Annotated in this window: 58 protein-coding genes (2 of these 58 cut by a window edge); 40 read left to right on the top strand and 18 right to left on the bottom strand. The window is 71.9% G+C overall.

What is annotated here, in order from left to right; translation table 11 throughout:
* The 13 genes in view from I4J89_RS27035 to I4J89_RS26980 are tightly spaced (at most 25 nt apart) and all read left to right on the top strand, a layout consistent with a single transcriptional unit that may run on beyond the window.
* On the top strand, positions 1-606 hold the 3' portion of the coding sequence (locus tag I4J89_RS27035; protein WP_196416886.1) for an NADH-quinone oxidoreductase subunit B family protein. It extends 411 nt beyond the left edge of the window; 606 of the gene's 1,017 nt are visible here — the last part of the coding sequence; its start codon lies beyond the left edge, outside the window; its stop codon occupies positions 604-606.
* Positions 603-2,342 carry a nickel-dependent hydrogenase large subunit gene (locus I4J89_RS27030; protein ID WP_196416885.1) on the top strand — a complete coding sequence of 580 codons (1,740 nt, stop codon included), beginning with the start codon at positions 603-605 and terminating at the stop codon, positions 2,340-2,342. Before I4J89_RS27035 ends, I4J89_RS27030 begins: the two co-directional genes overlap by 4 nt.
* Position 2,343: 1 nt before the next feature.
* Entirely contained in the window at positions 2,344-2,832 is a 489-nt protein-coding gene (locus I4J89_RS27025; protein ID WP_196416884.1) for a NifU-related iron-sulfur-binding protein, read from the top strand.
* Positions 2,829-3,458, top strand: coding sequence for a DUF5947 family protein (locus tag I4J89_RS27020; protein WP_196416883.1), 630 nt, complete (start codon positions 2,829-2,831; stop codon positions 3,456-3,458). Before I4J89_RS27025 ends, I4J89_RS27020 begins: the two co-directional genes overlap by 4 nt.
* Complete coding sequence (locus I4J89_RS27015) at positions 3,455-4,096, top strand: DUF6084 family protein (protein WP_196416882.1); 642 nt, start codon at positions 3,455-3,457, stop codon at positions 4,094-4,096. The genes I4J89_RS27020 and I4J89_RS27015 overlap by 4 nt, the downstream gene beginning before the upstream one ends.
* A complete protein-coding gene (locus tag I4J89_RS27010; protein ID WP_196416881.1) occupies positions 4,093-5,307 on the top strand; it encodes a hypothetical protein in 1,215 nt (404 codons plus the stop codon). The genes I4J89_RS27015 and I4J89_RS27010 overlap by 4 nt, the downstream gene beginning before the upstream one ends.
* On the top strand, positions 5,304-5,423 hold the full coding sequence (locus tag I4J89_RS51985) for a DUF6893 family small protein (protein WP_373688160.1): 120 nt from the start codon (positions 5,304-5,306) through the stop codon (positions 5,421-5,423). Before I4J89_RS27010 ends, I4J89_RS51985 begins: the two co-directional genes overlap by 4 nt.
* Complete coding sequence (locus I4J89_RS27005) at positions 5,420-5,902, top strand: hydrogenase maturation protease (RefSeq protein ID WP_196416880.1); 483 nt, start codon at positions 5,420-5,422, stop codon at positions 5,900-5,902. Before I4J89_RS51985 ends, I4J89_RS27005 begins: the two co-directional genes overlap by 4 nt.
* 3 nt (positions 5,903-5,905) lie before the next feature.
* Positions 5,906-8,425, top strand: a complete 2,520-nt coding sequence (gene hypF, locus I4J89_RS27000; RefSeq protein WP_196416879.1) for a carbamoyltransferase HypF — start codon at positions 5,906-5,908, stop codon at positions 8,423-8,425.
* A 25-nt stretch (positions 8,426-8,450) separates the two neighbouring features.
* Positions 8,451-8,702, top strand: a complete 252-nt coding sequence (locus I4J89_RS26995; protein ID WP_196416878.1) for a HypC/HybG/HupF family hydrogenase formation chaperone — start codon at positions 8,451-8,453, stop codon at positions 8,700-8,702.
* Positions 8,689-9,783 carry a hydrogenase formation protein HypD gene (hypD, locus tag I4J89_RS26990; protein ID WP_196416877.1) on the top strand — a complete coding sequence of 365 codons (1,095 nt, stop codon included), beginning with the start codon at positions 8,689-8,691 and terminating at the stop codon, positions 9,781-9,783. Before I4J89_RS26995 ends, hypD begins: the two co-directional genes overlap by 14 nt.
* The gene (gene hypE / locus I4J89_RS26985) at positions 9,780-10,835 is read left to right on the top strand and encodes a hydrogenase expression/formation protein HypE (protein WP_196416876.1); all 1,056 of its coding nucleotides are present in this window, start codon (positions 9,780-9,782) and stop codon (positions 10,833-10,835) included. The genes hypD and hypE overlap by 4 nt, the downstream gene beginning before the upstream one ends.
* A gap of 1 nt (position 10,836) precedes the next feature.
* Positions 10,837-11,565, top strand: coding sequence for a DUF6390 family protein (locus I4J89_RS26980; RefSeq protein WP_196416875.1), 729 nt, complete (start codon positions 10,837-10,839; stop codon positions 11,563-11,565).
* Between the two features lie 39 nt (positions 11,566-11,604).
* Here the strand turns inward: I4J89_RS26980 and I4J89_RS26975 are convergent, their stop codons facing one another.
* Both I4J89_RS26975 and I4J89_RS26970 read right to left on the bottom strand, forming a co-directional pair.
* Positions 11,605-12,672: an LLM class F420-dependent oxidoreductase gene (locus I4J89_RS26975; RefSeq protein ID WP_196416874.1), complete on the bottom strand. Its 1,068-nt coding sequence runs from the start codon at positions 12,670-12,672 to the stop codon at positions 11,605-11,607.
* A complete protein-coding gene (locus tag I4J89_RS26970; protein WP_196416873.1) occupies positions 12,672-13,757 on the bottom strand; it encodes an alcohol dehydrogenase catalytic domain-containing protein in 1,086 nt (361 codons plus the stop codon). Before I4J89_RS26970 ends, I4J89_RS26975 begins: the two co-directional genes overlap by 1 nt.
* Before the next feature lie 92 nt (positions 13,758-13,849).
* Between I4J89_RS26970 and I4J89_RS26965 the strand changes: the two genes are divergently transcribed.
* From I4J89_RS26965 to I4J89_RS26945, 5 genes are all read left to right on the top strand, one after another.
* Entirely contained in the window at positions 13,850-14,446 is a 597-nt protein-coding gene (locus I4J89_RS26965) for a TetR/AcrR family transcriptional regulator (RefSeq protein WP_196416872.1), read from the top strand.
* Positions 14,447-14,514: 68 nt separating this feature from the next.
* Complete coding sequence (locus I4J89_RS26960) at positions 14,515-15,276, top strand: glucose 1-dehydrogenase (protein WP_196416871.1); 762 nt, start codon at positions 14,515-14,517, stop codon at positions 15,274-15,276.
* A gap of 1 nt (position 15,277) precedes the next feature.
* Complete coding sequence (locus I4J89_RS26955) at positions 15,278-16,198, top strand: SDR family NAD(P)-dependent oxidoreductase (protein WP_196416870.1); 921 nt, start codon at positions 15,278-15,280, stop codon at positions 16,196-16,198.
* Positions 16,191-16,646 carry a pyridoxamine 5'-phosphate oxidase family protein gene (locus I4J89_RS26950; RefSeq protein ID WP_196416869.1) on the top strand — a complete coding sequence of 152 codons (456 nt, stop codon included), beginning with the start codon at positions 16,191-16,193 and terminating at the stop codon, positions 16,644-16,646. Before I4J89_RS26955 ends, I4J89_RS26950 begins: the two co-directional genes overlap by 8 nt.
* A 35-nt stretch (positions 16,647-16,681) precedes the next feature.
* The gene (locus I4J89_RS26945) at positions 16,682-17,281 is read left to right on the top strand and encodes a TetR/AcrR family transcriptional regulator (RefSeq protein ID WP_309238491.1); all 600 of its coding nucleotides are present in this window, start codon (positions 16,682-16,684) and stop codon (positions 17,279-17,281) included.
* On the opposite strand, the gene I4J89_RS26940 is transcribed toward I4J89_RS26945, so the two are convergent.
* The 3 genes from I4J89_RS26940 to I4J89_RS26930 form a co-directional block, all read right to left on the bottom strand.
* A complete protein-coding gene (locus I4J89_RS26940; RefSeq protein WP_309238490.1) occupies positions 17,261-18,295 on the bottom strand; it encodes an MBL fold metallo-hydrolase in 1,035 nt (344 codons plus the stop codon). The genes I4J89_RS26945 and I4J89_RS26940 overlap by 21 nt on opposite strands.
* A 43-nt stretch (positions 18,296-18,338) precedes the next feature.
* Positions 18,339-19,847 (bottom strand): aldehyde dehydrogenase family protein, encoded by a 1,509-nt coding sequence (locus I4J89_RS26935; RefSeq protein ID WP_196416868.1) that lies wholly within the window; start codon positions 19,845-19,847, stop codon positions 18,339-18,341.
* A 336-nt stretch (positions 19,848-20,183) separates the two neighbouring features.
* Positions 20,184-21,017 carry an SDR family oxidoreductase gene (locus I4J89_RS26930; RefSeq protein WP_196416867.1) on the bottom strand — a complete coding sequence of 278 codons (834 nt, stop codon included), beginning with the start codon at positions 21,015-21,017 and terminating at the stop codon, positions 20,184-20,186.
* A 46-nt stretch (positions 21,018-21,063) separates the two neighbouring features.
* On the opposite strand from I4J89_RS26930, the gene I4J89_RS26925 reads away from it, so the two are divergent.
* Genes I4J89_RS26925 through I4J89_RS26910 form a run of 4 tightly spaced genes read left to right on the top strand, consistent with a single transcriptional unit; the run spans position 21,064 to position 24,354 of the window.
* The gene (locus tag I4J89_RS26925; protein WP_196416866.1) at positions 21,064-21,801 is read left to right on the top strand and encodes an enoyl-CoA hydratase family protein; all 738 of its coding nucleotides are present in this window, start codon (positions 21,064-21,066) and stop codon (positions 21,799-21,801) included.
* Positions 21,798-22,619, top strand: coding sequence for a CoA transferase subunit A (locus tag I4J89_RS26920; protein WP_196416865.1), 822 nt, complete (start codon positions 21,798-21,800; stop codon positions 22,617-22,619). Before I4J89_RS26925 ends, I4J89_RS26920 begins: the two co-directional genes overlap by 4 nt.
* Positions 22,616-23,308 (top strand): CoA-transferase subunit beta, encoded by a 693-nt coding sequence (locus I4J89_RS26915; RefSeq protein ID WP_196416864.1) that lies wholly within the window; start codon positions 22,616-22,618, stop codon positions 23,306-23,308. The genes I4J89_RS26920 and I4J89_RS26915 overlap by 4 nt, the downstream gene beginning before the upstream one ends.
* Entirely contained in the window at positions 23,305-24,354 is a 1,050-nt protein-coding gene (locus I4J89_RS26910) for an NAD(P)H-dependent flavin oxidoreductase (protein ID WP_196416863.1), read from the top strand. Before I4J89_RS26915 ends, I4J89_RS26910 begins: the two co-directional genes overlap by 4 nt.
* A 10-nt stretch (positions 24,355-24,364) precedes the next feature.
* Here I4J89_RS26910 and I4J89_RS26905 read toward each other — a convergent pair whose 3' ends face one another.
* Positions 24,365-25,483: an acetyl-CoA C-acetyltransferase gene (locus tag I4J89_RS26905; RefSeq protein WP_196416862.1), complete on the bottom strand. Its 1,119-nt coding sequence runs from the start codon at positions 25,481-25,483 to the stop codon at positions 24,365-24,367.
* Positions 25,484-25,569: 86 nt separating this feature from the next.
* Between I4J89_RS26905 and I4J89_RS26900 the strand changes: the two genes are divergently transcribed.
* From I4J89_RS26900 to I4J89_RS26885, 4 genes are read left to right on the top strand one after another with little or no spacing between them, the layout of a single operon-like run.
* Entirely contained in the window at positions 25,570-26,697 is a 1,128-nt protein-coding gene (locus I4J89_RS26900; protein ID WP_196416861.1) for an acyl-CoA dehydrogenase family protein, read from the top strand.
* 11 nt (positions 26,698-26,708) lie between these two features.
* Positions 26,709-27,608 carry an acyl-CoA dehydrogenase family protein gene (locus tag I4J89_RS26895; protein ID WP_196416860.1) on the top strand — a complete coding sequence of 300 codons (900 nt, stop codon included), beginning with the start codon at positions 26,709-26,711 and terminating at the stop codon, positions 27,606-27,608.
* Positions 27,609-28,490 (top strand): TIGR03619 family F420-dependent LLM class oxidoreductase, encoded by an 882-nt coding sequence (locus tag I4J89_RS26890; RefSeq protein ID WP_196416859.1) that lies wholly within the window; start codon positions 27,609-27,611, stop codon positions 28,488-28,490.
* Positions 28,487-28,957: an HIT family protein gene (locus I4J89_RS26885; protein ID WP_196416858.1), complete on the top strand. Its 471-nt coding sequence runs from the start codon at positions 28,487-28,489 to the stop codon at positions 28,955-28,957. Before I4J89_RS26890 ends, I4J89_RS26885 begins: the two co-directional genes overlap by 4 nt.
* On the opposite strand, the gene I4J89_RS51610 is transcribed toward I4J89_RS26885, so the two are convergent.
* From I4J89_RS51610 to I4J89_RS26865, 4 genes are read right to left on the bottom strand one after another with little or no spacing between them, the layout of a single operon-like run.
* Positions 28,934-29,404, bottom strand: a complete 471-nt coding sequence (locus I4J89_RS51610) for a 2'-5' RNA ligase family protein (protein WP_196416857.1) — start codon at positions 29,402-29,404, stop codon at positions 28,934-28,936. The two genes, I4J89_RS26885 and I4J89_RS51610, sit on opposite strands and share 24 nt — an antisense overlap.
* A gap of 9 nt (positions 29,405-29,413) precedes the next feature.
* Positions 29,414-30,535: a sulfotransferase family protein gene (locus I4J89_RS26875; RefSeq protein WP_196416856.1), complete on the bottom strand. Its 1,122-nt coding sequence runs from the start codon at positions 30,533-30,535 to the stop codon at positions 29,414-29,416.
* The gene (locus I4J89_RS26870; protein WP_196416855.1) at positions 30,532-31,308 is read right to left on the bottom strand and encodes an SDR family oxidoreductase; all 777 of its coding nucleotides are present in this window, start codon (positions 31,306-31,308) and stop codon (positions 30,532-30,534) included. Before I4J89_RS26870 ends, I4J89_RS26875 begins: the two co-directional genes overlap by 4 nt.
* Before the next feature lie 2 nt (positions 31,309-31,310).
* Positions 31,311-32,438, bottom strand: coding sequence for a hypothetical protein (locus tag I4J89_RS26865; protein ID WP_196416854.1), 1,128 nt, complete (start codon positions 32,436-32,438; stop codon positions 31,311-31,313).
* Between the two features lie 78 nt (positions 32,439-32,516).
* Here I4J89_RS26865 and I4J89_RS26860 point away from each other — a divergent pair, with 78 nt between their 5' ends.
* From I4J89_RS26860 to I4J89_RS26845, 4 genes are all read left to right on the top strand, one after another.
* A complete protein-coding gene (locus I4J89_RS26860; protein ID WP_196416915.1) occupies positions 32,517-33,524 on the top strand; it encodes an alcohol dehydrogenase catalytic domain-containing protein in 1,008 nt (335 codons plus the stop codon).
* 82 nt (positions 33,525-33,606) lie between these two features.
* On the top strand, positions 33,607-35,493 hold the full coding sequence (locus I4J89_RS26855; RefSeq protein WP_196416853.1) for an ABC transporter ATP-binding protein: 1,887 nt from the start codon (positions 33,607-33,609) through the stop codon (positions 35,491-35,493).
* 53 nt (positions 35,494-35,546) lie between these two features.
* A complete protein-coding gene (locus tag I4J89_RS26850) occupies positions 35,547-35,753 on the top strand; it encodes a hypothetical protein (RefSeq protein WP_196416852.1) in 207 nt (68 codons plus the stop codon).
* A 225-nt stretch (positions 35,754-35,978) separates the two neighbouring features.
* Positions 35,979-36,182, top strand: coding sequence for a cold-shock protein (locus I4J89_RS26845; RefSeq protein ID WP_196416851.1), 204 nt, complete (start codon positions 35,979-35,981; stop codon positions 36,180-36,182).
* Between the two features lie 42 nt (positions 36,183-36,224).
* Here the strand turns inward: I4J89_RS26845 and I4J89_RS26840 are convergent, their stop codons facing one another.
* Both I4J89_RS26840 and I4J89_RS26835 read right to left on the bottom strand, forming a co-directional pair.
* Positions 36,225-37,319, bottom strand: a complete 1,095-nt coding sequence (locus I4J89_RS26840; protein ID WP_196416850.1) for an NAD(P)H-dependent flavin oxidoreductase — start codon at positions 37,317-37,319, stop codon at positions 36,225-36,227.
* A complete protein-coding gene (locus I4J89_RS26835; RefSeq protein WP_196416849.1) occupies positions 37,309-38,916 on the bottom strand; it encodes an acyl-CoA synthetase in 1,608 nt (535 codons plus the stop codon). Before I4J89_RS26835 ends, I4J89_RS26840 begins: the two co-directional genes overlap by 11 nt.
* Positions 38,917-38,977: 61 nt before the next feature.
* On the opposite strand from I4J89_RS26835, the gene I4J89_RS26830 reads away from it, so the two are divergent.
* Positions 38,978-39,760, top strand: a complete 783-nt coding sequence (locus I4J89_RS26830) for a crotonase/enoyl-CoA hydratase family protein (protein ID WP_196416848.1) — start codon at positions 38,978-38,980, stop codon at positions 39,758-39,760.
* A 44-nt stretch (positions 39,761-39,804) separates the two neighbouring features.
* Positions 39,805-40,557 (top strand): SAM-dependent methyltransferase, encoded by a 753-nt coding sequence (locus I4J89_RS26825; protein ID WP_196416847.1) that lies wholly within the window; start codon positions 39,805-39,807, stop codon positions 40,555-40,557.
* Here I4J89_RS26825 and I4J89_RS26820 read toward each other — a convergent pair.
* Positions 40,554-42,086, bottom strand: a complete 1,533-nt coding sequence (locus I4J89_RS26820) for an acyl-CoA synthetase (RefSeq protein WP_196416846.1) — start codon at positions 42,084-42,086, stop codon at positions 40,554-40,556. The two genes, I4J89_RS26825 and I4J89_RS26820, sit on opposite strands and share 4 nt — an antisense overlap.
* Before the next feature lie 100 nt (positions 42,087-42,186).
* Between I4J89_RS26820 and I4J89_RS26815 the strand changes: the two genes are divergently transcribed.
* Genes I4J89_RS26815 through I4J89_RS26800 form a run of 4 tightly spaced genes read left to right on the top strand, consistent with a single transcriptional unit; the run spans position 42,187 to position 46,806 of the window.
* Entirely contained in the window at positions 42,187-43,083 is an 897-nt protein-coding gene (locus tag I4J89_RS26815; RefSeq protein ID WP_196416914.1) for a Zn-ribbon domain-containing OB-fold protein, read from the top strand.
* Positions 43,080-44,075: a thiolase family protein gene (locus tag I4J89_RS26810; RefSeq protein WP_196416845.1), complete on the top strand. Its 996-nt coding sequence runs from the start codon at positions 43,080-43,082 to the stop codon at positions 44,073-44,075. The genes I4J89_RS26815 and I4J89_RS26810 overlap by 4 nt, the downstream gene beginning before the upstream one ends.
* On the top strand, positions 44,075-45,226 hold the full coding sequence (locus I4J89_RS26805; RefSeq protein WP_196416844.1) for a thiolase family protein: 1,152 nt from the start codon (positions 44,075-44,077) through the stop codon (positions 45,224-45,226). The genes I4J89_RS26810 and I4J89_RS26805 overlap by 1 nt, the downstream gene beginning before the upstream one ends.
* Positions 45,202-46,806, top strand: coding sequence for an NAD(P)-binding protein (locus I4J89_RS26800; protein ID WP_507236530.1), 1,605 nt, complete (start codon positions 45,202-45,204; stop codon positions 46,804-46,806). The genes I4J89_RS26805 and I4J89_RS26800 overlap by 25 nt, the downstream gene beginning before the upstream one ends.
* A 112-nt stretch (positions 46,807-46,918) precedes the next feature.
* Here the strand turns inward: I4J89_RS26800 and I4J89_RS26795 are convergent, their stop codons facing one another.
* Positions 46,919-48,145, bottom strand: coding sequence for a cytochrome P450 (locus I4J89_RS26795; RefSeq protein WP_196416843.1), 1,227 nt, complete (start codon positions 48,143-48,145; stop codon positions 46,919-46,921).
* Between the two features lie 96 nt (positions 48,146-48,241).
* Here I4J89_RS26795 and I4J89_RS26790 point away from each other — a divergent pair, with 96 nt between their 5' ends.
* Both I4J89_RS26790 and I4J89_RS26785 read left to right on the top strand, forming a co-directional pair.
* Positions 48,242-49,357 carry a steroid 3-ketoacyl-CoA thiolase gene (locus I4J89_RS26790; RefSeq protein WP_196416842.1) on the top strand — a complete coding sequence of 372 codons (1,116 nt, stop codon included), beginning with the start codon at positions 48,242-48,244 and terminating at the stop codon, positions 49,355-49,357.
* 10 nt (positions 49,358-49,367) lie between these two features.
* On the top strand, positions 49,368-49,535 hold the full coding sequence (locus I4J89_RS26785) for a hypothetical protein (protein ID WP_196416841.1): 168 nt from the start codon (positions 49,368-49,370) through the stop codon (positions 49,533-49,535).
* Here the strand turns inward: I4J89_RS26785 and I4J89_RS26780 are convergent.
* From I4J89_RS26780 to I4J89_RS26765, 4 genes are all read right to left on the bottom strand, one after another.
* Positions 49,520-50,644: a glycosyltransferase family 4 protein gene (locus I4J89_RS26780; protein ID WP_196416840.1), complete on the bottom strand. Its 1,125-nt coding sequence runs from the start codon at positions 50,642-50,644 to the stop codon at positions 49,520-49,522. The genes I4J89_RS26785 and I4J89_RS26780 overlap by 16 nt on opposite strands.
* Positions 50,645-50,648: 4 nt before the next feature.
* Positions 50,649-51,701: a cell envelope lipid trafficking protein PgfA gene (gene pgfA / locus I4J89_RS26775; protein WP_196416839.1), complete on the bottom strand. Its 1,053-nt coding sequence runs from the start codon at positions 51,699-51,701 to the stop codon at positions 50,649-50,651.
* Between the two features lie 61 nt (positions 51,702-51,762).
* A complete protein-coding gene (locus tag I4J89_RS26770) occupies positions 51,763-52,560 on the bottom strand; it encodes an SDR family oxidoreductase (RefSeq protein ID WP_230859659.1) in 798 nt (265 codons plus the stop codon).
* Positions 52,561-52,745: 185 nt separating this feature from the next.
* Positions 52,746-53,888: an acyl-CoA dehydrogenase family protein gene (locus tag I4J89_RS26765; RefSeq protein WP_196416838.1), complete on the bottom strand. Its 1,143-nt coding sequence runs from the start codon at positions 53,886-53,888 to the stop codon at positions 52,746-52,748.
* A 77-nt stretch (positions 53,889-53,965) separates the two neighbouring features.
* Here I4J89_RS26765 and I4J89_RS26760 point away from each other — a divergent pair, with 77 nt between their 5' ends.
* Positions 53,966-55,501 (top strand): FadD3 family acyl-CoA ligase, encoded by a 1,536-nt coding sequence (locus I4J89_RS26760; RefSeq protein ID WP_196416837.1) that lies wholly within the window; start codon positions 53,966-53,968, stop codon positions 55,499-55,501.
* Positions 55,498-55,675, top strand: partial view of an enoyl-CoA hydratase gene (locus tag I4J89_RS26755; RefSeq protein ID WP_196416836.1) — the 5' end (the start) only. Its footprint extends 659 nt past the window's final position; the window shows 178 of its 837 coding nt (coding positions 1-178); it begins with the start codon at positions 55,498-55,500; its stop codon lies off the right edge, out of view. Before I4J89_RS26760 ends, I4J89_RS26755 begins: the two co-directional genes overlap by 4 nt.

The raw sequence follows: 55,675 nt of genomic DNA, 5'->3' as shown, positions 1-55,675 counted from the left end.
TGTGCCACGTACGGCGGGATCCACGCGATGGCGGGCAACCCGACCGGGGCGATGGGCGTACCGGATCACCTGGGCTGGGACTGGCGGTCGAAGGCGGGCATCCCGATCGTCTGCGTGCCGGGCTGCCCGATCCAGCCGGACAACCTGTCGGAGACGCTCACCTACCTGCTCTATCAGGTGACCGGCCAGGCGCCGATGATTCCCCTGGATGACGTATTGCGCCCGACGTGGCTCTTCTCGCAGACCGTGCACGAGGGCTGCGACCGGGCCGGCTACTACGAGCAGGCCGACTTCGCCGACGGCTACGGCTCGCCGAAGTGCATCGTGAAGCTCGGCTGCTGGGGTCCGGTCGTCCGGTGCAACGTACCGAAGCGGGGCTGGATCAACGGGGTGGGCGGCTGCCCCAACGTGGGCGGCATCTGCATCGGCTGCACCATGCCCGGCTTCCCGGACAAGTTCCAGCCGTTCATGGACTCGCCGCCGGGCGGGCACCTGTCCACCCGGGTGGTCGGCCCCTACGGCAAGGCGGTCAAGCTCCTGCGCGGCATCACCGCGCGCACCCTGGATCGCGAACCGAAGTGGCGCAGGAAGGCGGGGACCCGATGACCGAACTGGTCGAGATGGCCTGGGACCCGATCACCCGGATCGTCGGTAGCCTCGGCATCTACACGAAGATCGACTTCCAGCAGAAGGTCGTCGCGGAGTGCAAGAGCACCAGCTCGATCTTCCGCGGCTACTCGATCTTCATGAAGGGCAAGGACCCGCGCGACGCGCACTTCATCACCAGCCGGATCTGCGGCATCTGCGGCGACAACCACGCCACCTGCTCCTGCTACGCGCAGAACATGGCGTACGGGGTGAAGCCGCCCCACCTGGGCGAGTGGATCGTCAACCTCGGTGAGGCCGCCGAGTACATGTTCGACCACAACATCTTCCAGGAGAACCTGGTCGGGGTGGACTACTGCGAGAAGATGGTCGCCGAGACCAACCCGGGCGTCCTCGAGCAGGCCAACCGCACCGAGGCGCCGCACGCCGGCGACCACGGCTACCGGACCATCGGCGACATCATGCGCTCGCTGAACCCGTTCACCGGCGAGTTCTACCGCGAGGCGCTCCAGGTCAGCCGCATGACGCGGGAGATGTTCTGCCTGATGGAGGGCCGCCACGTGCACCCCTCCACGCTCTATCCGGGCGGTGTCGGCACGGTCGCCACGATCCAGCTGATGACCGACTACCTGAGCCGGCTGATGCGTTACGTCGAGTTCATGAAGAAGGTCGTGCCGATGCACGACGACCTCTTCGACTTCTTCTACCAGGCGCTGCCCGGCTACGAGCAGGTCGGCAACCGGCGGGTCCTGCTCGGCTCGTGGGGGTCCTTCCAGGACCCGGAGCACTGCAACTTCCGGTACGCCGACATGACCGGCTGGGGCCGCAGGATGTTCGTCTCGCCGGGCATCGTCGTCGACAACCGGCTGATCACCACCGACCTCGTCGAGATCAACCTGGGGATCCGGATCCTGCTCGGCTCGTCGTACTACGACGACTGGGAGGACCAGGAGATCTTCGTGACGCACGATCCGCTCGGCAACAAGGTGGACCGCCGGCACCCGTGGAACCAGCACACCAACCCGCGACCGCAGAAACGCGACCTGGACGGCAAGTACAGCTGGGTGATGTCGCCGCGCTGGTACGACGGCACCGACTACCTGGCCCTGGACACCGGCGGCGGGCCGCTCGCCCGGCTCTGGGTGACCGCCCTCGCCGGACTTGTCGACATCGGGTACGTGCGGTCCACCGGGTCCAGCGTGCGGATCACCCTGCCGAAGACGGCGCTCAAGCCGCCGGTCGAGCTGGAGTGGAAGATCCCGCGGTGGAGCAACACCATCGAACGCAACCGGGCCCGGACCTACTTCCAGGCGTACGCGGCCGCGTGCGCTCTGCACTTCGCGGAGAAGGCACTCACCGAGATCCGGGCCGGGCGTACCAAGACCTGGGAGCCGTTCGAGGTGCCCGACGAGGGGATCGGCTGCGGGTTCACCGAGGCGGTGCGGGGCGTCCTGTCGCACCACATGGTGATCCGGGACGGGAAGATCGCCAACTATCACCCGTACCCGCCGACGCCGTGGAACGGCAGCCCGCGGGACAGTTTCGGCACGCCGGGGCCGTACGAGGACGCCGTCGAGGGCCAGCCGATCTTCGAGGAGAACGACCGGGACGACTTCAAGGGCATCGACATCATGCGTACGGTGCGCAGCTTCGACCCGTGCCTGCCCTGCGGGGTGCACATGTACCTGGGCGACGGGAAGAAGCTGGACCTGGTGCACTCCCCCACCGGGACGTGACATGCCGGATCAGGACTGGCGGGCGGCCGGGGAACGCATCGACGCGCTCCTGGCCACGGGCGGGCCCGACCGCGAGGAACTGGTCCGGCTGCTGACCGGGCTGTACGGCGCGGGCCTGCGACGCCTGCTGGAACTGCTGCACGCCCACGGCGCACTGACCGACCCGGTGCTCACCGCGCTGGCCGCCGACGACCTGGTGGCGAGCCTGCTGCTGGTGCACGACCTGCACCCGGACAGCGTGCAGACCCGGATCGAGCGGGCGCTCGCCGAGGCCGGCGGCGAGGTGCGGCTGATCGAGGTGACCGCGGACGGCGTGGCCCGGCTCCGGGCGACCGGCGGCGGGTGTGGCGCGGCCGCCCGCGACGAGCGGATCCGCGCCGCGGTCGAGGTGGCCGCCCCGGACCTCACCGGGATCGAGATCGAGACGGGCTCAGCCGTACCCCTGATCCCGGTCTCCGCGCTCTTCGACCGGCCCGGAGGGACACCGTGACCGGCCCTCTCGGCGCGCTGCGCCGCGCCGCACAGTCCCGGCCGCCGGCTGCGGCCGCGCCGCGCTGCGAGATGTGCGCCGTGCCGATCCCGGCCGGGCACCGGCACGTCGTCGACCTGAACCGCCGCGCCCTGATGTGCAGTTGCACCGCCTGCCACCTGCTCTTCACCGACGAGCACGCGCAGTTGCGGTACCGCGCCGTGCCGGACCGGTACCTGCGGTTCACCGGCGCCGCCCTGGACGACCGCTCGTGGGACGCGCTGCAGATTCCGGTGGGCCTCGCCTTCCTGTTCCGCAACTCCACGCTGGACCGGATGGTCGCCTGCTACCCGGGTCCGGCGGGTGCCACCGAGTCGGAACTGCCGCTGTCCGAGTGGGACGGCCTGGTCGCCCGCCACCCGGCGCTGCGCACCATGCGGCCCGACGTGGAGGCGCTGCTGGTCCGCCGCCCGGACCAGGGCGGCTATCTGGTGCCGGTCGACGCCTGCTACGAGCTGGTCGGCGCGCTGCGCACCCGGTGGCGCGGCTTCGACGGCGGGCGCGAGGCGCACGAGGCGATCGACGCGTTCTTCACCCGGCTGCGGGCCCGCAGCCGGCCCGCACCCACCGAGGACGGCACTCCGTGAACGAATACCGGTTCACCGTGCTCGACGTGGTCGCCGAGCCGTACGCGGTGGCACCGCAGCTCACCGCCCGGCTCCGTGTCGACGCCGGTGAGGGCCGGGCGGTCCACGCGATCGTGCTGCGCTGCCAGGTCCGCGTCGAACCTCAGCTGCGCCGCTACGAGACGGCCGAGCAGGAGGGGCTGCGCGGCATGTTCGGCGAACCGGACCGCTGGGCCGGCACGGTCCGGCCGTTCCAGTGGATGCAGTGCTCGGCCACCGTGCCCGGCTTCACCGGCCGCACCGACCTGGACCTGCCGATGCCGTGCACCTACGACCTGGACGTGGTGGGCGCCCGTTACCTGCACGCGCTCGGCTCGGGGACCGTGCCGCTCAGCTTCCTCTTCTCCGGCACGGTCTTCACCCCCGGCACGACCGGCTTCGCGGTGGAGCAGATCCCGTGGAGCTGCGAGGCCCGGCACCGGATGCCGGTGGCCGTGTGGCGGCAGATGATCGAGTCCTACTACCCGAACAGCGGCTGGCTGCGGGCCGGGTCCGACGTGCTGACCCGGCTCGCCGGATACCGGGACCGGCACGGACTCACCAGCTGGGACGAGACGTTCCAGCGGCTCCTCGCCGCGGCCGACGGGCCGGCGTCGTGAGCCTGGACGCGGCCCGGGCGGTCGCCGACGCGGTCCTCTACGAGGGGTATCTGCTTTACCCGTACCGGGCGAGCGCGGCCAAGAACCGCTCCCGCTGGCAGTTCGGCGTGCTCGGCCCGCCGCTGGCGTCCGCCGGGGAGCCACCGGAGATGGCGATGCAGTGCCTGGTCCGGCCCGGCAGCGGCCCGTTCGCGGTCACCGTCCGGTTGCGCTTCCTGCAACTGCAAACCCGGGAGGTACGCGCGAAGCGGCCGGACGGCACCGAGGAGGCCGTCGCCGAACTGCGGGTCGGCGACGCCACGCTGCTGAGCTGGGACGAGGCGGTGGAGCGGGAGATCATGCTGCCGAACGTGCCGGTGGACGGCGCCATGACGTTCGAGGTGACCGTCCCCGGCGGCCACGACGAGGAACCCGTCGCCGAGGCCGGACGGGTGGTACGGCGGCGCTGGCCGATCAGCGCGCGGGTGCGGGCCACCTCGGTCCCGGACGGTGACCTGCGCCGGCTCACCGTCGCGGTGGCGAACACCCATCCTGATCCGGTCACCGGGCGCGACGAGGCCGTACGCCACTCGCTGCTCGGTGCCCACCTGCTGCTGGAAGCCTGCAACGCGGTGTTTGTCTCGGTGCTCGACCCGCCTCCGGACGCCGTCGCGGCGGCCGCCCGGTGCCGCCAGGACCGCTGCTGGCCGGTGCTCGCCGGCAGCCCCGGCCTGGTCCTGGGCTCGCCGATCATCCTGTACGACAATCCACGGATCGCCGAGCAGAGCAACGGCGAGCTGTACGACTCGACCGAGATCGACGAGCTGCTCACCCTGCGCGTGATGACGATGACCGACGCGGAGAAGGCGGAGGCCCGCGCCACCGACCCGAGGGCCGCGGCGATCGTCGAGCGCTGCGACGCCGCGACCGCCGCCGACCTGGACCGGCTGCACGGCACCCGCCGCGACCCGGGATCCGGATCGGTCGTGATCGCCGGGGTCCGGATCGGCCGGGACAGCCTGGTCCGGGTCCGCCCCAACCGGCGCGCCGACGCGCAGGACCTGTTCTTCGCCGGCCGGGTCGCCCGGGTCACCGCGGTGGTCGAGGACGTGGACGGCGGCACCCACGTGGCGGTGGTGCTGCTCGACGACCCGGCCGCCGAGCTGCACGACTGGTACGGCCGGTACTTCTACTTCGCACCCGACGAACTGACGCCGGAAGGATCACCATGAAAGCCGTCGGTGTTCTCACCACCGCGGTGACCGCGGCCGTCGCCGTGTACGCCACCGTCCTGCTGATCCGGTCGCTGCCCGACATCCGCCGCTACTTCAAGATCCGCTCGATGTGAGCGGGGTGCTGGTCGCCGGGGTCGGCAACCTCTTCCTCGGCGACGACGGCTTCGGCCCGGAGGTGGTCCGGCGGCTCGCCGGCGCCCCGGACCTGCCGCCCGGCGTCCGGGTCCGCGACTACGGCATCCGCGGTCTGCACCTGGCCTACGACCTGCTCGCCGGATACGACGCGCTGGTCCTGGTCGACGCCCTGCCACCGGCCGGCCAGGCGCCCGGCGCCGTGGTGGTGCTGCGCGCCGGGCGGACCGGCGACGGGGGCCTGCTCGACGCCCACGGCATGGACCCGGTCGCGATGCTGGCCGCCGTCGAACGCCTCGGCGGGACCGTGCCGCCGGCGTACGTCGTCGGCTGCCGCGTCGCCGACGTCAGCGAACGCATCGGCCTGAGCCCGCCGGTCGCCGCCGCCGTCCCGGAGGCCCTCACCGCGATCCGCACCCTGCTCGCGCGGACCGACCTGGTCGGTCACGGGAGGTGGTGAGCGATGTGCCTGGGCATTCCGGGGCGGGTGCGGGAGATCCTGCCGGGCAACGCGGGGCAGCTCGCGCTGGTCGAGGTGGCCGGGGCCGGCCGGCGGGTGAACATCGGCATGCTGGCGGCCGCGCCGGAGCCGGGCGACTGGGTGCTGATCCACCTCGGCTTCGCCATGGAGATCCTCGACGAGGCGCAGGCCGGACAGGCGATGGCCGGGCTGGAGCTGATCGGCAGCGGCCGCCGGGAGACCCGGGTCCGGCGCCGGTTCACGGTGGGCGGGCTGGTGCAGGGCGTGGGGTTCCGGCCGTTCGCCTACGTGACCGCCTCGGAGCTCTCGCTCACCGGCGAGGTGAGCAACACGGCCGGTGGCGTGGTCGTCGAGGTAGAGGGGGAACCGGAGGCGGTCGCCGAGTACGGGCAGCGCCTGCGCACCGGTGCACCGCCGCTGGCGATGATCACCGGAGTGGACGAGGAGGAACTGCCGGTCACCGGCGGGACCGGGTTCAGCATCGCCGCGTCCCACGGGAGCGGGCCGGCCCGTACCCTCGCCTCCCCTGATGTCGCGATCTGCGCGGACTGCCTGCGCGAGCTGCGCGACCCGGCCGACCGGCGCTACCGGCATCCCTTCATCACCTGCACCAACTGTGGTCCGCGGTTCACCATCATCGACGCCCTGCCGTACGACCGGGCGTCCACCACGATGGCCGGTTTCCCGATGTGCGACGCCTGCCGCGCCGAGTACGACGACCCGGCCGACCGCCGCTTCCACGCTCAGCCGATCGCCTGCCCCGGATGCGGCCCCCGCCTCGAACTCGTCACCCCGGACGGCCCGGCCCGCTACGGCGAGGACGCCCTCAGCGAGGCCCGGCGGCTGCTGTCGTCCGGGGCGATCGTCGCGGTGAAGGGCCTCGGCGGCTACCACCTGGCCTGCGACGCCCGCGACGACACGGCGGTGGCCACGCTCCGCGACCGCAAGCGGCGCGGCGGCAAGCCGTTCGCGGTGATGGTCGCCGGCCTGGAGACCGCCCGCGAGCTGGTGGAACTCACCGCCGGCGAGGAACGGCTGCTCACCGGCGCCCGGCGGCCGATCGTGCTGCTCCCCCGCCGGGACTCGCCCGCACCGGTCGCCGCCACGGTCGCCCCGGACCACGCCGAACTCGGCGTCATGCTGCCGTACACCCCGCTGCACGTGCTGCTCTCCGGCTTGCCCGGCGACCCGCCCGGCCCGGACGCCCTGGTCATGACGTCCGGCAACCTGGCCGGGGAACCGATCGCCGCCGACGACGAGGACGCCCGCCGCCGGCTCGGGCCGCTCGCCGACGCCTGGCTGCGTCACGACCGCGCCATCCGGGTGCCGTGCGACGACTCGGTCACCCGCTACACCTCGGGAGCCGAACTGCCGGTGCGCCGGTCCCGCGGCTACGCACCCCTGCCGGTCACCGTGCCGTTCGACCTCACCCCGGCGCTGGCGGTCGGCGCCGATCTGAAGAACACCTGCGCGGTCGGCGCCGGCCGGTACGCGTGGGCCAGCCAGCACATCGGCGACCTGGACGACCTGGCCGGCCTGGACGCGCTGACCAGCAGCGCCCGGCACCTGGAACACCTCACCGGGGTGCGGCCCGAACTGCTGATCGCCGACCTGCACCCCGGATACCACTCCACCGGCTGGGCCCGGGCACACGCCGCCGGCCGCCCGGTACGCCTGGTCCAGCACCACCACGCGCACCTGGCCGCGGTGCTCGCCGAGCACGGGGCCGGGCCGGACGAGCAGGTGATCGGGTTCGCCTTCGACGGCACCGGTTACGGAACCGACGGCGCCGTCTGGGGCGGTGAGGTGATGATCGCCGGCTACAAGGGATTCCGGCGCGTCGCGCACCTCGGTTACGTGCCCCTGGCCGGGGGTGACGCGAGTGTGCGGCGCCCGTACCGGATGGCGCTGTCGTATCTGCGGGCCGCGGGCGTGCCCTGGTGGCCGGAGCTGCCGCCGGTGACGGCGTGCCCGGCCGCCGAGCGGGGCGTGCTGGACCGGCAGTTCGGCACCGGGTTCGGGTGCGTGCCGACGTCCAGCATGGGACGGCTGTTCGACGCGGTGGCGGCCCTGGCCGGGGTGCGGCAGACCGTCGAGTACGAGGCGGAGGCCGCGATGATCCTGGAAGGACTGGCCGCCCGGCACGGCCTGGAGCCGCATCCCGCCTACGCGTTCGAGCCCCGCCCGGACGTCGCCGATCCCGGGCCGGTGATCCGGGCGGTGGCCGCCGACGTCCGCGGCGGCGTGTCCCCGGCGGTGATCGCGGCCCGCTTCCACGCGGCGGTCGCCGGCCTGATCGTCCGGCTGGCCGAGCAGTGCCGGGAGCAGACCGGGCTGGGAGTGGTGGCGCTGGGCGGCGGCGTGTTCCAGAACGCGCTGCTGGTCGCCGCCGCCGAACAGGACCTGGCCGAGCGCGGTTTCCGGGTGCTGCGGCCCCGGCTGCTGCCGCCCAACGACGGTGGCATCGCGCTCGGCCAGCTCGTGGTGGGTGCGTCCGGTTAGTCGTTCGCAGAAGGGAGAACGAGTCGTGTGCCTTGCTGTTCCGGGCCGCGTTCTGAGCATCGCCGACGCGGACGGCGTACCGATGGCCGAGGTGGACTTCGGCGGCGTGCGCAAGGAGGTGTGCCTGCAATACGTGCCCGGGGTGGGTGTCGGCGAGTACGTGATCGTGCACGTCGGCTTCGCCATCCAGCAACTCGACGAGGAGTCGGCCCGCCAGACCCTCGCCAACTTCGAACGGCTGGGCATCCTCGAGGAGGAGTTCCGTGAAATACCTTGACGAGTTCAGTGATCCCGACCTGGCCGCCCGGCTGATCGATCAGATCCACGCGGTCACCACCCGGCCCTGGGCCATGATGGAGGTCTGCGGCGGGCAGACACATTCGATCATCCGGCACGGCATCGACCAGCTGCTGCCGGACGACGTCGAGATGATTCACGGGCCGGGCTGCCCGGTCTGCGTCACCCCGCTCGAGGTGATCGACAAGGCGCTCGCAATCGCCGCCCGGCCCGAGGTGATCTTCTGCTCGTTCGGCGACATGCTGCGGGTGCCGGGAAGTGGCCAGGACCTGTTCGGGGTGAAGAGCGCCGGCGGCGACGTACGCGTGGTCTACTCCCCGATGGACGCGCTGAAACTGGCCCGGCAGAACCCGGACCGGCAGGTGGTGTTCTTCGGCATCGGGTTCGAGACCACCGCCCCGGCCAACGCGATGACCGTCCACCAGGCCCGGCGGCTCGGCGTGACCAACTTCTCGCTGCTGGTGTCGCACGTGCTGGTGCCACCGGCGATCGCGGCCATCATGGAGTCGCCGCGCTGCCGGGTGCAGGCGTTCCTGGCCGCCGGGCACGTGTGCAGCGTGATGGGCACCCGCGAGTACCCGCCGCTGGCCCACAAGTACGGGGTGCCGATCGTGGTCACCGGGTTCGAGCCGCTCGACATCCTGGAGGGCATCCGGCAGACGATCACGCTGCTCGAGCAGGGCCGGGCCGAGGTGCGCAACGCGTACCCACGGGCGGTACGCGACGAGGGCAATCCGGCCGCGATGGCGATGCTGCGCGACGTGTTCGAGGTGACCGACCGGACCTGGCGCGGCATCGGCGAGATACCCGGTAGCGGCTGGCGGCTCTCCTCGCGGTACCGGGAGTTCGACGCGGAACTGCGCTTCGACGTGGGCGGGCTGCGGACCGCGGAGTCACCGCTGTGCCGTTCCGGTGAGGTCTTGCAGGGTTTGCTCAAGCCGCACGAGTGCGCGGCGTTCGGCAAGCAGTGCACGCCCCGGACGCCGCTCGGCGCGACGATGGTGTCGTCCGAGGGGGCGTGCGCGGCGTATTACGCGTACCGGCTGGTGACGCACTCATGACTCTTGATTTCGAGAGTTGGACATGTCCGGTGCCGCTGCGCGACACCCCCGCGATCGTGCTGGGACACGGCGGGGGCGGGGCGATGTCGGCCGAGCTGGTGCGACATCTCTTCCTGCCCGGGTACGGGTCCGCCGGCGCGCCCGGCGAGCTGGGCGACTGTGCCGTCCTGGAGATCGGCGGCACTCGCCTGGCGTTCTCCACCGACGGGTTCGTGGTCAAGCCGATGTTCTTCCCCGGCGGCTCGATCGGCGACCTGGCGGTCAACGGCACCGTCAACGACCTGGCGATGTCCGGTGCCACCCCGCTGCACCTGTCGGCCGCGTTCATCCTCCAGGAGGGCACCGCGCTCGCCGAGCTGGGCCGGATCGCCGAGGCGATGGGTGCGGCCGCCCGGGCCGCCGGGGTGCGGCTGGTCACCGGCGACACGAAGGTGGTGGACAACGGCAGCGGCGACGGTGTCTACGTCACCACGGCCGGGATCGGTGTGGTCCCCGAGGGCGTGGACATCCGCCCCGGCCGGGCCGCCCCCGGCGACGCGATCCTGATCAGCGGCGACCTCGGCGCGCACGGCGTGGCCGTGCTGAGCTGCCGGGAGGGCCTGACCTTCGGCACCGAGGTGCGCAGCGACACCGCGCCGCTGCACGGCCTGGTCGCGGCGATGCTGGCCACCGGCGCCGACGTGCACGTGCTGCGCGACCCCACCCGGGGCGGGGTGGCGGCCGCCCTCAACGAGATCGCCAAGGCGGCCGGGGTGGGTGTCGAGCTGACCGAACGGGACCTGCCCGTGCCCGGCGAGGTCGCGGACGCGTGCAACCTGCTCGGACTCGACCCGTTGCAGGTCGCCAACGAGGGCAAACTGGTCGCGTTCGTGCCGGAGCCGCACGCCGAGCAGGTGCTCGAGGCGATGCGCGCGCACGCGTACGGTAAAGGTGCTCGAAAGATCGGGACCTGCGTGCCGGACCATCCCGGCATGGTCGTCGCCCGCACCGCCCTCGGCGGCACCCGGGTGATCAGCATGCCGATCGGCGAACAACTCCCCCGGATCTGCTGACGTGAGCGACTCCGGGACGCGGCTGTTCGCCCGCTACGCCTATCCGCCGAACGCGCTCGGTTACTGCGGCCCCGAGGGCGCCTCGGTGCTGTTGCGCGCCGACGCCACCGCCGAGATCGCCGCCCGGGCCCGCGCCTTCCAGGGCGCCTGGGCGTACCTGGAGTTCATCGCCCGCTCGGCGGACATCGCCGATCCGCTCGACGCGCGCGTGGTCGAGGCGTACTGGATCGGCAACGACCTGCTGGACCGGGTGCCGCCGGCCGCGCTCGCCGCGTTCCTCCGCCGCCGGTTCGCCGGGCAGGAGGGCGGCAGCTGGGCGTCGGCGCAGGACCGGGCGGTGGCGCACCACAGCTTCCACGTCTTCGAGGTGTATCCGTGGCTCGGCCTGCTACGCCGCACCGGCAATCCGGCGGCGGTGTCGGTGCTGGACCGCTGCCGCATCCGCACCGGCACGGTCCGGGCGGTGCACGGCCCGACCGCCACCGTGGTCTCCCGGCCGCTGATCTGGACGGACGGCACGCTGACCTCCGGCCCACCCGCCGACGAGGTGGTGCGGACGCTGCCCCGGGACGTCGAGTCGGGCGACCGGGTGGCCCTGCACTGGGACTGGATCTGCGACGTGCTCACCCCCGCACAGCAGACCGCCATCGAGGAGCAGGAGCACCGCCGCCTAGACACCCTCTTCCAGCCCAACCCCGGTGCTGCCTCAACGTCCCCGAAACGACAGTGACGTTGGGCCACCCGAAACCGGCCCAACCCCAGCGCTGCCTCAACGTTCCGCAGACAGCGGTGGGGTTGGGCCGGCGTCGTCGAGGAGCTGACGGAGTGCGGTCACGTCCTTGACCCGCTCGGCCCGGGCGGCCGCGAGCGGCGACGCCAGGATCGTGGTCACCCCGGCGGCGGCCAGGTCGTCCAGCCTTCTCCTGATCTCGTCCGGGGCGCCGACCAGGCAGGTCGCCGCCACCAGGTCGTCCGGCACCGCGGCCGCCGCCTCCGCCTTGCGGCCGGACAGGTACAGCTCCTGGATCAGCTCGGCCGCACGCGGGTAGCCGTAGCGGCGGATCAGGTCGTTGGAGAAGTTGCGCTTGCGCGCGCCCATGCCGCCCAGATAGAGCGCGAGCTGGGCACGGTGCGGGCCGAGCAGCGCCGGCGTCGGTTCAGCCAGTGCATACGGTACGGGTACCGACACGTCCAGCGGCCCGAGCTCGGGGTCACGGCGGGCCAGGCCGTCGGCGAGCGCTTCGCCGAACACCCGGCCGGCCGCGCGCGGGTCCAGGAAGAGCGCCTGCCAGCCGTCGGCGATCTCGGCGGCCAGGGCGACGTTGCGCGGGCCCATGGCGGCGAGCAGGATCGGGATCCGCTCGCGTACCGGCCGGTTGATCAGCTTGAGCGGCTTGCCGTATTCGCCGGGCAGCGGGATCCGGTAGTGCTCGCCCTGGAAGACCAGCGCCTCCCGTCGCCAGGTGCGCCGGCAGATCTCCACGATCTCCCGGGTACGCGCGACCGGCGCGTCGTACCGCACCCCGTGGAAGCCCTCGATCACCTGCGGGCCCGAGGCGCCGAGCCCGAGCGAGAACCGTCCACCGGAGACGTAGTCCAGGCCGGCCGCGGTCATCGCGGTGAGCGTGGGCGTCCGGGTGAAGGTCTGCATCACCCCGGAGGCCAGTCCCATGGTCCGGGTCCGCGCCGCCAGAAAGCCCAGCTGGCTGACCGCGTCGAAGCTGTACGCCTCCGGCACCACCACGAGCTCGGCCCCGGCCTGCTCGAACTCCACCACCTCGTCGACCGCGTCCGCGAAGCCCTGACCGCTGTACCCGAGCTGGATGCCGAGCCGCATCAGCTGTCCCCGTGCAGGATCACCTGCCGGATCACGTCGCCGCTGCCGAGGCCGGCCAGGGCGTCACCCACCTGGTCCAGGCGCAGCCGGCGGCTGATCATGCCCGCGATGTCCAGCCGGCCGGCCCGCCACAGGCTGAGCAGCCGGCCGAAGTCGCGGGGCGGGTCGGCCGAGCCGTACAGCGACGGGACGATCGTCTTGCCCTCGAAGAGCAGTTCGAACGGGCTGAACTCGACCTGCTGGTCGGCCCGGCCGGCACCGACCACGACCACGGTGCCGCCGCGGCGGCAGGCGGTCCAGGCGGTACGCAGGGTCTGCGGCACGGCCACCACGTCGAACGCGTAGTCGAAGCCCTCGGGAACGACCTCGGTCTGCAGATCGCTGAGCTCGTCGGGAGTGGCCGTGTGGGTGGCGCCGAACCGGCGGGCCGCCTCGTGCCGGCCGGGCACCGTGTCGACGGCGACGATCACGGCGGCGCCGGCCAGTCGGGCACCCTGCACCGCGGCGATGCCCACCCCGCCGCAGCCGATCACCACGACGGTGTCGCCGGGCCGCACCCGGGCCGTGTTGATCACCGCGCCGACGCCGGTGGTGACACCGCAGCCGACCAGGGCGGCCACCTCGTACGGGACGTCGGCGTCGATCGGCACGGCACCGGCCCGCGGCACGACCATCTCCTCGGCGAACGACCCGCATCCGGCCATCCCGAAGACGGGCAGCTCACCGGCCATGAACCGGGGCATCACGTAGCCGGCCATCACGTGGGTCATGCACAGGTACGGCTCGTTGCGGCGGCAGTGCGCACAGGTCCCGCAGGACGGCAGCCAGTTCACCGCGACCCGGTCGCCGGGGGCCAGGTCCTCGACGCCGTCGCCGACGGCGATGACGTCGCCGGCGGCCTCATGACCGAGCACGGCCGGCACCGGCTGGGGCAGGCCACCGTTGAGAGCGGACAGGTCGGAGTGGCAGACACCGGACGCGCGCACCCGCAGGTGCACCTCGCCCGGCCCGGGACCGAGGACGGTCACGTCGTCACGGAGGTCGAGCTTCTCTTCGCCGATCGTGTGGAGAACCGCCGCGCGCATCCCGCCACCCCCACTCAGAATTAGAACGCGTTCTACGCTATCCGGGTGTGGTCGACCAAGCAAGCGTTTGGCAGGGCGGCATAATAGGCCTGGTGACGACCCCTTCGAAGAACAGCTCGGAGCGGCGTGCGCACCTGGTTCAGCTCGCCGGCGACCTCTTCGCCGAGAAGGGCTTCCGGGCCACGACCGTACGCAACATCGCGGAGGCCGCCGGCATCCTCTCCGGCAGCCTGTACCACCATTTCGACTCGAAGGAGTCGATCGGCGACGAGATCCTCAGTGCCTTCCTCGACGACGTGCTCGCCGGCTACCGGTCAGCGGTCGCCTCCACGGACGATCCGCGCAAGGCCATCGAGGAGATCGTGCGGTCCAGCACCGCCACGCTGAGCCGCCACCGCGCGGCGCTGACCATGCTGCAGAACGACTGGAGCTACTTCAGCGCACAGCCCCGCTTCGGCTACCTGCGCACCGCGATGAAGGAGATCGAGCAGACCTGGGTCGAGCAGCTGGAACGCGGCAAGCAGACCGGGGTGTTCCGCGCCGACCTGGACGCCCGGCTGGTCTACCGGCTGCTCCGCGACATCCTCTGGATCCCCACGTCGTGGCGGCCGAGCAAGGGTGCCGGCTGGAGCACCGACGAGATCGTGGACGGGCTGCTGCGCCTGCTCTTCGACGGCATCACCGCCTGACAATCCGTCCCGCTGGGTCTAGGCTCCACCCAAGCAAGCGTTTGGTTGAGCCCGGCCTGGGAGGCGCGATGGGGCGGCTGGACGGCAAGGTGGCACTGATCACCGGCGGTGCCCGGGGCATGGGCAAGGCACATGCCCGGCACTTCGTCGCCGAGGGGGCCCGGGTGGTCATCGGTGACGTCCTCGACGAGAAGGGCCAGGCCGTCGCCGACGGGCTGGGCGCGGACCGGTGCCGGTTCGTGCGCCACGACGTGACGAGCGCGGACGACTGGGAGGCGGCGGTCGCCGCGACGCTGTCCGCGTTCGGGCGCGTCGACGTGCTGGTGAACAACGCCGGGATCCTGCGGCACGCGCCGGTCACCGAGATGGACCCGGCCGAGTTCCGCCACGTCCTCGACGTCAACCTGGTCGGCACCTGGCTGGGCATCCGGCAGGTCGTCCCCGCGATGATCGCGGCCGGTGGCGGCTCGATCGTCAACATCTCGTCGATCGAGGGCTTCGCCGGTGCGGCCGGGCTGTCGGCGTACAGCGCCAGCAAGTTCGGCGTCCGCGGCCTCACCCGGTCGGCGGCGCAGGAGCTGGGCTCGCTCGGCATCCGGGTCAACTCGGTGCACCCGGGCGGGGTGATGACGTCGATGGCGCTCGCCGCCGCGCAGACCATGACCGGCGTGGACGGCAGCGGCTTCCTCAAACAGCTGCCGATCGCCCGCTTCGCCGAGCCGGTGGAGATCTCCCGGCTGGTCGCGTTCCTGGCCTCCGACGAGTCGTCCTACACCACCGGCGCCGAGTTCCTCGCCGACGGCGGCCTGCTCAGCGGGCCGGGCTACTGAGATGGGCACGCTGGACGGGCGGGTCGCGGTGGTGACCGGCGCCGGGCAGGGGCTGGGCGCGGCCGAGGCGGTCGCGCTGGCCGCCGACGGCGCCCGCGTGGTGCTCAACGACCTGCCCGGACCGGCCCTCGACGGTGTCGTCGACCGGATCAAGGCGGCCGGCGGCGAGGCGGTCGCCTGTCCCGGCGACGTCGCCGAGTGGGCCACCGGTGAGGCGCTGACGAGGACCGCAACGGAGACGTTCGGCGGGCTGGACATCCTGGTCAACAACGCCGGGGTGCTCCGCGACCGGATGGTCTTCTCGATGTCCGAACAGGAGTGGGACACCGTGGTGCGGGTCCACCTGCGCGGGCACTTCGTCACCACCCGGTTCGCCACCGCGTACTGGCGCGCGCGTAGCAAGGCGGCCGGCCGGCCGGCGTACGCCCGGATCGTCAACACCGCCTCCGAGGCCTTCCTGCTGGGCTCGGCAGGGCAACCCAACTACGCCGCCGCCAAAGGCGGCATCGTCGCCCTGACGCTCGCGACCGCACGTGGTTGCGCGAGATACGGGGTACGCGCGAACGCCATCTGCCCCCGCGCCCGCACCGCCATGACCGGCGACCTGATGGGCCCGGCACCGGACGGCCCCGACCCGATGGCGCCGGAACGGGTCACCCCGCTCGTCACCTACCTGGCCGGGCCGGCCGCCGACCGGATCACCGGCGAGGTGTTCGTGGTGCACGGCGACGTGGTGGCGGTCCTCGGGCCGCCGACCGTGCGCGCGGCCTTCCACGCCGCCGCCGGCCGGTGGACGGTTCCGGAGCTCGACGCCGCCCTGAGCACGATCTTCACCGAGGACCCGCCCCGGCCCGGCTTCGTCTGCGAGGACACGCTGCCGCTCGCCCCGTCCACCTTCGGGGAGGAGAGCCGCGATGGGTAGCCAGCGTGCCACCGTGCGGATGACCGACGAGGAGGTCGCGGCGCTTCTGGCGTACGCGCGAAAGGTCCAGATCGCCACCATCAACCCGGACGGTACGCCGCACCTCGTCACCATGTTCTTCGCATCGGCCGGAGGCCGGATCGCGTTCTGGACCTACCGGGCCTCCCGCAAGGCGCGCAACCTGGCCCGCGATCCCCGGGTCACCTGCCTGGTGGAGGACGGCGAGGACTATTTCGAGCTGCGCGGCGTCCAGGTGTCCGGTGTGGTGGAACGGATCGACGACCTGGCCGGGGTCACCGAGGTGGGCCGGCTGATCGCCGGGCGGATGCCGGACGTGCCGCGCGAGGCGCTCGACGCGTACGTCTCGCACGCCGCCCGCAAGCGGGCCGCCTACCTGGTGGAACCGGTCCGGGTGGCCAGCTGGGACCACCGCAAGCTGCTGGACTGAGAACCGGCTGCGGGCACACACCTAGACTGATCATCGTGGCTGCTACGCCCGCGGGCCGGCCCCGCGATCCCGAGGTGGACGAGCGGATCACGCGCGCGGCCGCCGAGGTGTACGGCACCGAGGGATGGGCCCGGTTCTCGGTGGACGCCGTCGCCCGCAAGGCGGGCGTCGGCAAGGCCTCCATCTACCTGCGCTGGCCGAACAAGGAGGCCCTGCTGGGCGCCGCGCTGGCCACCCGGCTCGCGGGAGTGCGCGACATCGACACCGGATCGGTACGCGACGACCTGGTCGCCCTGGCCCGCCAGGTGCTGCACACGTTCCTCGGTGAGGCCGGTGGCGCGGTGCTGCGGCTGATGCTCGAGGCGGAGCGGATCCCGGCCGGTCAGGAACACCTCGACCGGTTCCGGCGGTCGCAGACCTCGGCGGCCCGGGCGATCGTGCACCGCGGCATCGACCGCGGCCAGCTCGGCCGGGAGACCAGCGTGACGCTGCTGCTGGACAGCATCAGCGGTGGCGCGCTCAACCACGCCCTGGTCACTCCGGCGCGGCTGCGGGCCAAGGTGGCGGCAGGCGCCGATCAGTACGCCGAGGACCTGGTCGACTTCGTGCTGGCGTCAGTGACCACGGCCGCATAGCGCGCCCGACACCAGGCGCATGTCCTCGTCCCGGGCCAGTTCCCCGGAACGGATCAGCAGCTCGACGTGTGCGGCGGTCTCGGCGACGGCGGCCACCCGCATCGGCCCGATCTCGGACCACGGCCGCGACCAGGTCAGAGCCGCGGTGAGCTGCCAGATGGAGGGCCGGTCCAGCCGCTCCACGGTCGCGGCGATCTCGACGCAGCGCTGCCGGTGGTGTCCGGCGAGTTCGGCGGCGCGAGCGGCGATGCCGTCGAACCGGTACTCGTGGGCGGGCAGCGCCTCGCAGCCGTCGTGCGCGGCGACCTTGGTGAGCGAGCCGAGGTAGCGGCCGAGCGGGTCGTCACCGGTCAGCTGGAGGCCGATGTTGGGGGTGATCCGGGGCAGCAGGTGGTCGCCGGTGAGCAGCACCCGCGCGTCCGGCTCGAGCAGGCAGATGTGGCCCGGGGTGTGCCCGGGCGTCCAGACCACCCGCAACCGCCGGCCGGTCAGGGGCACGGAGTCGCCGTCCTCGAGCATCAGGTCGGCGTCGGCGAGCGGGGCGAAGTGCCGGTCCACGTCGGCGCCGAACGTGGCGAGCAGGCCGGTGACCTCCTCCTCGGGCACGTGCAGGGCGCGCAGCCAGCCGCCGAGGGCGCGGCTGGGGTCGGCGTCCCGGTCGCGTGCCAGCGTCGCGCGCTCGGCCGGGTGCATGGCGACCCACGCGCCGGAGGCGTCGCGGAGCCGGCCGGTGAGGCCGTGGTGGTCCGGGTGCACGTGGGTGACGACGATGCCGGTCACGTCCGCGGTGGTGGCACCGACCACGGCGAGGCCCGCCTCAAGGGCGGCCCAGCCGGTCTCGCTGTTCCAGCCGGGGTCGACCACGAGCAGGCCGTCGTCGCCGGGGACGAGGTAGGTGAGCGTGTAGCGCAACGGGTTGTCCGGGATCGGCACCGGAACGGAGATCAGGCCACTGGGCAGTTTCTCCACCGGCGGCAGGGTCCGAGCCCGCCAGGCAGCCTGTTGCACGTTCACGTCGAGCCCCTTTCCTAGACGGATGCCGTCTAGGAAGTGAACCCTACATCATCTCTTCCGTCGTCGGGATCAACACCGTCTTGACCTCGGTGTACGCCTCGATCGAGGTCCGGCCGCCCTCCCGGCCGAGCCCGGACTGCCCGAACCCGCCGAACGCCACGTGCGGTTCCAGCTGGTAGCCGTTGACGCCGACCGTTCCCGCGCGTACCGCCCGGGTCAGCCGCATGGCCCGCTTCACGTCCCTGGTCCACACCGTGGCGGCCAGCCCGTACGAGGTGTCGTTGGCCAGCCGCACCGCCTCCTCCTCGTCGGTGAACGGAACCACCGCGAGCACCGGCCCGAAGATCTCCTCCCGGGCGATGGTGGCGTCGTTGCTGACGTCGGCGAAGACCGTGGGCAGGACGAAGTTGCCGGCCGCCAGGTCGCCGTCCGCGCGGCCGCCTCCGGTGACCAGCCGGGCACCCTCGGCCTGACCGCGCTCGATGTAGCCGAGCACGCGGTTCATCTGCCGCTCGTTGATCAGTGGCGAGGCGGTGGTCTCCGGGTGGAACGGGTCACCGTAGTTGACCAGGGCGGCCATCGCCTCGACGATGGCCAGGAACTCGTCGTAGACGTCACGGTGGACCAGGGCCCGGGTGTGCGCCACACAGGCCTGACCGGAGAGGCCGAGGGTGACCGTGCCCATCGTGGTGGTGGCGGCCGCGTACACGTCGGCGTCGCCGAAGACCAGCGACGGGCTCTTGCCGCCGAGTTCCAGGCTGGTGCGCTTCACCCCGTTCGCGGCGGCGGCGAGCACCTTGCGGCCGACCACCCGACTGCCGGTGAAGGTGATCTTGTCAACGAGCGGGTGGTTGATCAGAGCGTCCCCGGTCGGCTCACCCGGGCCGGTGACCACGTTGAGCACACCCGGCGGCAGCCCGGCCTCCTCGACGATGCGGGCCAGCCGCAGGGCGGAGAAGGTCGCGTACTCACTGGGCTTGAGCACCACGGTGCAACCGGCAGCGAGAGCCGGTGCGAGCTTCTGCGCGGCGAGGAGCAGCGGCCCGTTCCACGGGATGATCGCGGCGACCACCCCGACCGGCTCGCGCAGGGTCATCACCAGGTGCTCGCCACCCTGGTAGCCCGGGAGGGTCTCGCCGCCGAGCTTGTCCACCCACCCGGCGTGATGATCGAAGACGTCGGCCACGCACTCGACCGACATCGCATAGGTCTCGCCGAAGCTGACCGGCACCCCGTTGTCGAGCGCGACCAGAGCCTGCAACTCGGCGGCGTTGGCACGGAGGTCGTCAGCGATGCGGCGCAGCACGCGGATGCGCTCCTTGGCCCGGGTACGCGGCCACGGCCCCTCGTCGAAGGCGCGGCGGGCACTGCGCACAGCGGCGTCCACATCGGTCGCGCCGGCGACGGCGAACGCGCCGACCTCCTCCGCGGTGGCGGGATGCGGGTGCGTCCAGGTACGCCCGTCCGCCGCCGCCCGCCACCCGCCGCCGATCAGAAGCTCGCCGGTGGACAGGCCGAGTTCGTCGCGCTTCGCCTTGATCGAGAGAACCATCCCGCACCTCCGGCGGCCGCAGTATTGAAACCTGTTCTACTTCTGCGGAGAGTACGCCGCGCCTCGGGCCTCCGCTATACGGACTTGGTGGGTCGAGGTTTGCTCACCCGGTCACTCTCCTTCTTCGGTACGCGTGACCGGCTTCCTGCCGAAGCCGACGCGTGCCCGCTCTCCCCGCGCAAGCCAGCCTTCACGTCCCGGCCCCAGCGCGGCCGCCGGGAAACACCAGTCCGTCCCGCTGCGGGTGGACCGGGCGCCGGTTGCTCGCCGGTGCGACCGGCAGGCAAAGGCCCAGGGGATTCGGCGCCCGCCGACAAACACCGCGGGGTCGGGCGGTCAGTGCGGGCGGAACTCCGCCAGATAGGCGGGCCATTCGCCGCCGCCGTGTACGGCCAGGGCGGCGCCGCTCACGTAGCCGGCCAGCGGGGAGGCCAGCAGCAGGCAGGCTCCGGCTACGTCCTCCGGTGAGGCGGTCCGGCCGGCCGGCACGGTGCGCGCCACCACGGCCGGGTCCAGGCTGTCTCCGACCGGGCCGACGATGAGGCTGTTCACGCGTACCGCCGGGCCCCACTCGGCGGCCAGGCTGGTGGCCAGGTGGTGCAGGCCCGCTTTGGCGGCGCCGTAGGCGGCGGTGCCCGGTGACGGCCGCGTTCCGCTGACGCTGCCGATCATGAGGATGGCCCCGCCGGTGGGCTGCGATCGCATCACCGCGTTGGCCGCCTGCGAGACGTGCAGCGGTGCGATCAGGTTCAGCTCGATCACCTTGGCGTGCATCCGGGGCGAGGCGTTGGCGGCCGGGATGTGCGGGCTGCCGCCGGCGTTGTTGACCAGCACGTCGAGCCGGCCGAACCGCGCGACGGCCTCGGCGACCAGCGCGGCCGCCTGCTCGGGGTCGCGGACGTCGGCCCGGAAGAACTCGACGCCACGCGCGGCCGCCGCACCGCCGCCGCCGGGCTCGCCGCGAAGCGCCGCATCGCCGCGAAGCCCGGCATCCTCGCGAAGCGCGGCATCGCCGCCGGCCCCGGCGAAGCGCGCGGTGGCTGGTGGCGTGCGGCCGCAGACCAGCACGTCGGCACCCGCCGCGTGGAAGGTGTGTGCGATCGCCGCGCCGATGCCGCGGGTGCCGCCGGTGACGACCACAGCTTTGCCGGTGAAGTCGAGCGGATCCATGAGGCGATGCTAGCTAACCAAGCAAGCGCTAGGTTAGGCTCCGGGCATGGGCGTGCAGCTGCACCGCGGCGCCGTCGCCGAGGTGATCCTCGACTTCCCGCCGGTCAACGCCGTCCCGGCGGCCGGCTGGCACGCGCTCGCCGACGCCCTGGTCGCGGCCGGGGCCGATCCGCGGACCCGGGCCGTGGTGCTCGCCGCCGAGGGCCGCGGCTTCTGCGCCGGTGTGGACATCAAGGAGATGCAGCGCGCCGAGGGCCATGACGCCCTGCTGGCCGCCAATCGTGGATGCGCAGCGGCGTTCGCGGCGGTCTATGACTGCCCGGTCCCGGTGATCGCGGCGGTGCACGGCTTCTGCCTGGGCGGCGGCGTCGGCCTGGCCGGCAACGCGGACCTGGTGGTGGCCAGCGACGACGCCACGTTCGGGCTGCCCGAGGTGGACCGGGGTGCGCTCGGCGCGGCCACCCACCTGTCCCGCCTGGTTCCGCACCAGCTGATGCGGACCATGGTCTACACGTGCCGGCCGGTCTCCGCCTGGCAGTTGCACCGGTTCGGGACGGTCCTCGAGGTGGTCCCGGCGGCCGGCCTCAGGCGGGCCGCGCACCGGGTGGCCGCCGAGATAGCGGGCAAGGACCCGCTGATCATCCGCCGGGCCAAGGAGTCGCTGAACGGGATCGACCCGGTCGACGTGAAGCGGTCCTACCGGTTCGAGCAGGGCTTCACCTTCGAGCTCAACCTCGACGGCGCCGGGGACCGGGCCCGGGAGCGCTTCCTGGAGGGACGATGATCGTCACGATCGACGACGTGGTCGGCGAGCTGCACGACGGCATGACGATCGGCATCGGCGGGTGGGGATCGCGGCGCAAGCCGATGGCTCTGGTCCGGGCGATCGCCCGGTCCGGTCTGACCGGCCTCACCCTGGTCACCTACGGCGGTCCCGACGTCGGGCTCTTGGTCGCCGCCGGATGCGTCACAAGGGTGGTCACCGGTTTCGTGTCGCTGGACAGCATCCCTCTCGAACCGCACTTCCGGCGGGCCCGCGGCGCCGGGACGGTCGAGCTGACCGAGTACGACGAGGGGATGCTCTACTGGGGACTGCTCGCCGCGGCGAACCGGTTGCCGTTCCTGCCGATCCGGGCCGGTCTCGGCTCCGACGTGATGCGGGTCAACCCCGGCCTGAAGACCATCAGGTCCCCGTACGCCGACGACACCGAGCTCGTCGCCATGCCCGCGCTCCCGCTCGACGTCGCGCTCATCCACCTGAACCGCGCCGACGCCGGGGGCAACGGCCGCTACCTCGGCCCCGACCCGTACTTCGACGATCTGTTCTGCCTGGCCGCGAAGCGCCGCTTCCTGTCCTGCGAGCGGATCCTCAGCACACCGGACCTGATGGACGCCGGCCCGCCACAGACCCTGCTGGTGAACCGGTCGATGGTCGACGGTGTGGTGGCCACCCCGAACGGCGCGCACTTCACCAGCTGCGTCCCCGACTACGGTCGCGACGAGGAGTTCCAGCGGGAGTACGCCACCGCCGACTTCGACGCCTTCCGCGCCCGGTACCTGGACGGCGACGAGGCCGGCTACCAGGCGGCGATAGCGCGATGACCAGGGCGGACGTGTGCGTGGTGGCGTGCGCCGAGGCGTGGCGCGGAGACGGCGCGATCCTGGCCAGCTTCGCCGGGCTGATCCCCCGGCTCGGGGCGCGGCTGGCGCAGCTCACCTTCTCCCCCGAGCTGCTGGTCACCGACGGTGAGGCCACGCTGCTGCGGGACGGGCAGGTGGAGGGCTGGCTGCCGTACCGGGCGGTGTTCGGGATGGTCGCCGCCGGGACCCGGCACGTGATGATGGGCGCGAGCCAGCTCGACCGGTACGGCAATCAGAACATCTCCTGCATCGGCGACTGGCACCGCCCGAAGTCGCAGCTGCTCGGCGTACGGGGCGCGCCCGGCAACACGGTCAACCACCCGACCAGCTACTGGATCCCCCGGCACTCACCGCGGGTCTTCGTCGAGCACGTCGACATGGTGTCCGGTGCCGGGCACGACCGCGGTGCTCATGAGATCCGCCTGGTCGTCACCGACCTCGCGGTGCTCGACTTCGCCACGCCGGACCGGTCGATGCGGCTGCGCTCGGTGCACCCCGGCGTGACCGTGGACGAGGTGGTCGCCGCCACCGGGTTCTCGCTGACGGTCCCGGACGAGGTTCCGCCGACCAGGGAGCCGACTGCCGAGGAGCTGACGCTCCTGCGGAAACACCTGGATCCGGACGGGCTGAGGGAGAAGGAGGTCCGGTGAGGACCGCACTCACCGAGCTGCTCGGCTGCCGGCATCCGATCGTGCAGACCGGGATGGGGTACGTGTCCGGCGCCGGCCTGGTATCCGCGGTGTCGGAAGCGGGCGGGTTCGGCATCGTCGCGTCGGCCACCATGAGCCTCGGCCAGCTGCGCGACACGATCCGCCAGATCCGGGAGCGGACCGATGCGCCGTTCGGGGTCAACCTGCGCGCGGACGCCCCCGACGCCGGCGAACGCGTCGACCTGCTGATCCGGGAGCGGGTCCGGCTGGCGTCGTTCGCCCTGGCACCGGACCGGGACCTGATCCGCCGCTGCGCCGACGGCGGGGTGCTGACCATGCCGTCGGTCGGTGCTCGCCGGCACGCCGAGAAGGTCGCCGGGTGGGGCGTGGACGCCCTGCTGGTCCAGGGCGGGGAGGGCGGCGGGCACACCGGGCCGGTGCCGACGACGCTGCTGTTGCCGCAGGTGGTGGACGCGGTCGGGATCCCGGTGGTGGCGGCCGGCGGCTTCTTCGACGGGCGGGGGCTGGTGGCCGCGCTCGCCTACGGTGCGGCCGGGGTCGCCATGGGCACCCGGTTCCTGCTCACCTCGGACAGCCCGGTCGGTGTCCGCGTCAAGCAGCTGTACCTGGACGCGCCGGTGACCGGGACGGTGGTTACGACGAGGGTGGACGGGGTGCCGCATCGGGTGCTGCGTACCCCGTACATCGATGGGTTGGAAAGATCGGGAAGGGTGAGTGCGCTGGTGCGCTCGGCCCGGCACGCGGTCGCGTTCCGGCGTCTCTCCGGGCTCTCCTGGACCGAACTGCTGCGCGCCGGGCGCGCGGCCCGGCACGGGCGCGAGCTGAGCTGGGCGCAGACGCTGATGGCGGCGGGCACGCCGGTGCTGTTGCGCACGGCGATGGTGGAGGGGCGTCCGGAGTACGGGGTGATGTCCGCCGGTCAGGTCGCCGGACTGATCGACGACCTGCCGTCGTGTGCCGAGCTGATCGACCGGATCATGAAGGAGGCGGCGGAGCGGCTGGACCGGCTCGACAGCGTCCGATGAGGCCCCCGGGTCACATGCGTTCGATGATCGTCACGTTGGCCTGTCCGCCGCCCTCGCACATGGTGAGCAGGCCGTAGCGGCCGCCGGTGCGCTCCAGTTCGTGCAGCAGGCTGGTGAGCAGCCGGGCACCGGTCGCGCCGAGCGGGTGGCCGAGGGCGATCGCGCCGCCGTTGACGTTGACCCGGGCCGGGTCGGCGCCGGTCTCCCGCAGCCAGGCCAGCGCGACGCTGGCGAACGCCTCGTTGATCTCGAAGCGGTCGATGTCGGTGATGCTCATGCCGGCGCGGCGCAGGGCGTACGCGGTGGCGGCGATCGGCGCGGTGAGCATCAGGACCGGGTCGTCGCCGCGCGCGGAGACGTGCCGGATCCGGGCGCGTGGACTCAGGCCGTACGTCATCAGCGCCCGCGCGGAGGCGACCAGCAGGGCGGCCGCACCGTCGGCGAGCTGGCTGGCCATCGCGGCCGTGGTGACGCCGCCGTCGCGCAGCGGCTTCAGGGCCGCCATCTTCGCGGCATCGGTGTCCCGCCGGGGGCACTCGTCGTCGCCCTCGATGATCTCCTGCCGGAAGCGTCCGCCGTCGATCGCGGCGACCGCGCGACGGTGGCTGGCGAGGGAGTACTCCTCCAGCTCGGCCCGGGTGAGTGCCCACTTCGCGGCGATCTCGTCGGCGCTGCGGAACTGGTTGATCTCCTGGTCGCCGTAGCGGGCGGCCCAGCCTTCCGCGTTCCGGTACGGCCCGTCCGGTGCCATGGCACTGCCGATCGGCACCTGGCTCATGCTCTGCACCCCACCGGCCACCACCAGGTCGGCGGTGCCGCTGGCCACCGCCTGCACGGCGAAGTGCACGGCCTGCTGCCCGGAGCCGCACTGGCGGTCCACGGTGACACCGGGAACGTGTTCCGGTAGCCCGGCCGCCAGCCAGGCGGTGCGGGCGATGTCGCCGGACTGCGGGCCGAGGGTGTCGACACAGCCGAGGATCACGTCGTCCACGGCGTCGGGGTCGGCACCGGCCCGCTCGAGGACCGCCGCAATCACCTGTCCGGCCAGGTCAGCGGGGTGCACGGCGGAGAGCATGCCGCTGCGGCGCCCGACCGGGGTTCGCACCGCTCCGACCAGATAAGCGTCCACTGTTGACGCCTCCCGCAAATGCTCGGTCTACTAGTAGAACACGTTCTAAATTGACATCTCCTAATCTACCGCGAGCGGGGCGCCTCATGCACACACCGTCGGAAGAGAAGCTGCGCCAGGAGTTGCGGACGTACTTCGCCGAGCTGATGACGCCCGCACTTCGCGAGGCCCTGATCGATCCCGGCGGCGAGTACGGCGACGGCACGGCCTACCGGCAGGTGGTCCGGCAACTCGGCCGCGACGGCTGGCTCCGGACCGAGGGGCGGTCCCGGATGGACCAGCTGATCTTCTCCGAGGAGGCGGCCCTGGCCGGGGTGCCGGTGCCGTTCCTCACCCTCTACACGGTCGCGCCGACCATCCGGCGGCATGGCACCGCGGCGCAGCGCGCGGAGTTGCTGCCCCGCATCGAGGCGGGCGAGGTGCACTTCTCCATCGGCTACTCCGAGCCGGACGCCGGGACCGACCTGGCGGCGCTGCGCACCCGGGCGGTCCGCGACGGCGACCACTACGTGATCAACGGTCAGAAGATGTGGACCAGCCTGATCCAGTACGCGGACTACGTGTGGCTGGCCTGCCGTACCGATCCGTCGGCGGAGCGGCACCATGGCCTGTCGATTCTGGTCGTGCCCACCGACTCGCCCGGCTTCTCCTGGACCCCGGTGCACACCGTGGCCGGCCCGTCCACCAGCGCGACCTACTACGAGGACGTGGTGGTGCCGGTCTCCGCGCTGGTCGGCGAGGAGAACCAGGGCTGGCGGCTGATCACCAACCAGCTCAACCACGAGCGGGTCGCGCTGACCCCGGCCGCACCACTGCAACGCTCGCTGCGCGAGGTCCGCGACTGGGCGGTCTCGACCGGGGCGATCGAGCGGGAATGGGTGCGCCTGCACCTGGCCCGGGTGCACGCGAAGGCCGAGGTGTTGAAGCTGTTCAACTGGCGGGTGGCCGCCGACTCCGGCAGCGCTCCGGCCGCCACCCGGGCGTCGGCCGGCAAGGTCTACGGCACGGAACTGGCCGTTGAGGCGTACCGGCTGCTCATGGAGGTACTCGGTCCGGCCGCGACGGTCCGGGACGGCTCGCCCGGCGCGCTGCTGGCCGGCCGGATCGAACGCCTGCACCGCGCGTCGCTGATCCTCACCTTCGGCGGCGGCACCAACGAGGTGCAGCGCGACATCATCGCGGCCGGCGCCCTCGGCCTCCCGATCCGGCGATAAGGAGCGCGGTCATGGATTTCGAGCCGAGCAGTGAGGCGCGCGAGCTGGCCGGCCTCACCCGCGATCTCGCGGCCTCCGGCCGCCCGCTCTGGCCGGCCCTGGCCGAGGCGGGCGTGCTCACCGCCGCACTTCCCAAGCAAGCGGGAGGCGAGGGGTACGGGCTACCCGAGCAAGCCGCGATCCTGACCGAGCTCGGCCGGCACGCCGCCACGGTCCCGTACCTGACCTCGATCGTGGTCGCCGCCTCCACCCTGGCCCGGTTCGACCCGTCGTTCGTCTACTCCGGTGCGGCGGCGCTCGCTGTGGCGCACAACGGCCAGGTGCACGGCATCGTGCCCGATCCGGCCGCCGTCCTGGTCCCCGCCGGCGCCGGCCTCTACCTGGTCCACCGGCCCGACATCGAACCGCAGATCGTCGAAGGCGGCCCCGGGACCGGCCTGCTCCGGTCCACGCTCCCGGACGAGCCGACGATCGCCGACCCGGCCTTCATGCACGCCCGCCTGACCGTCGGGACCGCCGCCTACCAGCTCGGCGTCGTCGAACGCGCCCTCGAGATGACCGCCGAGTACGCCCGCACCCGCATCCAGTTCGGCCGCCCGATCGGCTCCTTCCAGGCGGTCTCGCAGCGACTCGCCGACGCGTACATCGACGTCGAAGCCCTGCGGGTGGCGCTCTGGCAGGCGGTCGTGCTGCTCGACGCCGACCAGCCGGCCGCCGCCGAGGTGGCGACCGCCGGCTTCTGGGCCGTCGAGGCCGGGCACCGGGTGCTGCACACCGCGGTGCACGTACACGGCGGTGTCGGGATCGACCTGGAATATCCGCTGCACCGGTACTTCCTCGCCGCCAAGTACCACGAGTTCCTGCTCGGCGGCGCCACCGCCCAACTGCTCGCCCTATCCGAGGTGCTCTGAATGAAATTCACCCTGGGTGTCGCCCTGAGCCCGCTCGACCAGCTGACCGGACTGGCGCGCACCGCCGAGGAGTGCGGGTTCGCGTCGATCGCCCTGCCGGACTCGCTCTTCTACTCCGAGCACGTGTCGGCCTCGTATCCGTACACCCCGGACGGCCGCCGGTTCTGGGACGCCGACACGCCGTGGGCGGATCCGATGGTCGCCGCCGCCGCGATGGGCGCGGTCACCAGCCGGATCCGCTTCTACACCCAGGTACTGAAGCTGGATCCGCGCAACCCGGTCCTGCTGGCCCGGCAGGTCGGCTCGGTCGCCAACCTCACCGGCAACCGCTTCGGCCTGGGCGTCGGCCTCGGCTGGTCGCCCGAGGAGTCGCACTGGTGCGGCACGCCGTTCAAGGACCGCGGTGCCCGCGCCGACGAGGCGATCGAGGTGCTGCGGCTGATCCTCGGCGGCGGCATGGTCTCGTATCATGGCAAGCACTTCGCCTTCGAGAAGCTGCAGATGAGCCCGGCACCCACCGAGCCGGTGCCGATCTACGTAGGCGGCCACACCGAACCCGCACTGCGCCGCGCCGCGCGGGTCGGTGACGGCTGGTCCTCCGCGATGATGCGCTTCGAAGACCTGCGTACGACCATCGACCGGCTCACCGAGCTACGCGCCTCGTACGGCCGCGCCGGCACCCCGTTCGAGATCCAGGCCGTCTGCATCGACCGGTTCGGCCTCGACGGCTACCGCGAGCAGGCCGCCATCGGCGTAACCGACGCGATCGTCGTCCCGTGGCTCGCCCAGGGCGCCGGCTTCGACGCCGACCTGCAAACCAAGCAAGCCGCCCTGCACCGCTTCGCCGAGGCGGTGATCGAGCCGCTTAGGCTGCGGCCATGAGCGACGAGAGTGGATGCCTGGCGTGTGACCTGATCGACGGCCGCCAGGAGCTGCCGGGTGGCCGCATCGACGAGACCCGGCACTGGGTGGTCGAGCACTGCGTCGGCCCGCTGAGTGTCGGCGCGCTGATCGTCAAGCCGCTGCGGCACGTCGTCCACGTCGCCGACCTGACCGCCGAGGAGAGCGCCGAGCTCGGCCCGCTGCTCCAGCGCACCTCGGCGGCGCTCACCGAGCTGACCGCGCCCGAGCAGATCTACGTCACCCTGTGGTCGCACGCGGGCGGCGTCCCCGGCCACATCCATTTCGTGGTTCAGCCGGTGCACAAACCGGAGATGGAGCGGCACGGCCGCTACGGCCCGGCCCTGCAGGTGGCCATGTTCGCCACCGGCGAGCACCCCGGCCCGGACGAGGTGCGGGCCTTCGCGGACCGCATGCGCGCCCACCTACAGGTCGGTCACGGTGCGTGATTCGGTGTCGTAGCTGCGGCCGGTGACCAGCTCGCCGTGTGCCGGCGGCAACTCGCGGAGCAGCTCCAAGGCCGCGGCGTGCTGCGCGGCCGGGAGGTTCAGCGCGAGGCTGACGTGGGGTGTCCAGCGGTCCGGGGAGTGCAGCGGATTCGCCGGCACGACGGCGCCCCAGACCGCGCTCTGCAACCGCCGCAGCGAAGGGCCGGCCGTCACCTCGCGGACCAGCGTCCGGCCGAGCAGGGCCGCGGGGCCCAGCGAGACCGGGACCGGGAGGCCCAGCGGGGGCAGCGCGGGCAGCCGGCCGGTGGTCACCAGGGTGAGATGCGGTCGATTCGTGGCATGCGTGTGTGCGGCGAGGCTGCGCAGCCCGGCGGCGTGCAGGCGCTGCCAGAGGTCCCGGACGCTCGTTTCGAGAGCGGCGTCGAAGAGCAGCTCGACGGTGTGCACGATCGGTCATTATCCGCTGAAAGCCCGGTCGACGTCGGCGGGAGTGAGACCGAACGAGGACAGGTCGTATTGGTGCACCGCTTCGGGCGTACCGCGCAGGTTCTGCTGCATGGCGGCTCGCGCCGGAGTGCTCAGCGGGCTGCCCAGGCGATCGTAGATCGCTTCGATCGTGGCGAGCGGGTCGCGGACGAAGTCCTCGTAGCGGACGTCGATGAAACGTGCCGGATCGTGCCGGGCGCGGTCGGCGCGGAAGCGGCGCAGGCCGCGCGCCCACAGGGCGAGCTGGGTACGGCCGACGACCTCGCCGTGGAAGCGGGTGGACCACCCGGCCGCGGCGCGGGCGTTGAGGCTGCACACCGAGGCGATCGCGGTACGCGGATCCCGGTGGGTCTGGATGATCACCGCGTCGGGGTAGACGGTGAGCAGGGCGTCCAGCGCGAACAGGTGGCTCGGGTTCTTCAGCACCCAGCGCCGGTCCTGGTCGGGCAGTCCGATGAGCTGGAGGTTGCGGCGGTGCCGCCGGTAGGCGGGCGTCCAGTCGCAGGCGGCGAGCCAGTCCGAGTAGGACGGGATGTGCGCGGTGCACTCGAAGGAGACCGAGGTCATCGACTGGCAGAACAGCCGCCAGCACTCCTCGACCTGCTCCGGTCCCATGTAGTGCACGCCGGTCAGCTCCGGATGACGCGCGTAGGCGTCCCGCAGTGCGACGAAGAACGGATTGTCCGTCCAGGTGGCGCGGGGCGGGCGGGGCTGCGGCGCCTCGGTGAGCCAGTGTTCCGGTCCCTGGTGCGCGGGGTCGGCGGTGAGCAGCCGGTGCAGCGCGGTGGTGCCGGTGCGCGGCAGGCCGGTCACGAAGACCGGCCGAGGCAGTGCCACCTCCGCATGCTGCGGATATTGCCGCCAGGCGGCCTCCGCCAGCAGGCGGGAGATCAGCGCGGAGCGCAACAGGCCGCGGGTCTGCTTGCTGCCGGCCGGGGTCAGGCTCGCTTCTATCGCGTACGCGGAAAGCAGCACCCGCATCGCGTCGAGATAGCCGTCACCGTCCCCGAAGTCGTCGAGGCCGGTGATCCGGGTCGCCGAGGCGTGCAGGTCCTCGACCGTGCCCACGTCGGTGCGTTCGGTGACGTTCAATGGTGGAACTCCCCGCAGTTGACGTCGAGGCACGCGCCGGTGATGCCGCGCGCCAGGTCGGAGGCGAGGAAGAGGATCGCGTCCGCCACCTCGTCCGGCTCCGGGAGACGCCGCAGGTCGGTGCTCGCCGCGACCTCGTCGTAGATCTGCCGCGCCGGTACGCCCCGTTGCAGACCCTGGTACTCGAACCAGGCCCGCAGGGTGTCCGCCCAGATCCAGCCCGGCGCCACCGAGTTGACCCGGACCCCTTTCGGCCCGAGCTCGCTGGCCAGGTTCTGGGCCACCGCCAGCAGTCCCGCCTTCACCACCTTGTACGGCCCGAACGGCCGGCGCGAGTGCCGCAGCACCGCCGAGTTGACCACCACGACCGAGCCGCCGGACTCGACCAGGGCCGGCGTGAACAGGCGGATGGTGTTCAGCGCGGCGAGCACGTTGGCGTCGAAGCCGGACCGCATCTCGTCCAGGTCGACCTTGCCGAGGCTGCGCATCGGAGGCATCGCGAACGCGTTCTGCACCAGCGCGTCGACCCGGCCGAACTCGGTCAGGGCCGCGTCCACGAGCCGCCGCACCGCGGTCTCGTCGGTCAGGTCGGTGGGTACGGCGAGGGCTCGCCGGCCGGCCGCGGTGACCTTGCCGGCGACGTCGGCGAGCAGCGACTCGGTGCGGGCGGCCAGCACCACGTCGGCGCCGTGCTGCGCGGCGCGTACCGCGACCGCCTGGCCCAGGCCGGGCCCGACCCCGGCGACGACCAGGACCTTCTCCGCGATCAGCACGGCTACCCCAGCATCCGGTACGCGGTGGCGGCCTGCCGGGCGGCGATCCGTTCCCGGTACGCCTCCGCGCTGATCGGCTCGTAGTAGGGCAACTGCTTCGGCAGGTCGTCGACGGCCACGATGTCGACCTTGGGCCCGTCCGCGGCGGCGAGCGGCCGGGACAGCCGTTGCCAGCGCAGCTGCACGTATCCGCGGCGGTGCCCGGTGCGCTCCAGCCAGTTGGTGACGCCCGGGTTCCGCTCGCTGACGACGTACCGGATCATCCCGTCCGGGTCGGTGCGTGCCTGCGCTCGGGTGAGGCTGGTCTGGTGGTTGATGTAGTCGAGGGAGACGTACCACATGCTGCCGAGCTGGATGCCCTGGTAGGGCGCGTCGCTCGCCGGAACCGTGACGATCATGGCCTGGTCGTCGTCCAGATCGTAGTGGCCGGCCGAGGAGTACTGGGTGGACAGTCCGCCGGGGGTGGGCCGGGGCGGGGTGAGCGTGTTGACCGGCAGCCCGAGGTAGAACCGTTCGGCGAAGGCGAGGAACGTCCGTAGCCGGCTGATCAGGATCTTGCCGGCCACGCCGTACCTCTTGGTCATCCGGTCCAGGGTGAGCGGCGGCGGCGCCGAGCCGAGCCGGTCGGCGCGGTGGATGCGCAGCATGCCGGGGCGCTCCGCGGCCCAGTCGTGGTAGACCTCGCGGACCACGAGCATGGCGGCGTTCCGGGCCGGGCCCAGGGTGATCTCGAAGGTGCCGTCGGCCGCGATGTCGATCTCGCGGTCGTCGAAGGCGGCCAGGCTGCCCGGCACCTCGACCGGCGAGTAGTCGCCGTCGAGCAGCTGGAAGCTCAGGTCGGCGGTGGTGCCGCGGACGCCGGTGACGACGTACTCGGTGTCGTCGCGCAGCCAGGCGTGGAAATAGAGGGTGTCCGGGTTGTCCAGGCCCATCTTGGTGTAGGGGCCGGTGGAGCGGACGAAGTAGGGGAAGTCGCGCTCGTAGGCGCCGGCCATCTGGATCGAGGCCCGGATGCTGCCGGCCAGGTAGTCGTAGCCCTCGACCAGATCCTGATCGCCGAGCACGTGCGGCGCGCTCGTGATGATCTTCTCCGCCTGCTGGATGGCTTCCGCGAACGGCTGCGTTAGCATGCCACGAGCCTAGAACTGGTTCTAATATTCGGTCAACGTGGCTGCTGGTTCTTGCGATAACGTGTTCCAGTGGAGTCGATGCGTGCGTACCGGATGACGGGCTGGGGCGAACCGTCGCGAGCGACCACCGTGCCGGTGCCGGCACCCGGACCGGGCGAGGTCCTGGTGCGGGTGGCCGGCTGCGGGCTGTGCCGCTCCGACCTGACTATGCGGCGGATGCCGCAGGTGGTCGGCGAGAAACTCGGCTGGCGGATGCCGTTCACCCTCGGCCACGAGACCGCCGGCCGGGTGGCCGCCCTGGGCGCCGGCGTCGAGGGCCTCACCCTGGGCGAGGCGGTCGCGCTGGTCTCTCCGGCCTCCTGCGGAACCTGCCGGTTCTGCTTGCGCGGACAGGACAGCATGTGCCCGCACGGGCTGACCGGGCGCGGGTACGGGCGAGACGGCGGCCTGGCCGACTATGTGCTGGTCGACGGGCCCCGTGCCGTGCTGCCGCTCGGTGATCTCGACCCGCGCGAGGCCGGCCCGCTCACCGACGCGGGCGCCACCGCCTATCACGCGGTACGGCGGGCACTCCCCCGGATCACGGCCGGCGGCACCGTGGTGGTGATCGGCGTGGGCGGGCTCGGTGCGTTCGCGGTGCAGTTCCTGCGCGTGCTCAGTGGAGCGCGGGTGACCGCGGTGGATCCGGTCGCGGTCCGCCGTGACTACGCGCGTTCCCTCGGCGCCGACCCGCTTTCCGACATCTCTGGCTTCGCCGGTGCCGCTGACGTGGTGCTCGACTTCGTCGGCACCGACGAGACGATCGCGGCCGGGATCGCCGCGGTCCGGCCCGGTGGCGCTTTCGGGCTGATCGGCTCGGCCGGTGGCCGGCTGACCGCGCCCTGGTTCGGCACGCTGCCGCGCGACGGCGAGGTCTTCACCTTCCAGGGATCGTCGATCGCGGACGCCCAGGAGGTGATCGCCCTGGCCGGGGCCGGACTGATTCGCAACGAGGTCACCACGTTCGGATTCGACTCCGCCGGCGACGCGTACGCCCAGTTGGCCGCCGGAACACTCACCGGCCGCGCGGTGATCGTCCTGGAGTGAACTCCGCGCGACTCCGACCGGAAATGCCTTGACTTGAACCCGAGGTGAGGTGGCAGGTTCGGGGTCGGGGAGGTTCTTCGACATGAGCATGGAAGTCGCCGCGTGGAACTCGATGTACCACGCGATGAACCAGCAGGACGACCGGCGGCCGTTTTCGATGGCCACGCTGCGCCGCATCGCCGGTTTCGCCCGGCCGCACAAGCGTGCGCTCGCCGGGTTCCTGTTGTTGAGCGTGGTGACGGCGTTCCTGGCCGTGGCCACCCCGGTGCTGGCCGGCCGGGTGGTGAACGCGATCGTCGGCGGCGGCACCACCGAGCTGGTGATCGGGCTGGCCGCCGCGATCGCGGTGATCGCCCTCCTGGAGGCCGGGCTCGGACTGGTACAGCGGTGGCTCTCCGCGAGCATCGGCGAGGGGCTGATCCTCGACCTGCGGACCGCGGTGTTCGACCACGTGCAGCGGATGCCTGTCGCGTTCTTCACCCGGACCCGCACGGGCGCGCTGGTCAGCCGGCTCAACAACGACGTGATCGGGGCTCAGCGGGCGTTCAGCGACACCCTCTCCGGGGTGATCGGCAACCTCGTCACGCTGATCCTGACGCTGATCGTCATGATCGGCATCTCCTGGCAGATCACGCTCCTGGCGCTCATGCTGCTACCGATCTTCGTGCTGCCCGCCCGGCGGATGGGCAGCCGGCTGGCCCGGCTCGAACGGGAGGCCGCCGGGCACAACGCGGCGATGAACACGCAGATGACCGAGCGGTTCTCCGCGCCCGGAGCGACGCTTGTCAAGCTCTACGGCCGGCCCGACGTCGAGTCGGCGGAGTTCGCCGCGCGAGCCCGGCGGGTCCGCGACATCGGGGTGCGCACGGCGATGGTCCAGTGGGTGTTCCTGACCGCTCTGACGTCGGTGTCGGCCCTCGCCCTCGCGCTGGTCTACGGGCTCGGCGGCTTCTACGCGCTGCGCGGTCAGCTCGATCCCGGCGCCGTCGTCGCCCTGGCCCTGCTCCTGACCAGGCTGTACGCGCCGCTGACCTCGCTGGCCAGCGCCCGCGTCGAGGTGATGAGCGCGCTGGTCAGCTTCGAGCGGGTGTTCGAGGTGCTCGATCTCAAGCCGCTGATCGAGGAGAAGCCGGACGCACGCCCGGTGCCGGACGGGCCGGTGTCGGTGGAGTTCGACGGGGTCCGCTTCGCGTACCCGTCGGCCGACAAGGTGTCCCTGGCGTCGCTGGAGGAGGTGGCGACGCTTGACACCCGGGGCGGTGTGGAGGTGCTGCACGACGTGTCGTTCCGCGTCGAGCCGGGGCAGATGGTGGCCCTGGTCGGGTCCTCCGGCGCCGGGAAATCGACGATGGCGTCGCTGCTTCCCCGGCTCTACGACGCCGGTTCCGGTGCGGTGCGGCTGGCCGGGGTGGACGTGCGCGACGTGCGGGCGGACTCGCTGCGGCACACCCTCGGCATGGTCACTCAGGACGGTCACCTCTTCCACGACTCGGTCCGCGCCAACCTGCTGTTCGCCCGTCCGGAGGCGACCGAGGAAGAGCTGTGGGAGGTGCTGCGCCGGGCGCGCATCGCCGAGCTGGTCGAGAGCCTGCCCGACGGGCTGGACACGGTGATCGGCGAGCGCGGTTACCGGCTCTCCGGCGGTGAGCGCCAGCGGCTGACGATCGCCCGGCTGCTGCTGGCCCGGCCCCGGGTGGTGGTGCTCGACGAGGCGACCGCACACCTGGACTCGACCTCGGAGCAGGCGGTGCAGGCCGCCCTCGGCGAGGCCCTGGCCGGCCGGACCGCGGTGGTCATCGCGCACCGGTTGTCCACGGTCCGTGCCGCCGACCTGATCCTGGTCGTCGAGGGCGGTCAGGTGGTGGAGCGGGGCACCCACGCCGAGTTGCTGGCCGCCGGCGGCCGCTACACCGAACTGCACGACACCCAGTTCGATTCGGGTCGCTCCGGCGCGCCGACGGCGGCCTGAAACGATCGGAAATTCGCGCCGGAATTCGCCGGACACGAATTTCCCTGATGATCATGAGCGCCATCGGAAATCGGATCCGTGCTACGGTCGATTCAACGGATCTCGATTTTCCGGTGATCGCGCACGACGCCGGCCACCACGCGGATCCCGATTCCCTGACGCCACCCGCCGATCTTGACGGCGGCCGCGCCATGATTTTTCCGCCTGCGGCGGGTCGACTGGTTCAGCGGGTCGCCGCAGGCGGGATCGACCCCACCTGAGGTGGGCGATGTCACGCCGATGGGGGTACGCCCCTGTCGGCCACATTTGTGTGCTAGCTTGTCCGCGTTGCATTTTTGATTACCGTAGACGTTCTTGACGCCTGATGGGTATCTGATCCCGTCGGGCCTTTTTTCGTCGGTGCCCGGGTTACCGGCGGGTCATCAAATGCGGCGACGCGAGGCTCCGCACGGTGCGGCGCCCCACGAGCTGGCGAGGAGTAAATCATGGCCACCGGTACCGTGAAGTGGTTCAACGGCGAAAAGGGATTCGGCTTCATCACCCAGGACAGCGGTGACGGTGACGTGTTCGCGCACTTCTCCGCCATCGTGACCAACGGGTACCGCACCCTTGAGGAGAACCAGCGCGTCGAGTTCGACGTCACGCAGGGCGCCAAGGGTCTCCAGGCGGAGAACATCCGCCCGCTCTGACTCCTCGACGGCTGAGCGGCTCCGGCGAGGAGCCGCCGCCGTTCAGGTGAGTTTCGCCAAGCGAGCCAGGGTCTCGTCGGCCTCGGTGACGAGGTCGGCGAGGACCGCGGCGACCGGGCGGACCTCGTTCATCCGGCCGACGATCTGGCCGACCGGCATCGGCACCACGCTCGGGTCGCCGGAGGCCATCAGCCGGTCGTGCGCCCGCGACACCAGCAGGTTCTGCAGCGGCATCGGCAGCGGCCTCGGCGCCTCCGCGTCATTCCACGCCTCGGTCCAGCGGTTGCGCAGCAGCCGGGCCGGTTTGCCGGTGTAGACGCGGCTTCGCACGGTGTCACCCGACCCCGCCTTCAGCAGCGCCTCGCGCAGGGCCTGGGTCGCCTGATACTCCGCGGTGCCGAGCCACACCGAGCCCATCCACACCCCGCGGGCCCCCAGCGCCAGAGCAGCGGCGATCTGCCGTCCGCTGCCGATGCCACCGGCCGCCAGCACCGGGACCCGCCCGCCGACCGCGTCGACGATCTCCGGGATCAGCACCATGCTGCCGATCTCGCCGGTGTGCCCGCCGGCCTCGTACCCCTGCGCCACCACCACGTCCACGCCGGCCGCGAGATGGCTGCGGGCGTGATCGGCTCGGCCGGCCAGGGCCGCGACCTGAAGCCCGTGCGCGTGGGCCTGCTCGATCACGTCGGCGGGCGGCGGGCCGAGCGCGTTGGCGATCAGCCGGGCCGGGTGGGTGAGCGCCACCTCGACATGGCTACGCGCGACCGAGTGCAGCCAGCCCAGCACCCCGGCACGACTCGACTCGTCGACGCCCAGCGGCGGGACTCCCAGCCGCATCAGGGTGCGCTCGACGAAGTCCCGGTGCCCGGGCGGGATCAGCTCGTTCAGGTCGGACGGGGTCCCCTCGGTCGGCACCCGGCCGGGCATCACCACGTCCACCCCGTACGGACGGTCGCCGACCTCGTGGTCCAGCCAGGTCAGCACGGCGTCGAGTTCGCCGGGGTCGTTGAAGCGTACGCAGCCGAGGACGCCGAGCCCGCCGGCCTTGCTGATCGCCGCGACGACGTGCTCGGACGGGCTGAACCCGACGATCGGGACGTCGATGCCGAACAGGTCGCACAGGTCAGTCCGCACTCCGCACCGCCTCGGTGTGGGTGCGGGTGTACTCGTGGGCCCAGCGGTAGTCGGCCTTGCCGCTGATGGTGCGGGCGATCCGGTCCACCAGCCACACCGAGCGGGGCACCTTGTAGCCGGCGATCCGTTGTCTGACGTGTCTCTCCAGGTCGTCCAGGTCCACCCGTACGCCGTCGCGGGGTTGGACCAGAGCGACCACCTTCTGGCCGAGCCGTTCGTCGGGTGCCCCGATGACCAGGGCGTCGAAGACGTCCGGATGTGCTTTCAGCGCGCCCTCGACCTCTTCCGGGAAAACCTTCTCGCCGCCGGTGTTGACGCAGGTGTTACCGCGCCCGAGCAGGGTGATGGTGCCGTCCTCCTCGAGCCGGGCCAGGTCGCCGGGTATGGCGTAGCGGACGCCGTCGACCTCGGTGAGCAGCGCCGCCGTCTTCTCCGGGTCCTTGTAGTAGCCGAGCGGCACGTGCCCGCCGCGGGCCAGCCGGCCGATCACGCCGGGTGGCGCCTTCTTGCCGTACTCGTCGATGACGATGGTGTTCGGGCCGGGCATCACCCGGGGGCCGTCCACCGCGCCGCCCTGGACGTCGGCGACGATGCCGAGGCCGGCGAAGCCGGTCTCCGAGGAGCCGATCGCGTCGGTGACCATGGTGTTCGGCAGCGCCTCCAGGTACTGGCGTTTCACCGACGGGGAGAACAGCGCCGCGCTGGAGGAGATCGCCACCAGCGACGAACCGTCGTAGTGGCCGGCCAGGTACGCCTCGATGATCGGGCGGGCCATCGCGTCCCCGATCAGCACGACCACGGTGACCTTGCGGCGCTCGATGGTGCGCCAGACCTCCTCCGCGTCGAAGTGCGGCAGGAGCACCACGGTGTCGCCGTTGAAGAGGGCGGCCAGCGCGGCCCACTGGGCGTTGCCGTGGATCAGCGGAGCGAGGCAGAGCCGGGTCATCGGGGGCATCTCGGCGCCGCGCCGGCTCTGCGCCCACTCGTCCTCCAGCGGTACGCCGGACATGAAGTCGATCCCACCACCGAGGACCCGCCAGACGTCCTCGTGCCGCCAGACGACGCCCTTCGGGTAGCCGGTGGTGCCGCCGGTGTAGAGCAGGTAGATGTCGTCGCCGGAGCGTTCGCCGAAGTCACGGGCGGGGCGGCCGGCGGCGAGCGCCTCCTGATAGAGCACCCCGTCGGTCTTCTCGTCCGAGCCGTCGGGCAGCGCGACCGTGGTGTGCAGGCCGGGCGCGGACGGGAGCACGGCGGCGACCTTGGGCGCGTACCCGCGGTCGTGGATCAGCGCGGTGAGCTCGGCGTCGGCGAAGAGATATTGCAACTCGTTCTCGACGTATCGGAAGTTGACGTTGACGACCACGGCACGGAGCTTGTACACCGCGACCATGGCCACCACGGCCTCGATCGAGTTGCCCGCGTACAGCCCGACGTGATCGCCCTTGCCCACTCCACGATCTTGCAGGAAGTGGGCCATACGGTTGGCGGCGTCCTCCAGCTCGGCGTAGCTCAGTTCACGCTCACCGCAGGCCACCGCGACGCGATCCGGGAAGGCATCGACCGCGTGCTCGAAAAGGTCCGCAATATTGGCCGCCATCAACAGAAAGTAGAACCTGTTATCGTTCCAGGGCAAGACCCGCCGCGCAGGAGGAGAATCCGTGGACGCCTTCGTCGAACAGCGTGGACCGATCCTGATCGTCACGATGAACCGGCCGGAGGTCCGCAACGCGCTCTCGTCCGAGATGATGGCCGTGATGCGCGAGGCCTGGGACCGGGTGGACGCCGACCCGTCGATCCGGGTCGCGATCCTCACCGGGGCCGGCGGCTCGTTCTGCGCCGGAGCCGACCTGCGGGCGATGACCGAGTCCCATCCCGGCGACGACTTCGCCGGCAACGGCGGCCTCGACCTGTCCCGGATCGACGCGCTGCTCAAGGGCCGCCGGCTGAGCAAGCCGCTGATCGCCGCGGTCGAGGGTCCGGCGGTCGCCGGCGGCACCGAGATCCTGCAGGCCACCGACCTGCGGGTGGCCGGCGAGAGCGCCCGGTTCGGGGTGTCCGAGGCGCGGTGGGGACTGTTCCCGCTGGGCGGTTCGGCGGTCCGGTTGCCGCGGCAGCTGCCGTACACCGTCGCCGCCGAGCTGCTGCTCACCGGGCGGCATCTGAGCGCGGCCGAGGCGCTCCAGGCAGGCCTGATCGGGCACGTGGTGCCGGACGGGCAGGCGCTGGCCAAGGCACTGGAACTGGCCGAGGCGATCGCGGCCAACGGCCCGCTCGCGGTGCAGGCGATCCTGCGGACCATCCGGGAGACCGAGGGGATGGCCGAGGACGACGCGTTCGCCGTCGAGGCGCGCATCGGCGTGGCGGTATTCACCAGCGAGGACGCCAAGGAGGGGCCGCGCGCCTTCATCGAGAAGCGCCGCCCGGTCTTCCGCGGCCGCTGAGAAATCTGGTTGCCACCGGTCTGGATATCCGCTTGGGTCGGCCCGTGACCGCTCTGGATCGCCTGGTACGCCCGGACCGTTATCCCCGCTCCGCGCATTACGACCCGGCGTGGGTGCTGGGTCTGGACATGGGCCCGCACCCGCTGTGGCTGCTCGAGGACCTGACCGGCGACCTGGACCTGCGACCCGGGATGCGGGTGCTCGACCTCGGCTCCGGCAAGGGCGCCACCTCGGTCTTCCTGGCCCGGGAGTTCGGGGTGGACGTGGTCGCCTCCGACTGGTGGATCCCGGCCGACCAGGCCGCGGCGGTGTTCGCGGAGGCCGGTGTGGCCGACCGGGTGCGGGCCGTGCACGCCGAGGCGCATCAGCTGCCGTTCGAGGAGGAGTCGTTCGACGCGATCGTCAGCATCGACGCGTTCGAGTACTTCGGGACGGCGGACAGCTACCTGCCGTACCTGGCGCGGTTCCTGCGACCCGGCGGGCAGCTCGGGATGGCGACCCCCGGCATGACCCGGGAGATCCGTGAGCTCGGGGCGATCCCGCCGCACATCAAGGAGGTGGTGGGCTGGGAGGCGATCGCCTGGCACACCCCGCAGTGGTGGCGGTTCCAGTGGGAGATCACCGACCTGGTGACGGTCACGTCGGCCCGGCTCCAGGAGGACGGCTGGCGGGACTGGCTGCTCTGGACCCAGGCGTGCGCCTCGCTGGAACCGGGCCCTCAGCCGGTGATCGACATGCTGGAGAAGGACGCGGGCGAGCTGCTCGGCTTCACGCTGATCACCGCACGGAAGAACTAGATGGCGCGATCCCGGCCGGCCCAGTACGGGTCCCGCAGGTGCCGTTTGTAGAGCTTGCCGTTCGGGTCCCGAGGCAGCTCGCCGACGTAGTCGATGGTGCGCGGAAGCTTGAACTTCGCCAGGCGGGCGGCCAGGAAGTCGATCAGCGAAACGGTCAGCTCGGGACCGGGAGTCACGCCGGGAGCGGGCTGGACCACGGCCTTGATCTCCTCACCCCACTCGTCGTGCGGGATGCCGAAGACCGCCACGTCACCTACGGACGGGTGGACGGCCAGCTCGCTCTCGATCTCGGCCGGGTACACGTTCACACCGCCGGTGATGATCACGTCGGAGGCGCGGTCGCACAGGAAGAGGTAGCCGTCGTCGTCCAGGTAGCCGATGTCGCCGACGGTGAACATCCGGTCCCGCCAGGAGGCGCGGGTCTTGTCGGCGTCGTTGTGGTACTCGAAGGTGGCGTCGCCCATCTGCAGGTAGACCTGGCCGGGCGTGCCGGCCGGGGCGTCCTTGCCGTCGTCGTCGAGGACCCGGACCCGGGTGCCGGGCCAGGCGCGGCCCACCGATCCGGGGCGCTCGAGCCACTCGGTGGCGGTGATCAGGGTGCCGCCGCCCTCGGAGGCCGCGTAGTACTCGATCACCACGGGACCGAACCAGTCCAGCATCTCCCGCTTGACCGGCTGCGGGCACGGTGCGGCGCCGTGGATCATCGCGCGCATCGAGGAGACGTCGTAGGCGGCCCGGGTCTCGGCGGGCAGGGCGAGCAGGCGGCGGAACTGCGTGGGGACCATGTGGCTGTGCGTGACCCGGTGCCGTTCGACCAGGCGCAGGAAGTCCTCGGCGTCCCAGTGGTCCATCACGACCACGGTGTGCCCGAACTGGAGCGAGATGGCCGCGAAGTTCATCACCGCCGTGTGGTAGAGCGGTGAGCAGCACAGATGCACGTGGCCGTCGAACGGGCGGAGTCCGAAGAGGCCGAAGAACCAGAGCGAGACGGGCGGCACGTCGTCCGGGTCGAGGCCGAGCAGCGGGCGGCGTACCCCCTTGGGGCGGCCCGAGGTGCCGGACGTGTAGACCATGAGCGCGCCGAGCGTACGCCCGTCGGGTCTGCCTGATCCGCCCGTGCCGAGCGTCTCCAGAGGCAGAAAGCCCGGGATGTCGCCGACCGCGAAGCGGTCGCCGGAGAAGTCCGCGTCCAGCGCGGCGGAGGCGAACCGCTCGTGCGCGATGAAGGCGCGCGCGCCGCTGTCGCGCAGGATGTAGCCGATCTCAGCCCCGGTGAGATGCCAGTTCACCGGTACGACGTGTAGCCCGATCTGCACCGCGGCGAAATAGGCGGTGAGGATGTCGGCCCCGTTCGGCAGCAGCAGCGCGACGGTGTCCCCGGCGCCGAGCCCGGTGGCCCGCAGTCCCCGGGCGATCCGGTCGGCCTCGCCCGCCAGCTCGCCGTAGGTGACCGTCCGGCCGTCCGTGTCCACGATGGCCGCCAACTGCGGTGACTGGTGCGCGACGGTCCACATCCCGATCCCGGTCATGTGGCGACTCTATAACTCGTTCCATCGACAGAGAAGGCGTTGACACGCTCCTTGCCGCACAATATTGGAACGTGTTTCACTCGTTGTCGTGGAAGCTCCCATGACGATCGCCTTCGATTACACCCGCTCGCTCGGGCCGGTGCTGGGCCGGTTCATGGCGGGGCTGCGCGACCGGCGGGTGCTGGGCAGCCGGACCGCGGACGGGCGGGTCCACGTGCCGCCGGTGGAGTACGACCCGGTCACCTGCGAGCCGGTCACCGACCTGGTCGAGGTGTCCCCCACCGGCACCGTGCTCAGCTGGACCTGGACCGAGGGGCAGTCGTCCGGGTGGGCTCTGGTCCGGCTCGACGGGGCGGACACCGCCCTGCTGCACACCGTCGGCGCCGGAGCGCGGGAGCACCTGCGGACCGGCCTGCGCGTGCGGATCAGGTGGGCCGGCGATCGGACCGGGCACATCCGCGACATCGAGTGCTTCGAGCCGGGCGAGGCCGAGGCGACGCCGGAGACCGCCGAGGGCGAGCCGGTCGCGATCATGACGACCCCGATCCGGCTGAGCTACCGGCACACCACCTCCGACGAGGAGGACCGCTACCTGCGGGCCCTGGCCGAGGGCCGGCTGATCGGACAGCGTTGCCCGGCCTGCCACAAGGTGTACGTGCCACCGCGCGTCTGCCCCGCCGACGGGGTCGCGCCGGACGAGGTGGTGGAGATCGCCGACCGCGGCATGGTCACGACGTTCTGCGTGGTCAACGTGCCGTTCGCCGGGCAGCGCCTGGACCCGCCGTACGTGGTGGCCCAGGTCCTGCTGGACGGCGCCGACATCCCGATCCAGCACCTGATCCTCGGCGTCGGGGCCGAGCAGGTCCGGATGGGCCTGCGGGTCGCCGCGGTCTGGCGCGACCGGGAGCAGTGGTCGTTCACCCCGGAGAACATCGCCCACTTCGAACCCACCGGCGAGCCGGACGCCCCCTACGAGTCGTACGCGGAGCACCTGTGAACACCGTCGCCGTCATCGGTTTCGCGCAGTCCGGCCACTCGCTCACCACCAGCGGGGTGGAGACCCTGGTCCCGGTCATCCGGGACGCCCTGGAGGACGCCGGGCTGGCCAAACAGGAGGTCGGCTTCTGGTGCTCCGGGTCGTCGGACTATCTGGCCGGGCGGGCGTTCTCGTTCGTCAACGCGGTCGATGCCATCGGAGCCGTGCCGCCGATCAGCGAGTCGCACGTGGAGATGGACGCGGCGTGGGCGCTGTACGAGGCGTACGTCAAGATCCTCGCCGGTGAGGCGGAGACCGCGCTGGTCTACGGGTTCGGGAAGGCCAGCGCCGGTGAGTTGAGCCGGGTGCTGGCGTTGCAGATGGACCCGTACACGGCGGCGCCGCTCTGGCCGGACGCGGTGAGCGTGGCGGCGTTGCAGGCCCGCCTCGGGCTGGAGGCCGGGCTGTTCACCGAACGGGACATGGCCACCGTGGCGGCCCGTGATCAGGGCGGAGATGTCGAGGCGATGCTCGGGCGGCCGTACCTCTCGGATCCCTTGCGTGCCCACGACGTGGCGCGGGTGAAGGACGGCGCGGCGGCCGTCGTGCTCGCCGCCGGCGAGCGTGCCCGGGTGCAGCGGGAGCGCCCCGCCTGGATCTCCGGCTTTGCGCATCGCGTCGATCCGCAGGGGCTCGGCGAGCGGGACCTGACCACGGTGCCGTCGGCGATCGCCGCGGGTCACGACGCCGAGTTGGACGGTGACCTCGACCTGGTCGCGTTGCACGCGCCGTTCACCCATCAGGAGCTGCTGCTCCGGGCGGCGCTGGGGCTTCCGGCCGAAAAGATCATTCCGAGTGACGGCAACGCGATGTTCTCGGCCGGGCTGTCGCGGATCGGTGTCGCGGCCGAGCAGGTGATGTCCGGGCGGGCGAACCGGGTGGCCGGGCACGCCACCAGTGGACCGGCCCTGCAGCAGAACCTCGTCTGTGTGCTTTCGTCCGGGGAGGCGTGATGAGACGGGCAGCCGTGCTCGGTACCGGGCAGACGCACCACCGCGCCCGCAGAACCGACGTGTCGATGGCCGGACTGTGCCGGGAGGCGATCGACCGGGCCCTGGCGGACGCCGGCACCGACTGGTCGCAGATCGACGCGGTGGTGGTCGGCAAGGCGCCGGACCTGTTCGAGGGCGTGATGATGCCGGAACTGTTCCTGGCGTCCGCCCTCGGTGCGGCCGGGAAACCGCTGTTGCGGGTGCACACCGCCGGGTCCGTGGGCGGGGCGACCGCGATCGTGGCGACCAGCCTGGTCCGGGCCGGGGTGCACCGGCGGGTGCTCGCGGTGGCGTTCGAGAAGCAGTCCGAGTCGAACGCGATGTGGGCGCTCTCCATCCAGCCGCCGTTCACCGCGCCGATCGGGGCCGGGGCGGGTGGGTACTTCGCGCCGCACATCCGGTCGTACATCCGCCGGTTCGGGGCGCCTCCGCACATCGGTGCGCTGGTCGCGGTCAAGGATCGGCGGAACGGGGCGTTGAATCCGTACGCCCACCTGCGCCAGCCGGAGATCACCCTGGAGTCGGTGCAGTCCTCGCGGATGTTGTGGGATCCGGTTCGCTACGACGAGACGTGTCCTTCGTCGGACGGGGCCTGCGCCATCGTGATCGGCGACGACGAGGCGGCATCGTCGTCGTCGCGACAGGTGGCCTGGATCCGGGCCACGGCGATGCGGACCGAGCCGACCTTCTACGCCGGGAAGGACCACGTCAATCCGCGGGCCGGAGCGGTGGCCGCGGAAGCGCTGTGGGCCGCCGCCGGGATCCGCTCCCCGCTGGACGAGATCGACGTGGCCGAGCTCTACGTGCCGTTCTCCTGGTTCGAACCGATGTGGCTGGAGAACGTCGGCTTTGTCGGACAAGGGGATGGGTGGAAGCTCGTCGAGTCGGGTGAGACCCGGATCGGCGGAGCGCTGCCGGTCAACCCGTCCGGCGGGGTGCTCTGTTCCAACCCGATCGGCGCGTCCGGGCTGCTGCGGTTCGCCGAGGCGGCCATGCAGGTGATGGGGCGGGCCGGTGAGCACCAGGTGCCCGGGGCGGCTACCGCGCTCGGGCACGCGTACGGGGGTGGATCCCAGTTCTTCTCCATGTGGGTGGTCGGGAGGCAACCGTGAGACGCCGGACCGTACTGCAAGCCGGTGCCCTCAGCGTCGGCGCCGTCGCGTTCAAGCAGGTGCCCGCCCTGCAGGGGCGGACCGCCGTGATCATCGGCAGTGGGTTCGGTGGTGCGGTGACCGCGTACCGGCTCGCCCAGGCCGGGATGGTGGTGACGGTTCTCGAGCGGGGACGCCGCTGGACCGGCTCCGCCCCGTTCTGCACCATCAGCAACCCGGACTGGCGCTGCGCCTGGTTCGGTGACCGGCCGCCGCTCGGCCTGGACACCAGCAAGGTCATCGAGCGCCGGGCCGGGCTGATCCAGAAGCACGTCGGCGACGGCATCCAGGTGATGTGCGGCGCGGGCGTCGGCGGCGGCTCCCTGGTGATCGGCATGTTCCTCCCCCAGCCACGCCGGGCCGACTGGGAGAAGGTGTACCCGGCCGAGCTGCCGTACTCCGAGTTCGAGAGTGTCTACTGGCCGCGCGCCCGGCAGAACCTGGGCGCCGCCACCATCCCCGCCGACGTGCAGGCCGCTCCCGGGTTCGAGGCGGCGCGGGCCTGGCTCCAGTACGTCGCCGAGTTCGGCCGCACCGCGGTGCCCGTGCCGTTCGGGGTGAACTGGGACGTCATCCGCGACGAACTCGCCGGGCGGGCGGTCCGCTGCCACACCATCGGCGAAGGCCCGTTCGGCAGCAACTCGGGCGCCAAGAACAGCGTCGACCGCAACTACCTGGCCTGGGCGGAGGCCACCGGCAACGTCACCGTGCTGCCGTTGCACGAGGTCACCGAGATCCGTGAGGTGTCCGGTCAGGAACGGTTCGAGGTGGCGGCGCGGCAGATCGACGAAACCGGTGCGGTGCTGGCGTCCAAGGTGCTGGCCGCCGAATTCCTGTTCCTGGCGGCCGGCTCGCTGGGCAGCACGTCACTGCTGCTCACCTCGCGCGCCCGCGGGCGGCTGCCCCGGCTGACCAGCACCGAGGTGGGCAAGGGCTGGGGCAACAACGGGGACTTCCTGATCGCCCGCCTCAACCTGCGCAGAGCCGTCGGCAGCGCGCAGGGCGGGCCGGGCAACTCGCGCTTCTTCGACGACAGCAACCCGTACGCCCCCGCGTCGATGGCCTGGGAGGCGGCCCCGATCCCGTCCTGGCTGCCGTCGACCACCGCCCACCTGATCACCAGCCTGGCGCCGGAACGCGGCGAGATCCGCTACGACGCGGCGACCGGCACCGGGAAGGTGCACTGGCCGTACGCGGAGATGGCCACCTCATCGGACAAGGCCGGGCGGGACCTGGCCACCCGGTTGTGGTGGGCCACCGAGGGCAGCAAGGGATCGCTGCTGACCGGCCTGCCCACCTACGACCGGAACACCGGCATGGGCCTGGGCTCGCGCAACACCTACCATCCGCTCGGCGGCCTCGTCATGGGCAAGGCCACCGGCTTCGACGGGCGGGTGGCCGGCTACACCAACCTGTACTGCGTGGACGGCGCCCTGCTGCCCGGCTCGACGTGCCTCGCCAACCCCGCCCTCACCATCACGGCCAACGCTGAGCGCTGCATGGACCGCTTCCTGGCCACCCACGCCCTCCCGGCCCGGTAGCACCCGGCCGGCGCATCGGCCCGGCGGGCGCGGTGGGGCCTGGGGTGGCAGCACGATCGCGCGGCTCGGCGGGACAGGCCGGATTCGGCGGGGCGGGCGGTTACGCGTACCTCTATCGGTAGCGGACCGGGAGGTGCTTGATGCCGTTGATCCAGCCGGAGCGCAGGCGCTGAGCCGGGCCGGCGAGGCTGATGCCGGGCATGTGGTCGGCTATCGCGTTGAAGATCAGATCGATCTCCAGGCGGGCCAGGTTGGCGCCGAGGCAGAAGTGGGCGCCGCTGCCGCCGAAGCCCAGGTGCGGGTTGGGGCTGCGGGTGATGTCGAAGGTCCGCGGGTCGGTGAAGACGTCCTCGTCGTAGTTGGCCGAGCCGTAGAACATCGCCACTCGCTGGCCCGCCCCGATCGAGACGCCGCCGAGTTCCGTGTCGTGCAGGGCGGTGCGCTGGAACGAGTTGATCGGGCTGCCCCAGCGGACGAACTCGTCGACGGCGGTGCGCGGGCGGGTCTGCTTGTAGAGCTCCCACTGTTCCGGGTGCTCGAGCAGCCCGAGCATGCCGTGGGAGATGGCGTTGCGGGTGGTCTCGTTGCCGGCGACGGCGAGCATCAGTACGAACATGCCGAACTCGTCGGTGGACAGGTGCTCGCCGGCGATCTCGGCCTTGACCAGGGTGGTGACGATGTCGTCGCGGGGGCAGGTCTGGCGCTCGTCGGCCAGCTGCATGGCGTAGCCGAGCAGGGCCATCGCGGGTTCGATCGGGTCGGCGGCGGCCTGGAACTCCGGGTCGTCCTGGCCGATCATGGCGTTCGACCAGTCGAAGACGTTGCGCCGGTCCTCCTGAGGTACGCCGAGGAGCTCGGCGATGGCCTGCAGCGGCAGCTCACACGCGATCTCGGTGACGAAGTCGCCGGAATCCCCCGAGGCGGCCTCGCTGACGATGCGTTCGGCGCGGGCGGACAGCGCCGCGCGGAGGCTGTTGATGGCGCGCGGGGTGAAGCCCCGGGACACGATGGCCCGATGCTGGGTGTGCTGCGGCGGGTCCATGTTGAGCAGGATGTACCGCTGCATCTCGATCCGGTCCCGCGGCATGTCCGCCTGGAACCGGACGATCGCGGTGTTCTCCCAGCTGGAGTAGGTGTCGCTGTCGCGGGACACGGTCATCACGTCGGCGTGCTTGGTGACCGCCCAGTAGCCCTCGTCGTCGAAGCCGGCGCTGCCGCGGGGCTGCGGGACCCAGCTGACCGGGTACGCCCGGCGGGCCTCGGCGAACTCGGCCTGCGGGATGCCGTTGACGTAGATGTCCGGATCGGTGAAGTCGATGCGGGTGCGCGGCTCGGCCACGGCTCCTCCTACAGCAACAGGTTCTAGCGATTCAAACACGATCGGTGTACCGGATGGTAGGTTCAAAGCGAGAACACGTTCTATCTGGAGGTGGGCGTGGGCGTACCGGTGATCGTCGATGCGGTCCGCACCCCGATCGGCCGCCGCGACGGGTGGCTGTCGGGGCTGCACGCGGCCGAGTTGCTCGGCGCGGCCCAGCGCGCCCTGATCGCCCGCGGCGGGCTGGACCCGGCCGTGGTGGAGCAGGTCATCGGTGGTTGCGTCACCCAGGGCGGCGAGCAGTCCAACAACGTCACCCGGACCGCCTGGCTGCACGCCGCGCTGCCGCACACCACCGGCTGCACGACGGTCGACGCGCAGTGCGGTTCGGCGCAGCAGGCCGCACACCTGATCGCCGGGCTGATCGCGGCGGACGCCATCTCCGTCGGTGTCGCCTGCGGGGTGGAGTCGATGAGCCGGGTCCCGCTGCGGGCCAACCTGGGTGCGGCCGGCCTGCCCCGCCCCGACTCGTGGGACATCGACCTGCCGAACCAGTACGTGGCCGCCGAGCGGATCGCCGAGCGGCGCGGTCTGAGCCGTACCGATCTGGACCGGTTCGGGGTGCGCTCGCAGGCGAACGCCGCCCGGGCCTGGTCGGAGGGGCGCTTCGACCGCGAGGTGACCCCGGTGGCCGGCGTACAACGTGACCAGGGGCTGCGGGAGACCACTCTGGAGGGCCTGGCCGGGCTGCGTCCGGTGCTGCCGGACGGGCGGCACACCGCGGGCACGTCGTCGCAGATATCCGACGGTGCGGCGGCCGTGTTGCTGATGGACGCGGACCGGGCCCGCGAGCTCGGAATGCGCCCGCGAGCCCGGATCCTTGCCCAGTGCCTGGTCGGTGCGGAGCCCTACTACCACCTGGACGGGCCGATCAGCGCCACCGGGCGGGTGCTGTCCAAGGCCGGCATGAAAGTCGAGGATCTGGATATTGTCGAGGTGAACGAGGCATTCGCGAGCGTCGTTCTTTCCTGGCTCGGGGTGTACCGCGCGGACCCGGACCGGGTTAACGTCAATGGCGGGGCGATCGCGCTGGGCCATCCGGTCGGCAGCACGGGCGCCCGGCTGATCACCACCGCACTGCACGAGCTGGAGCGGTCGGGTGGCGGCACCGCGCTGATCACCATGTGCGCGGGTGGCGCCATGTCGACCGCGAGCATCATCGAGCGGCTGTGAGGAGTAACGAATGCTACTGGTGAAGAGCCTCGTGGTGAGCGCGATCATCGCGATCGTTCTCGCGGTCATCGGCGTCACCGCCATGATGGCCGCGCTCAATCCGAGCGCCACCGAGGTGGCCTCGAACTCGTCCAACGGGGACCCGGGCGTGCCGCCGGACTTCTACGGCACTCGCTGACGCGGCCGGGCCGCCACCTCGTCCACGACCTGGGCGAAGCGGCGGCCCGACGCGGCCCAGGTGAAACCCCGGGCGTACGCGTGTGCGGCCTCGCCCAGCTGCTGCCGGGTCTTCTCATCGCTGAGCAACCATCGGATCAGTGCCACGAATTCGTCCGGGTCGTCGGCGAGCAGCCCGGTCTGACCATCCACGATGGCGTCCCGCACACCGCCGGCCTCCCGGAACGCGATCGTCGGAGTTCCGCGCGCCCCGGCCTCCAGGATGGTCAGTCCCCACCCCTCCTTGACCGACGGGACCAGCGCCACCCAGGCCGACGCGAGCAGCCGGTGTTTGCGGTGCTCGCTCACGTAGCCCGCGAACTCGGTGCGCTCGGCGACGCCGAGCTCGGCGGCCAGCCGCCGCAGCTCCGGCTCCCACCAGCCGCGTCCGGCGACGACCAGGCGGGCGTCCGGGAGAGCCGTGAGGGCGCGCAGGGCATATTCCACCCGCTTGTGCGGCACCAGCCTTCCGAGAACCACAAGACTCGGGTACGGCGTACGCGCGACCGCCTCGTCCCGGACCGGGGTGAGCCCGTTGCGAACGATCGTGATCCGTGCCGGGTCCACGCCGAGCCGGATCAGCTCCTCCCGGGTCGGCTCGGACACGGTCACGTACCGGCACCGCCGGTAGACGCGCGGCGCGACCCGCGACTCCAGCCACCAGCCCAGCCGCCCGCGCCAGCCGGGCAGCACCACCGGCCACTGTTCCCGGTGCACGTGGTGGACCACGACGACCGTCGGGCAGCCGGCATAGAGCGGCGACAGGAACGGCACGCCGTTGCAGACGTCCACGATCAGATCGGGCCGCAGACCGCCGGTCAGGCAGACCCACGCCGCCCACAGGTAGACGGTGCGCCACCCACCGCGCCGCAGCACCCGGACGCCGGACGGCAGGGTCTCGTCGGCCGGGGCGCCGGGGTGCGCCGCGCAGAACAGCGTCACCCGGTGGCCGCGCCTCACCAGCTCGGCGGCGATCCGTTCGACGAAGACCTCGGAGCCTCCGCCGTCGGGGTTGCGGGTGTCTCTCCAGTTGAGGAACAGGACATGGCGCGACCGCGCGGCGGACTCCATGGGCTCAGGCCTGCGCGCGGGTCGTCTCCGGTTCGGCGGTGCGCGCTGGAGCCTGGTAGTACGGCCGCCTCCCCCGGCGGGCGATCAGGTAGCCGAGGACGGCGAGGAGCAGGCCCAGGACGACCAGGCCGATCGGAACGTAGGTGCCGAGGAGCCGCAACTGGCTGCGCCCATCGGCCGCCTTCTCGCCCACCACGTCGAGGGTGGCCTGGTTGTAGCCCAGGTCGGCGTCGAAGATGACCACCGGCGTGCCGACCACCGGCACCAGCTCGCGGTGCTGCAGCTCGCGATATCCGACGATGGCGCCGGTCTCCGGCTCCACCCAGATGGTGCGGGTGGCCTGGTAGGTGACCGAGCCGGTGGTCGAGCCCGGGGTGAGGAAGCCGAGCAGCGCGCTCAGCTCCTGCGGTTCCAGGTTGATGATCTGTTGCGGGATCTGCTGCTCGAACCGGTACGTGGGCAGGCCGTTGTACTCCTCCTCGGCCTGGTACTCCATCGGCAGCGCCTCGTGCAGGGCGGAGTCCCAGTACAGGTAGGTCTGCTTCTGCGTACCGAACGGGAAGAGGTAGAGCTGACCTTCGAAGTCCACGTTGCCCGGAGTGCAGGCGGTGTTCTGGCTCGGGTCCTGAGGGGCCTCGTTGTGGCACTGGCCGGGCCACGTCACGGCCTCGCCGGACTCGCGGTCGAGGGCGATCCGGCTCTCCGACCGGTTGACCGCGGCACCCGTGTCGGCCCGGTCGGTCGCGTTGAACACGTTCCAGATCACCGTGTTGCCCTCGAGGTCGCCGGTGAGGTCGGCGGCGGCCTCGAAGTCGGGCTTGATGCCGGTGGTCGCGCGCAGGCCGGCGTTCTCCACGGTGAGCTGCGGTGCACCGTCCGGGCCGAGCTGCACCTGCGCGAATGTGGCGTTCGACGCCTCCAGGACCACGTCCGGCGGGATCAGGTCTAGGGGCACCTTCCGCTGCGACGGGACGATTATCCAGGCCAGCGCGCCCGCCAGGAGCACGCAGAGGATGCCCAGCCCGAAGAGTGTGGCACCTGTGATCCGCCGCTTCATCGCGTCCTCCCCACAGTAGAACGCGTTACAATCTACTGGCCCGTAACATCGATGAAAAGCCCTACGGGTGCTGACTGCTGACCGAGATGCATTCACCGGTCAGATAGGACGCGTAGTCACTGGCGAGGAACGCCACCACGGTCGCCACCTCCCACGGGTGCGCCGCCCGGCCGAACGCCTCCCGGCCGGCGAGCGCGGTCAGCTCGTCCTCGCTGATCACCTTGCTGAGAAAGGGATGCGCGGCCAGGCTGGGTGCCACCGCGTTGACCCGGATGCCGTGCTCGGCGACCTCCAGCGCCACGCACCGGGTGAACGCCATCACCCCGGCCTTCGCCGCCGCGTAGTGCGCCTGACCGGCCTGCGCCCGCCAGCCGAGCACCGAGGCGTTGTTGACCACGGCACCGCCGCCACCCTGGGCGATCATGCGGCGCAGCGCGGCCCGGGTGCACCGGAACGTACCGGTCAGCGTGACGTCGAGGACCAGGTCCCACTCGTCGTCGCTCATCCTGGTCACCGGCCGGTCACCACCCAGCCCGGCGTTGTTGACCAGCACGTCCAGGCGCCCGTACCGGTCGGCGGCGCCGTTGATCAGCCGCTGGACGCCGGCCTCGTCGGTCACGTCGCACGGCACCGCCCAGACCCGGGCCGGGTACGCGTCGGCGAGCCGGTCCCGGATCTCGCCGAGCCGGCGCTCGTGGCTGTCGCCGAGCACCACCCGGGCACCCTCGTCCAGGCAGCGCCGGGCGACCGCCGAACCGATCCCGGCCCCGGCCGCCGCAGTCACCACCACAACCTTGCCGGTAAGCAACCCCCTCCCCGCCGGCGACTGCGGATCCGGCACCGCCTTCGCCGAATTCAGACCCGCCCCCTGCGGGTTCGAGCCCGCCACCTCCGGACCCCCAGCCTGCGAGCCCAACCCCGACCCCGGTGACCCGGCCGCCGAATCCAAGCCCGCCCCCTGCGGGTTCGAGCCCGCCACCTCCGGACCCCCAGCCTGCGAGCCCAACCCCGACCCCGGTGACCCGGCCGAAGGCCGCGGCCGTCTCACGGCCGCCTCTGGCGGGGCAGCCCCAGGACCCGCTCGGCGACGATGCCGCGCTGGATCTCGTTGGAGCCGCCGTAGATGGTGTCCGCCCGGCTGAACAGGAAGAGCCGCTCCCAGCGGCCGGCCTCGTCACCGGCGTCGCCCGCGGCGACCACGTCCATCGCCAGCTCGCCCAGCCCCTGCCGCCAGCGGGTCCAGAGCAGCTTGACCACCGAAGGGTTGCCGGGCGGCACTTGCGGGGCGGCCAGCGAGCGCAACGTGTGCGAGCGCAGCACGGTCAGGTCGATCCAGGCGCGGGTCAGCCGCTCCCGCAGGAACGGGTCGGCCGCCGCTCCGGTGCGCCGGGCCAGGGCCACCAGGTCGTCGAGGTCGCGCTGGAAGCCGATCTGCTGGCCGACGGTGGCGGCGCCCCGCTCGTACGCCAGGGTGGCCATGGCGACCTTCCAGCCGTCGCCGGGGCGGCCGACCACCAGGTCCGCCTCGGTGCGCGCCTCGTCGAAGAAGACCTCGTTGAACTCGCTGTCGCCGGTGAGCTGCCGGATCGGGCGGACCGTGACGCCGGGCTGCCGCATCGGCACCAGCAGGTAGGAGAGGCCGCGGTGGCGCGGGCCACCGTCCGGGACCGGCTCGGTACGCGCGAGCACGAAACACCAGTCGGCGACGTGGGCGAGCGACGTCCACACCTTCTGCCCGGTGAGCACCCACCGGTCGCCGTCGAGACGGGCCCGGGTGGTGACGCCGGCCAGGTCGGAGCCGGCGCCGGGCTCGGAGTAGCCCTGGCACCAGAGCTCGTCGACGGCGGCCAGGGCGGGCAGGAAACGGCGCTGCTGCTCGGGAGTGCCGTGGTCCATCAGGGTGGGACCGACCATCGTGGTGCCGATGTGGTCGACACGGCTGGGTGCGCCGGCTTTCGCGTACTCCTCATGGAAGATCACCTGCTGCGCGAGCGACGCGCCGCGCCCACCGTGCGCCACCGGCCAGGCCAGCGTGGTCCACCCGGCGGCGGCGAGCCGCCGGGCGAAGGCGAGCCGTTGCGGGAAGGCCTCGTTCTCTCGCCCGGGGCCGCCGGCACCGCGCACGTCGTCGGTGATGTTGGCGGCCAGCCAGTCCCTGATCTCACGCCGGAACGCCTCGTCGTCCACTGGCGTCACCTCCCGGAGCGCGCGTAGGCTCACCCTACCGACCAAGCACTTGCTTGGTAAACCATCAGGAGGCCCGGATGGAATCGACCATCCCGGCGGCGGTGGCGGAGGCAGCGGGGCGGCACGGTTCGGCGCCCGCGCTGGTGGAACCGGGTGTGGGGCGGTGGAGCTTCGCCGAGCTGCATGCCGAGATCCGCACCGTGGCCCGGGCGTTCATATCGGCGGGAATCAATCCGGGCGACCGGGTGGCCGTGTGGGCGCCGAACACGTCGTACTGGATGCTGGCGGCGCTCGGCGCGAGCTGCGCGGGAGCGACGCTGGTGCCGGTCAACACGCGATACACCGGGGTGGAGGCGGCCGATGTGATCGGCCGCAGCGGAGCCCGTGCCCTGGTCGTCAGCGAACCGTTCCTGGGCACCGACCGGCTGGCCGCGCTGCGCACCACCGGCGAGGCGCTGCCGCCGCTGGTCGTCGGCGTGCCCGCGCCGGCCAGCACTGATCAGACCGGCGACTGGCAGGCCTTCCTCCGCCGGGCCGACGAGGTGCCGGAGGCGGACGCGGACGCGCGGGCGGCCGCCGTCTCGCCGGACGACGTCAGCGACATCCTGTTCACCTCGGGCACGACCGGGCGCAGCAAAGGCGCGATGAGCGCACACCGGCAGGCACTGGGCGTGGCCGCGGCCTGGGCGGAGGTCGGGGGCCTCTCCCCCGCCGACCGCTACCTGGTCGTCAATCCGTTCTTCCACAGCTTCGGGCTCAAGGCGGGCATCCTGGCCTGCCTGCAGAGCGGGGCCACCGTGGTGCCGCTGCCGGTCTTCGACGTGCGGCGGGCCCTGGAGGTGATCGCCACGGAGGCGATCACGGTCCTTCCGGGAGCGCCGACCCTCTACATCAGCCTGCTCGACCACCACGCCCGCGACGCCTACGACCTCTCCTCGCTGCGGCTCGCGGTGACCGGGGCGGCGATCGTGCCGGCCGCGCTGATCGAGCGGATCCGACAGGAGCTGGGGTTCAGCACGGTGCTCACGGCGTACGGGCTGACCGAGGCCGTGGTGGCGACGATGTGCCGGCCGGAGGACGACGTGCGGACGGTGGCGTCCACCAATGGGCGGGCGGTGGCCGGGATGGAGGTCCGGATCAGTGAGAGCGACGGCGAGGTGCTGTTGCGCGGGCCGAACGTGATGCTCGGCTACCTGGACGACCCCAAGGCCACGGCCGAGACGATCGACGGCGACGGGTGGCTGCACACCGGCGACGTGGGGCGGCTCGACCAGCACGGAAACCTGACCATCACCGACCGGCTCAAGGACATGTACATCTGTGGCGGGTTCAACGTGTACCCGGCCGAGGTGGAGCGGGTCCTCGCCGAGATGACCGGGGTGTCCGAGGCGGCGGTGCTCGGCGTGCCGGACCGGCGGCTCGGCGAGGTCGGCCGGGCGTACGTGGTTCCGCGTCCCGGGCACGGCGTCTCGGTCATCGAGGTTATCGAGTTCTGCCGGAAACGGCTCGCCGGGTACAAGGTTCCGCGCAGCGTGGTCATGCGGCGCGAGCTGCCGCACAACGCCTCCGGCAAGGTCGTCAAATACCAGCTGCGGGAGGAACCGGTGCCGTGACCGACGTGGTGCTGTACGAGCGGCGCGGCCCGGTCGCGCTCGTCACGATGAACCGGCCGCGGTACCGCAACGCGCAGAACTCAGCGATGACGTACGCCCTGGACGACGCGATCACCCGGGCCGTCGACGATGACGACGTGGCGGTGATCGTGCTCGGCGGCGCGGGCGAGCACT

This window comes from Actinoplanes aureus, assembly GCF_015704865.1.
Lineage (GTDB): Bacteria > Actinomycetota > Actinomycetes > Mycobacteriales > Micromonosporaceae > Actinoplanes > Actinoplanes aureus.
The sequence above is the reverse complement of the archived record's forward strand: the minus strand, read 5'-3'. Positions and strand labels throughout refer to the sequence as shown.

Bases quoted from the DNA above. Each gene is read 5' to 3' on its own strand.
- hypE (WP_196416876.1), top strand. From the start codon at position 9,780: ATGACTCTTGATTTCGAGAGTTGGACATGTCCGGTGCCGCTGCGCGAC.
- I4J89_RS26785 (WP_196416841.1), top strand. From the start codon at position 49,368: ATGCTACTGGTGAAGAGCCTCGTGGTGAGCGCGATCATCGCGATCGTT.
- I4J89_RS26805 (WP_196416844.1), top strand. From the start codon at position 44,075: ATGAGACGGGCAGCCGTGCTCGGTACCGGGCAGACGCACCACCGCGCC.
- pgfA (WP_196416839.1), bottom strand. From the start codon at position 51,701: ATGAAGCGGCGGATCACAGGTGCCACACTCTTCGGGCTGGGCATCCTC.
- I4J89_RS26935 (WP_196416868.1), bottom strand. From the start codon at position 19,847: ATGGTTCTCTCGATCAAGGCGAAGCGCGACGAACTCGGCCTGTCCACC.
- I4J89_RS26835 (WP_196416849.1), bottom strand. From the start codon at position 38,916: ATGGCGGCCAATATTGCGGACCTTTTCGAGCACGCGGTCGATGCCTTC.
- I4J89_RS26970 (WP_196416873.1), bottom strand. From the start codon at position 13,757: ATGCGCGCGGCGGTTCTCCACACGATCGGCGAAGAGAAGCTCGACCTC.
- I4J89_RS26860 (WP_196416915.1), top strand. From the start codon at position 32,517: ATGCGTGCGTACCGGATGACGGGCTGGGGCGAACCGTCGCGAGCGACC.
- I4J89_RS26900 (WP_196416861.1), top strand. From the start codon at position 25,570: ATGCACACACCGTCGGAAGAGAAGCTGCGCCAGGAGTTGCGGACGTAC.
- I4J89_RS27025 (WP_196416884.1), top strand. From the start codon at position 2,344: ATGCCGGATCAGGACTGGCGGGCGGCCGGGGAACGCATCGACGCGCTC.
- I4J89_RS26960 (WP_196416871.1), top strand. From the start codon at position 14,515: ATGGGGCGGCTGGACGGCAAGGTGGCACTGATCACCGGCGGTGCCCGG.
- I4J89_RS26885 (WP_196416858.1), top strand. From the start codon at position 28,487: ATGAGCGACGAGAGTGGATGCCTGGCGTGTGACCTGATCGACGGCCGC.
- I4J89_RS26865 (WP_196416854.1), bottom strand. From the start codon at position 32,438: ATGCTAACGCAGCCGTTCGCGGAAGCCATCCAGCAGGCGGAGAAGATC.
- I4J89_RS26820 (WP_196416846.1), bottom strand. From the start codon at position 42,086: ATGACCGGGATCGGGATGTGGACCGTCGCGCACCAGTCACCGCAGTTG.
- I4J89_RS26895 (WP_196416860.1), top strand. From the start codon at position 26,709: ATGGATTTCGAGCCGAGCAGTGAGGCGCGCGAGCTGGCCGGCCTCACC.
- I4J89_RS26845 (WP_196416851.1), top strand. From the start codon at position 35,979: ATGGCCACCGGTACCGTGAAGTGGTTCAACGGCGAAAAGGGATTCGGC.
- I4J89_RS26815 (WP_196416914.1), top strand. From the start codon at position 42,187: ATGACGATCGCCTTCGATTACACCCGCTCGCTCGGGCCGGTGCTGGGC.
- I4J89_RS26955 (WP_196416870.1), top strand. From the start codon at position 15,278: ATGGGCACGCTGGACGGGCGGGTCGCGGTGGTGACCGGCGCCGGGCAG.
- I4J89_RS26950 (WP_196416869.1), top strand. From the start codon at position 16,191: ATGGGTAGCCAGCGTGCCACCGTGCGGATGACCGACGAGGAGGTCGCG.
- I4J89_RS26780 (WP_196416840.1), bottom strand. From the start codon at position 50,644: ATGGAGTCCGCCGCGCGGTCGCGCCATGTCCTGTTCCTCAACTGGAGA.
- I4J89_RS26890 (WP_196416859.1), top strand. From the start codon at position 27,609: ATGAAATTCACCCTGGGTGTCGCCCTGAGCCCGCTCGACCAGCTGACC.
- I4J89_RS51985 (WP_373688160.1), top strand. From the start codon at position 5,304: ATGAAAGCCGTCGGTGTTCTCACCACCGCGGTGACCGCGGCCGTCGCC.
- I4J89_RS26760 (WP_196416837.1), top strand. From the start codon at position 53,966: ATGGAATCGACCATCCCGGCGGCGGTGGCGGAGGCAGCGGGGCGGCAC.
- I4J89_RS26855 (WP_196416853.1), top strand. From the start codon at position 33,607: ATGAGCATGGAAGTCGCCGCGTGGAACTCGATGTACCACGCGATGAAC.
- I4J89_RS26920 (WP_196416865.1), top strand. From the start codon at position 21,798: ATGATCGTCACGATCGACGACGTGGTCGGCGAGCTGCACGACGGCATG.
- I4J89_RS26930 (WP_196416867.1), bottom strand. From the start codon at position 21,017: ATGGATCCGCTCGACTTCACCGGCAAAGCTGTGGTCGTCACCGGCGGC.
- I4J89_RS26850 (WP_196416852.1), top strand. From the start codon at position 35,547: ATGAGCGCCATCGGAAATCGGATCCGTGCTACGGTCGATTCAACGGAT.
- hypF (WP_196416879.1), top strand. From the start codon at position 5,906: ATGTGCCTGGGCATTCCGGGGCGGGTGCGGGAGATCCTGCCGGGCAAC.
- I4J89_RS26975 (WP_196416874.1), bottom strand. From the start codon at position 12,672: ATGCGGCTCGGCATCCAGCTCGGGTACAGCGGTCAGGGCTTCGCGGAC.
- I4J89_RS26925 (WP_196416866.1), top strand. From the start codon at position 21,064: ATGGGCGTGCAGCTGCACCGCGGCGCCGTCGCCGAGGTGATCCTCGAC.
- I4J89_RS26915 (WP_196416864.1), top strand. From the start codon at position 22,616: ATGACCAGGGCGGACGTGTGCGTGGTGGCGTGCGCCGAGGCGTGGCGC.
- I4J89_RS27030 (WP_196416885.1), top strand. From the start codon at position 603: ATGACCGAACTGGTCGAGATGGCCTGGGACCCGATCACCCGGATCGTC.